General features: G+C 53.8%; 49 protein-coding genes (1 of these 49 running past the window's edge). 19 read left to right on the top strand and 30 right to left on the bottom strand.

Going from position 1 to position 54,048, the window contains the following annotated elements; genetic code table 11:
- The 3 genes from DYU11_RS28430 to DYU11_RS28440 form a co-directional block, all read right to left on the bottom strand.
- Positions 1 to 655, bottom strand: the 5' portion of a protein-coding gene (locus DYU11_RS28430) for a PepSY-associated TM helix domain-containing protein (RefSeq protein ID WP_119671131.1). It extends 515 nt beyond the left edge of the window; 655 of the gene's 1,170 nt are visible here — the first part of the coding sequence; it begins with the start codon at positions 653 to 655; its stop codon lies off the left edge, out of view.
- 4 nt (positions 656 to 659) lie between these two features.
- Positions 660 to 3,038, bottom strand: a complete 2,379-nt coding sequence (locus DYU11_RS28435; RefSeq protein ID WP_119671132.1) for a TonB-dependent receptor — start codon at positions 3,036 to 3,038, stop codon at positions 660 to 662.
- A gap of 420 nt (positions 3,039 to 3,458) precedes the next feature.
- Entirely contained in the window at positions 3,459 to 4,385 is a 927-nt protein-coding gene (locus DYU11_RS28440; protein ID WP_119671133.1) for a tryptophan 2,3-dioxygenase family protein, read from the bottom strand.
- Between the two features lie 120 nt (positions 4,386 to 4,505).
- Here DYU11_RS28440 and DYU11_RS28445 point away from each other — a divergent pair, with 120 nt between their 5' ends.
- Genes DYU11_RS28445 through DYU11_RS28455 form a run of 3 tightly spaced genes read left to right on the top strand, consistent with a single transcriptional unit; the run spans position 4,506 to position 6,985 of the window.
- Positions 4,506 to 5,669: an acyl-CoA dehydrogenase family protein gene (locus DYU11_RS28445; RefSeq protein ID WP_119671134.1), complete on the top strand. Its 1,164-nt coding sequence runs from the start codon at positions 4,506 to 4,508 to the stop codon at positions 5,667 to 5,669.
- Positions 5,653 to 6,408, top strand: a complete 756-nt coding sequence (locus DYU11_RS28450) for a PIG-L deacetylase family protein (protein WP_119671135.1) — start codon at positions 5,653 to 5,655, stop codon at positions 6,406 to 6,408. The genes DYU11_RS28445 and DYU11_RS28450 overlap by 17 nt, the downstream gene beginning before the upstream one ends.
- Positions 6,398 to 6,985 carry a class I SAM-dependent DNA methyltransferase gene (locus DYU11_RS28455; RefSeq protein WP_119671136.1) on the top strand — a complete coding sequence of 196 codons (588 nt, stop codon included), beginning with the start codon at positions 6,398 to 6,400 and terminating at the stop codon, positions 6,983 to 6,985. Before DYU11_RS28450 ends, DYU11_RS28455 begins: the two co-directional genes overlap by 11 nt.
- Here the strand turns inward: DYU11_RS28455 and DYU11_RS28460 are convergent.
- Entirely contained in the window at positions 6,968 to 8,149 is a 1,182-nt protein-coding gene (locus DYU11_RS28460; RefSeq protein WP_119671137.1) for a glycosyltransferase family 2 protein, read from the bottom strand. The two genes, DYU11_RS28455 and DYU11_RS28460, sit on opposite strands and share 18 nt — an antisense overlap.
- Before the next feature lie 160 nt (positions 8,150 to 8,309).
- Here DYU11_RS28460 and DYU11_RS28465 point away from each other — a divergent pair, with 160 nt between their 5' ends.
- The 4 genes from DYU11_RS28465 to DYU11_RS28480 all read left to right on the top strand — a co-directional run bounded on the left by DYU11_RS28465 (position 8,310) and on the right by DYU11_RS28480 (position 11,542).
- Entirely contained in the window at positions 8,310 to 9,017 is a 708-nt protein-coding gene (locus DYU11_RS28465; protein ID WP_119671138.1) for an SDR family oxidoreductase, read from the top strand.
- Between the two features lie 21 nt (positions 9,018 to 9,038).
- Entirely contained in the window at positions 9,039 to 9,500 is a 462-nt protein-coding gene (locus tag DYU11_RS28470; RefSeq protein ID WP_119671139.1) for a response regulator transcription factor, read from the top strand.
- Positions 9,501 to 9,603: 103 nt separating this feature from the next.
- Positions 9,604 to 10,161, top strand: a complete 558-nt coding sequence (locus tag DYU11_RS28475) for a DUF4199 domain-containing protein (protein ID WP_119671140.1) — start codon at positions 9,604 to 9,606, stop codon at positions 10,159 to 10,161.
- A 565-nt stretch (positions 10,162 to 10,726) separates the two neighbouring features.
- Entirely contained in the window at positions 10,727 to 11,542 is an 816-nt protein-coding gene (locus tag DYU11_RS28480; RefSeq protein WP_119671141.1) for a sterol desaturase family protein, read from the top strand.
- Here DYU11_RS28480 and DYU11_RS28485 read toward each other — a convergent pair.
- From DYU11_RS28485 to DYU11_RS28510, 6 genes are all read right to left on the bottom strand, one after another.
- A complete protein-coding gene (locus DYU11_RS28485) occupies positions 11,496 to 12,467 on the bottom strand; it encodes an aldo/keto reductase (RefSeq protein ID WP_119671142.1) in 972 nt (323 codons plus the stop codon). The genes DYU11_RS28480 and DYU11_RS28485 overlap by 47 nt on opposite strands.
- A gap of 191 nt (positions 12,468 to 12,658) precedes the next feature.
- A complete protein-coding gene (sufB, locus tag DYU11_RS28490) occupies positions 12,659 to 14,104 on the bottom strand; it encodes a Fe-S cluster assembly protein SufB (protein ID WP_119671143.1) in 1,446 nt (481 codons plus the stop codon).
- A 342-nt stretch (positions 14,105 to 14,446) separates the two neighbouring features.
- Complete coding sequence (locus DYU11_RS28495) at positions 14,447 to 15,154, bottom strand: hypothetical protein (protein ID WP_119671144.1); 708 nt, start codon at positions 15,152 to 15,154, stop codon at positions 14,447 to 14,449.
- An 85-nt stretch (positions 15,155 to 15,239) separates the two neighbouring features.
- On the bottom strand, positions 15,240 to 15,635 hold the full coding sequence (locus DYU11_RS28500; RefSeq protein ID WP_119671145.1) for a DoxX family protein: 396 nt from the start codon (positions 15,633 to 15,635) through the stop codon (positions 15,240 to 15,242).
- Positions 15,636 to 15,640: 5 nt separating this feature from the next.
- Entirely contained in the window at positions 15,641 to 15,925 is a 285-nt protein-coding gene (locus DYU11_RS28505) for a hypothetical protein (protein ID WP_119671146.1), read from the bottom strand.
- A 32-nt stretch (positions 15,926 to 15,957) separates the two neighbouring features.
- Positions 15,958 to 16,221: a hypothetical protein gene (locus tag DYU11_RS28510; RefSeq protein WP_119671147.1), complete on the bottom strand. Its 264-nt coding sequence runs from the start codon at positions 16,219 to 16,221 to the stop codon at positions 15,958 to 15,960.
- Positions 16,222 to 16,315: 94 nt separating this feature from the next.
- On the opposite strand from DYU11_RS28510, the gene DYU11_RS28515 reads away from it, so the two are divergent.
- Positions 16,316 to 17,113 (top strand): alpha/beta fold hydrolase, encoded by a 798-nt coding sequence (locus DYU11_RS28515; RefSeq protein ID WP_119671148.1) that lies wholly within the window; start codon positions 16,316 to 16,318, stop codon positions 17,111 to 17,113.
- 3 nt (positions 17,114 to 17,116) lie between these two features.
- Here the strand turns inward: DYU11_RS28515 and DYU11_RS28520 are convergent, their stop codons facing one another.
- The 3 genes from DYU11_RS28520 to DYU11_RS28535 all read right to left on the bottom strand — a co-directional run bounded on the left by DYU11_RS28520 (position 17,117) and on the right by DYU11_RS28535 (position 19,957).
- Positions 17,117 to 18,049: a TIGR01777 family oxidoreductase gene (locus tag DYU11_RS28520; RefSeq protein ID WP_119671149.1), complete on the bottom strand. Its 933-nt coding sequence runs from the start codon at positions 18,047 to 18,049 to the stop codon at positions 17,117 to 17,119.
- Positions 18,046 to 18,804 carry a thiol-disulfide oxidoreductase DCC family protein gene (locus DYU11_RS28525; protein WP_119671150.1) on the bottom strand — a complete coding sequence of 253 codons (759 nt, stop codon included), beginning with the start codon at positions 18,802 to 18,804 and terminating at the stop codon, positions 18,046 to 18,048. Before DYU11_RS28525 ends, DYU11_RS28520 begins: the two co-directional genes overlap by 4 nt.
- 652 nt (positions 18,805 to 19,456) lie before the next feature.
- Positions 19,457 to 19,957, bottom strand: coding sequence for a GbsR/MarR family transcriptional regulator (locus DYU11_RS28535; protein WP_119671152.1), 501 nt, complete (start codon positions 19,955 to 19,957; stop codon positions 19,457 to 19,459).
- Positions 19,958 to 20,115: 158 nt separating this feature from the next.
- On the opposite strand from DYU11_RS28535, the gene DYU11_RS28540 reads away from it, so the two are divergent.
- Together DYU11_RS28540 and DYU11_RS28545 are read left to right on the top strand one after the other, a co-directional pair.
- Positions 20,116 to 22,560, top strand: a complete 2,445-nt coding sequence (locus DYU11_RS28540) for a beta-propeller fold lactonase family protein (protein WP_119671153.1) — start codon at positions 20,116 to 20,118, stop codon at positions 22,558 to 22,560.
- A gap of 157 nt (positions 22,561 to 22,717) precedes the next feature.
- Complete coding sequence (locus tag DYU11_RS28545) at positions 22,718 to 23,527, top strand: peptidoglycan-binding protein (RefSeq protein WP_119671154.1); 810 nt, start codon at positions 22,718 to 22,720, stop codon at positions 23,525 to 23,527.
- A gap of 132 nt (positions 23,528 to 23,659) precedes the next feature.
- Here DYU11_RS28545 and DYU11_RS28550 read toward each other — a convergent pair whose 3' ends face one another.
- Positions 23,660 to 24,835 carry a glycosyltransferase gene (locus DYU11_RS28550; protein ID WP_119671155.1) on the bottom strand — a complete coding sequence of 392 codons (1,176 nt, stop codon included), beginning with the start codon at positions 24,833 to 24,835 and terminating at the stop codon, positions 23,660 to 23,662.
- The gene (locus tag DYU11_RS28555) at positions 24,832 to 25,947 is read right to left on the bottom strand and encodes a glycosyltransferase family 4 protein (protein ID WP_119671156.1); all 1,116 of its coding nucleotides are present in this window, start codon (positions 25,945 to 25,947) and stop codon (positions 24,832 to 24,834) included. The genes DYU11_RS28550 and DYU11_RS28555 overlap by 4 nt, the downstream gene beginning before the upstream one ends.
- Positions 25,948 to 25,966: 19 nt before the next feature.
- Here DYU11_RS28555 and DYU11_RS28560 point away from each other — a divergent pair, with 19 nt between their 5' ends.
- From DYU11_RS28560 to lepB, 7 genes are all read left to right on the top strand, one after another.
- The gene (locus DYU11_RS28560) at positions 25,967 to 26,161 is read left to right on the top strand and encodes a hypothetical protein (protein ID WP_119671157.1); all 195 of its coding nucleotides are present in this window, start codon (positions 25,967 to 25,969) and stop codon (positions 26,159 to 26,161) included.
- Between the two features lie 47 nt (positions 26,162 to 26,208).
- On the top strand, positions 26,209 to 28,617 hold the full coding sequence (locus DYU11_RS28565; RefSeq protein WP_119671158.1) for a penicillin acylase family protein: 2,409 nt from the start codon (positions 26,209 to 26,211) through the stop codon (positions 28,615 to 28,617).
- A 93-nt stretch (positions 28,618 to 28,710) separates the two neighbouring features.
- Positions 28,711 to 30,504, top strand: a complete 1,794-nt coding sequence (argS, locus tag DYU11_RS28570; protein ID WP_119671159.1) for an arginine--tRNA ligase — start codon at positions 28,711 to 28,713, stop codon at positions 30,502 to 30,504.
- Positions 30,505 to 30,570: 66 nt separating this feature from the next.
- Complete coding sequence (locus DYU11_RS28575) at positions 30,571 to 30,873, top strand: hypothetical protein (protein ID WP_119671160.1); 303 nt, start codon at positions 30,571 to 30,573, stop codon at positions 30,871 to 30,873.
- A gap of 88 nt (positions 30,874 to 30,961) precedes the next feature.
- A complete protein-coding gene (locus DYU11_RS28580; protein ID WP_119671161.1) occupies positions 30,962 to 31,582 on the top strand; it encodes a glutathione peroxidase in 621 nt (206 codons plus the stop codon).
- A gap of 80 nt (positions 31,583 to 31,662) precedes the next feature.
- Positions 31,663 to 32,556: a 1,4-dihydroxy-2-naphthoate polyprenyltransferase gene (locus tag DYU11_RS28585; RefSeq protein WP_119671162.1), complete on the top strand. Its 894-nt coding sequence runs from the start codon at positions 31,663 to 31,665 to the stop codon at positions 32,554 to 32,556.
- A gap of 236 nt (positions 32,557 to 32,792) precedes the next feature.
- The gene (gene lepB / locus DYU11_RS28590; protein ID WP_119671163.1) at positions 32,793 to 33,959 is read left to right on the top strand and encodes a signal peptidase I; all 1,167 of its coding nucleotides are present in this window, start codon (positions 32,793 to 32,795) and stop codon (positions 33,957 to 33,959) included.
- A gap of 17 nt (positions 33,960 to 33,976) precedes the next feature.
- Here the strand turns inward: lepB and DYU11_RS28595 are convergent, their stop codons facing one another.
- Positions 33,977 to 34,396, bottom strand: a complete 420-nt coding sequence (locus tag DYU11_RS28595) for a hypothetical protein (RefSeq protein ID WP_119671164.1) — start codon at positions 34,394 to 34,396, stop codon at positions 33,977 to 33,979.
- Positions 34,397 to 35,181: 785 nt separating this feature from the next.
- On the opposite strand from DYU11_RS28595, the gene DYU11_RS28600 reads away from it, so the two are divergent.
- Entirely contained in the window at positions 35,182 to 35,481 is a 300-nt protein-coding gene (locus DYU11_RS28600; RefSeq protein WP_119671165.1) for a hypothetical protein, read from the top strand.
- A gap of 62 nt (positions 35,482 to 35,543) precedes the next feature.
- Here the strand turns inward: DYU11_RS28600 and DYU11_RS28605 are convergent, their stop codons facing one another.
- The 6 genes from DYU11_RS28605 to ileS form a co-directional block, all read right to left on the bottom strand.
- Complete coding sequence (locus DYU11_RS28605) at positions 35,544 to 36,857, bottom strand: purple acid phosphatase family protein (protein ID WP_158600383.1); 1,314 nt, start codon at positions 36,855 to 36,857, stop codon at positions 35,544 to 35,546.
- Positions 36,858 to 36,964: 107 nt separating this feature from the next.
- Positions 36,965 to 37,651 (bottom strand): LytR/AlgR family response regulator transcription factor, encoded by a 687-nt coding sequence (locus DYU11_RS28610; protein WP_119671167.1) that lies wholly within the window; start codon positions 37,649 to 37,651, stop codon positions 36,965 to 36,967.
- Positions 37,652 to 37,657: 6 nt separating this feature from the next.
- Positions 37,658 to 38,677 carry a sensor histidine kinase gene (locus tag DYU11_RS28615; protein ID WP_119671168.1) on the bottom strand — a complete coding sequence of 340 codons (1,020 nt, stop codon included), beginning with the start codon at positions 38,675 to 38,677 and terminating at the stop codon, positions 37,658 to 37,660.
- A gap of 21 nt (positions 38,678 to 38,698) precedes the next feature.
- Positions 38,699 to 39,118, bottom strand: coding sequence for a DUF2846 domain-containing protein (locus tag DYU11_RS28620; RefSeq protein ID WP_119671169.1), 420 nt, complete (start codon positions 39,116 to 39,118; stop codon positions 38,699 to 38,701).
- Entirely contained in the window at positions 39,115 to 39,861 is a 747-nt protein-coding gene (locus DYU11_RS28625) for a hypothetical protein (RefSeq protein ID WP_119671170.1), read from the bottom strand. Before DYU11_RS28625 ends, DYU11_RS28620 begins: the two co-directional genes overlap by 4 nt.
- A gap of 120 nt (positions 39,862 to 39,981) precedes the next feature.
- Positions 39,982 to 43,515, bottom strand: a complete 3,534-nt coding sequence (gene ileS / locus DYU11_RS28630; RefSeq protein WP_119671171.1) for an isoleucine--tRNA ligase — start codon at positions 43,513 to 43,515, stop codon at positions 39,982 to 39,984.
- Positions 43,516 to 43,813: 298 nt separating this feature from the next.
- Between ileS and DYU11_RS28635 the strand changes: the two genes are divergently transcribed.
- A complete protein-coding gene (locus DYU11_RS28635) occupies positions 43,814 to 44,926 on the top strand; it encodes a DUF2911 domain-containing protein (protein ID WP_229366098.1) in 1,113 nt (370 codons plus the stop codon).
- A gap of 86 nt (positions 44,927 to 45,012) precedes the next feature.
- On the opposite strand, the gene DYU11_RS28640 is transcribed toward DYU11_RS28635, so the two are convergent.
- The 8 genes from DYU11_RS28640 to DYU11_RS33880 form a co-directional block, all read right to left on the bottom strand.
- Entirely contained in the window at positions 45,013 to 45,546 is a 534-nt protein-coding gene (locus DYU11_RS28640; RefSeq protein ID WP_119671172.1) for a hypothetical protein, read from the bottom strand.
- A gap of 91 nt (positions 45,547 to 45,637) precedes the next feature.
- On the bottom strand, positions 45,638 to 46,222 hold the full coding sequence (locus DYU11_RS28645; protein ID WP_119671173.1) for a hypothetical protein: 585 nt from the start codon (positions 46,220 to 46,222) through the stop codon (positions 45,638 to 45,640).
- A gap of 58 nt (positions 46,223 to 46,280) precedes the next feature.
- Positions 46,281 to 47,666, bottom strand: coding sequence for an alkaline phosphatase family protein (locus DYU11_RS28650; RefSeq protein ID WP_119671174.1), 1,386 nt, complete (start codon positions 47,664 to 47,666; stop codon positions 46,281 to 46,283).
- A 58-nt stretch (positions 47,667 to 47,724) separates the two neighbouring features.
- Positions 47,725 to 48,975 carry a metabolite traffic protein EboE gene (gene eboE, locus DYU11_RS28655; RefSeq protein ID WP_119671175.1) on the bottom strand — a complete coding sequence of 417 codons (1,251 nt, stop codon included), beginning with the start codon at positions 48,973 to 48,975 and terminating at the stop codon, positions 47,725 to 47,727.
- Positions 48,976 to 49,089: 114 nt separating this feature from the next.
- On the bottom strand, positions 49,090 to 50,247 hold the full coding sequence (locus DYU11_RS28660) for a 3-dehydroquinate synthase (RefSeq protein ID WP_119671176.1): 1,158 nt from the start codon (positions 50,245 to 50,247) through the stop codon (positions 49,090 to 49,092).
- A 526-nt stretch (positions 50,248 to 50,773) separates the two neighbouring features.
- On the bottom strand, positions 50,774 to 51,853 hold the full coding sequence (locus DYU11_RS28665; RefSeq protein WP_119671177.1) for a PIN domain-containing protein: 1,080 nt from the start codon (positions 51,851 to 51,853) through the stop codon (positions 50,774 to 50,776).
- Between the two features lie 360 nt (positions 51,854 to 52,213).
- Positions 52,214 to 52,510 (bottom strand): hypothetical protein, encoded by a 297-nt coding sequence (locus DYU11_RS33080; RefSeq protein WP_147368063.1) that lies wholly within the window; start codon positions 52,508 to 52,510, stop codon positions 52,214 to 52,216.
- A 230-nt stretch (positions 52,511 to 52,740) separates the two neighbouring features.
- Positions 52,741 to 53,631, bottom strand: a complete 891-nt coding sequence (locus tag DYU11_RS33880; protein ID WP_119671178.1) for a cold shock domain-containing protein — start codon at positions 53,629 to 53,631, stop codon at positions 52,741 to 52,743.
- Positions 53,632 to 54,048: the final 417 nt, after the last annotated feature.

Raw genomic sequence — 54,048 nt, forward strand, 5'->3', positions numbered from 1 at the left:
GAACCGATTTGGCAAACCATTGAAAACCCCAGACCAGACCCGTCAGGGCCAGAATGAGCAGCACCCACGTAGCGTAAAAACCCAGTACGTTGTGCAGGTCGTAGTTGGTCCGGCGCCAGGCCGCATTCCATTTAATACTGAACCGCTGCTTTCTTGCGTTCCTGTTTTTGGGCCACCACAGTACGATACCTGAAATCAGCATCACGACGAAGATCAGCGTGGCCGACGCTACCACGGGCTGACCGATGGTCGGCGGTAACCACAGGTAGAAGTGGCCCATCAGCACAATTCGGAAGAAATCGGCGTCCATGTCCTTCACCTTCAGCACCTCGCCCGTGTACGGATTCAGGTACACGCTGTAATAGTACGACGGCTCGAAATGAAAGAACATCACCTGCGCAGCCTGGTCTTTTTTGCCGTATAGCACCGCGTGAAGATGTTTATCGGGCAGTTGCTTCACGGCGATGGCCTTAAGCGTAGAGGGGGGCAAAAACGCTTTGTCCTGTTGCTCCACAAACCGGTACGACTGCGTCAGGTTCTGGATTTCATCCTGAAACGCGTACAGGCAGCCCGTGATGCTGATGATAAACACCACCAGCCCGGACGCGAGTCCGAGCCAGAGGTGAATGGTTCCGATGATCTTCTTAAGGGTCATAACGTTAGAAGCGGTAAGCCATGCTTAAACGGAAATTGCGCGGAGCTTCGGCCTGCCAGTAGTAGTAGCCCGCGTAGGGGTAGGGCGCTCCCGAATACAGATAGGCGTTCAGGATGTTATTGACGTTCAGGGCTACACTAACCCGCTTGTTTTGCCACGACACAGCTCCGTCGGCGCGGAAGTAGTCAGGCAGATTTGATTCATTTGAGGTGGGGTCGACAAACCAGCCGAACCGCTCCAGCTGTCCCTGATACCCAAGTGAGAGGCCTGCACCCTGCAAAGCTCCCTGCCGGAGCCGGTACGACAGCCACGCGTTCGTTACGTGTTTTGCGAAGCCCGGCACGTACTGACCAACGTTTTCTGAACGGGTGTCTTTCGTGATTTTTGAATCGGTGTACGCGTAGTTGGCAACCAGACTCAGGCCGGGTAACAGTTCGCCCTGCAGGTCAAATTCAACCCCGCTGGTGCGGGTCTGTCCCAGTTGCACGGAGAAGTTTGGATTGCTCGGGTCGGTCGTCAGTACGTTGTTCTTCGTAATCTGGTACACCGAAAGGGTTGACTGCCACCGGCCACCGGCCCACTCTCTTTTCAGACCTGCTTCGAGGTTGTCGCCCGTGATTGGCCGGAAGGCATTGCCCCGCGCATCGACGCCCGACTGCGGCACGAAGGCCTGGTCGTAGAGGGCATACACCGACGTTTGCTTGTTGATGGAGCCGCTGATACCGACGCGAGGTGTGAACACGGTTTCGTTGGTTCCGGCACCGTACTGGCTATCTTTCGAGGAGGTCAGCCGACCGGCCAGCGTCAGGCGGATGCGGTCCTGCCAGAAGCGGAGTTCGTCCTGTACGTAAATGCCCGAATACGACTGGCTCAGTACATTAGCCCCGGCCCGGTAGCGCAGGCTCGTGGACCGGTCAAAGCGGGGCAGCAGGTTCGCCGGCAGGTAGTAGTTTAGCCGATAGATGTTGAAAACCGTCGTGCTGTCGTAAAGTGGGAAAGACTGACCCCAGTCGGCGATGTATTTCTTGTTACCCAGGTCCAGACCCGCCAGAATGCGGTGGGTGATGGGTCCGGTCGTTACGTCGCCATTCACAAACAGCTGCCCAAACTTGCCTTCGTTAGAAGCGTCCCAGATGCCCACATACCGGTATAAATCACCGTTGGCTTTTGCCGAATCGGCCCAGAGTGAACTGCCAATCTGCTTGTAGTTGAAGTACGCAATCTGGCCGGTCAGTTTCCAGTTGGGGCTAATCTGGTGTTCCAGAATTATGAACGAGCTGTGGTCATTGATGTTGGTCGGGTCGAGGTTGGCCGAGGCCGTGGTAGCGTTGCGGGGCAGTTGCAGAAAACCGGGCTGGGCAAACAGGTACGCCGAACCAATGGCCGACATCTGCGAAAACTGGTACGTGTACTCGGCCGTAATCGAGGTCTGCTCGCTGAGTTTGTACTTCAGTACCGGCGCAATGGTGTAGCGGTTGTTGTACTCAAACTCCCGGAACGAGCCTTTTGCCTGACCCATTACGTTCAGCCGGTACAGCAGGCTGCCATCCTGCTTGAGCTGGCCGTCCAGGTCCAGCGTAGCCCGGTACGTGTCAAAACTGCCCATCGTCATGGTGGCTTCGCCTTTCGTTACGCCGGTCGGCTTCTTGGTCACGACGTTATAAAATCCGCTTGGTTCGCCGTTGGCCATCATGAAACCGGCGGGGCCTTTCACAAACTCAATCCGCTCCACCATCGACATGTCTTCGGCCAGCGGCCCCCAGGTCGACTGTACGTTCATGCCGTTGCGGAAGGGCGCAATGCGTGAGCCGCGCATATTCAGGCGGGCGTAATTGTCCCAGTGCTCCTGCTTGGTAACCCCACTGATGTTGCGCGAAACACCTTCCAGCATGTCGAAAATCTGCTGATCGGCCAGGAGTTGCCGGTTCACTACCTGCACATTCTGCGGCAATTCAATCAGCGGTGTTTTAACGCGAAGACTGTAGGACGGAAGGTCAGCTTTGTACGGATTCTTTCCTTCTACCGTCACTTCATCCAGATTCTGGGCTGACTCATTGAGCGCCAGGTCGGTTACCTGCGTCGTTTCATTGGCCCTGACCGTGATGGATTGCTGTAGGCGCCCGTGGCCCATCCGGCTAATCAGCAGTGTGTATGTTCCGGCGGGTACGTTGTTGAGCTGATAGAGTCCCTGCTCGTTGGTCAGCGTACCGAACTGCGTATTCGACAACCGGACGTTAACCTGCGGAATCGGCTGCCCGTTGCGGTCATTGACCTTTCCAGCAATGGCACCGGTTGTTGACGATTGAGCGATGCTGGCAGTTGGCTTTACACTCAGCCAGAGCAAAAGCGCAGCCAGGAAAATGAGTAGGGATTTATATTGCATACCTTATTTAGACTAATTCTAATGCAAATGAAAAAAGCAAATGAATACGAACAGCTGTCATGCCTGATTTATGCAATAGAAACTTTATATAGTCTAAATAAAGGGAAGATAAGCCGAAAATACACCGCTGAGCACTAATTTGTCATGCTGACGTAGGAAGCATCTTCGGTAGATATATGAAGGCCCGTGTCCGGAGACGCTTCCTGCGTCAGCATGACAAAGTTGGCTTAGACTGAATGTGCTCAGTTGGTCGGTTAACGTGGTTACGGACAACTCCCAAGTTTCCAGTGTGTTTTTTGTCATCCCGACCAAAGGAGGGATCTTCGGTAGCTGGAGAAAATGGCAGCCACACCGAAGACTCCGTCCGAAGATTCCTCGTTCCTCGGTATGAAAAAGACTGGTTTTAATGGCCTACATTGATCAACCCGGTTGGCGAACGGATTGCCCCCAATTCCGGCGTTCGTCCATTGACCACAGCTCCGGAAAAAATATCCGTTGCTGCTGAACGGGTGGGAGGTACGTTTGCCAGTTGGTGCCGCCGGTGGCCCGGATGTCGTCGGGTTCTTTGTGGAGGTACTGCACCGCCGAGCGGAGGTGTGACAGTTTCCAGCGGACGTTGACGCGGTGGTCATATTCGCGCAGGGCCGTGCGAAGTTCATCGGTGACCTGTCCGGCCTGTTCCAGTTCCTGATATCGCTGATTCAGATTCTTTACCCGATACGTTTCGGCCAACCGAATGAGCCGGGCGCTGTATTGCTTGTCGAACTGCCGGAGCGTCAGCGTTTTTTGCTGGGTGGCCAGTTCGGTAGCGCCCCGCTTCCAGTAAATGGCTTCGTACTGGTCGGCTATGGATGCAGCCTGGGTCGGTGGCTCAATCAGGAGGTTGGTAAAGTCGGTCGAGACAATTTCAATCTCCCGAAACTGCACTGACTGAAACCCGCTCGACGGTAGCAGCGCCATCCGGAATTTCAGAAACTGCTCCCGCTCCATACCCGTAATCATAATTACGAACGACTCTTCGAGCAGGGCAAAGTAGCGGTTTACCCGTTGCATCCGGGCCGTAAAAAACGCGGCCGTTAACGGGCTGGCGTCGGCTATCTGGGCAATCTCGTGCAGGATGAGCTTGAAGTATAACTCCGTAATCTGGTGGTACGTCACGAAAATCAGCTCGTCGGGGTAGGCGGTTTTGGGGTTTTGCAGCGATAGCAGCGTGTCGAGGTGGATGTAATCCCAGTAGGTCAGGTAATCGGCCTGAAGCAGCCCTTCGAGGTATGCGTTCATATCCTGCCCCATGGCGGCAAATTTCTGTTCCAGCTGGGCGAGTTTATTGGCCACTGTTTCGTGCATAGCTCCTGACTGTCAGTTAGTTTTCAGATGAAGAGACGTTTTTTGTCCGGTTTACGAGTTCACAAGTTGTAACAAAATCGAATAGCTAAACATTTTCCCTGACGATATGATTTGATTCGTATGATAAGTCAATCCGTTAAGCGAATCACATCGACAATACAATCGGCTGACAGCCAGCAGGTAAATACATTGATTAACCAGTTGATGGCCCTTGCCTCGCAGAGCGATAGTGAAGGGGCGTTTCCGGAAGAAGCCTTCGGTCAGATGGCCGAAGCCGGTATGCTGGGCATCACGCTACCGGGGCAGCCCCTTGATTTTGACCTGCCCGAAACAAAAAACTTACTGCAACTGCTCAAACGCATCGGGACCGGTAACCTGGCCGTAGGTCGGGTATACGAGGGCCACATCAACGCGCTATATCTTATCCATCTGTTCGGCAATCAGGAGCAGAAAAAGCGGTACGGCGCTGATGTGAGGCAGCACCAGCGGTTGTTCAGCGTCTGGAATACGCAGGCCGACGATGGTATCCGGATTCACGCACTCGGGGGGGGCCGTTATGTGCTCGAAGGGTCGAAAACGTTCTGTTCGGGAGCGGGCTGGATTCAGCGGCCACTAGTTACGGGTGAGCTGGTTGGTCAGGACCGTTCCGGCTGGCAGATGTGCATCATCCCGACGGAACGGGTGAAGCCAATTCCGTCGGACGAGCAGTTCTGGCAACCGCTGGGTATGCGGGCATCGGCCAGTTTCAAACTCGATTTTACGGGTGTTGAACTGGAAGAGCAGGATTTGCTGGGTCAGCCCGGCGATTACTTCAAACAACCGTATTTCAGCGGGGGGGCGATTCGGTTTGCGGCCGTTCAGCTTGGCGCGGCCGAAGCCTTGCTCAGCGAAACCCGGACGTACCTGAATGACCTGAATCGCGTCGACGATCCGTTCCAAAAAGCCCGTATTGGCGAAATGACGTACCTGATTGAGTCAGGCAACCAGTGGCTCAACGCGGCCGGTGACAAGACGGACGTCTGGCTGACTCAGGATGATTCGGCCGATAAAATCGTCGCCTATGCCAACATGACCCGCACGGCCATTGAACAGATCTGCCTGCGGACGATGGAACTGGCCGAACGGTCGGTTGGGGCCAGAGGACTGCTGCGCCCGCTGCCGTTTGAGCGTATCCATCGCGACCTGAGCATGTACCTGCGCCAGCCCGCGCCCGACGCTGCCCTGACCGGCATCGGCCATTACGTTTTCCACACCTCATCTCCAACTCATGACCTCTGGCGTTGATCAGACCCGCTTTTTTCAGCAGTACGTTGAACCCGCCGATGATGAATTGCTCCGGCAGTTTGGTTCTACGGTGGTAATTGCTCCGCATCCCGACGACGAATCGCTCGGTTGTGGTGGCGTTATTGCCCTGCTGCGGCAGGCTGGCTACCCGGTACAGGTTATCTTCGTCAGTGATGGCAGCATGTCGCACCCTCAGTCAAAGCAGTACCCGGCCGACCGGCTGCGGCAGCTTCGCGAAACGGAGGCATTGCTGGCTCTGGAAATTCTTGGTGTTGCCCCCAACGCCGTGCAGTTCATGCGGCTCAAGGACACGCAGGTACCCACGCCCGACCAGACTGGTTTCGCGGACGCCGTTGCCGACCTGGGCCATCGGCTGGAAAACATTGCTCCCGATACGGTGCTGGTACCCTGGCGACGCGATCCGCACCCCGACCACCGGGCCTCGTGGAGCCTGACCCAGGCTGCCGTAGAACGGATGGTCCAAAAGCCAGCGCTGGTAGAATATCCAATCTGGCTGTGGGAACTGGGTACCGACGACGACCAACCTCGTCCCAGCGAAGTACGCGCCCGAAGTTTCAGCATCAGTTCAGTAGCCGACTTAAAGCAGCAGGCCATTGCCGCCCATCGGTCGCAGGTGACACACCTGATCGACGACGACCCAACGGCGTTTTACCTGTCGCCCGAGTTGCTGCGCTATTTTCAGATTCCAAACGAAGTTTTCTTTTACCATGTCCAGTAGCCTGCCCCAATCGTATTTCGATGATATATACCGCGCCAGCGACGACCCGTGGCAGTTTGCCACCAGCGATTATGAGCGCGACAAGTACCAGGCTACCCTGGCCGCCCTGCCCAACGAGCGATATGCCAACGTCTTCGAAATCGGCTGCTCGATTGGTGTGCTGAGTGCCATGCTGGCGCAACGGTGTGACCGGTTGCTGGCCGTTGATGCCAGTGAACTGCCGCTCAGGCAGGCTCGCCAACGCCTGGCGGAATTGCCGCAGGTGAGTGTTCAGCAGATGAGCATTCCGGCGCAGTTCCCAGACGATCAGTTTGACCTGATTCTTCTGTCGGAGGTGGGCTATTACCTGACCATAGATGATCTCCGGCGCGCGCAGCAGCTTATGCATGAGCATTTGCAGCCGGGCGGGCATTTACTGCTGGTACACTGGACGCCTTTTGTGCCCGACTATCCACTGACCGGCGACCAGGTGCACGAGGTATTTCTGGAGCAAACTGTTGGCGCGCAACCAATGTGGCAGCACCTGACGGGACAACGGGCGGAGCAATACCGGCTGGATTTATTCAGCCGACAATAGGGGCTGGCTGGTGAGCAGGTACTGGCGCAACTCCCGAATTGCTTCCACAATGGGTACGGGTTCCCACTGGCGCGTCCAGGCTTCATTCTGCATTTTGGTTTCTACCTGCTCCCAAAGCTCTCCAAAGTATGGGTAAGCCGTTAGCTGGTGCTGAAGCCACTGCTCGGAAATACACAATTCCTGTGCAATAGGCTTGAGGGCACCGTTGGGAATAGCGCCCCGGTGGTGTTGCCAGAGCGTTCGGAGCCGAGCCCGATTCCGGAACTTAAGCATCAGCGAGCCGGGCGGTTCGGCCAGTTGCACCTGCTGGCCGTAGTACATCCTGGTCCAGTAACGTAGCTGCTCCGAAAAGCCTACCGCCACCCGGCCCCGGAGCCGCGACGAGGTGAACACCCTCACGCGCGTACTCTTCCGGATACGGGCATCAATGCGCAGCAGCGCCCGGTAAAAGGCCTCGTCTTCCAGATAAGGAACCTGCGGTAAACGACCCGCCCGAATGTAGGCCCGGCACGTCACGGCAATGCTGGCCCCGAAATGCTGAAAATGGCGCGGCCAGGGGTCATGCACACAGGGATCGAGCAAAGACTCCACCCGGGCAACCAACTGCCGGTAGGTGACGTTGCGCAGGTGAAAAATACGGGCTGGATTTCGTTCGGGCCGGGCAATGATGCGGCCGGCAACGGCATCGCAGCCCGCATTGATTTCGTTCATGATGTGCCACAGCCAGTGACTGTCCACCTCGGTGTCGCCATCGGTTGATGCAATAATGCCGTTTTGATTGTCGACACTCATCAGCCGCCGACAGGCTTCGTCCATCAGCAGGCGCCGGACGGTGCCGATGTTGGCCAGTCGGGGCGGCAGCTGAATCTGAGCCACATGCAGCGGAAACAGAGGATACAGGTTCTGATACTGTTCGGCCAGTTCGAATGAACGGTCGGTGCAGTTGTTGGCTAGCAGAAGTATCTCGTATTGACCGGGATCAATCGGCCGACCATCGCCGTCTACCTGGTTGCGCAGCGCGTCGAGTGTCTGGGTTAGCTGGAGCACTTCATCGCGGACGGGCACAATAACCGAAACGCGTAAGGAAGAAGCAGGAGTTGTATGGGTAAATAAATGGCGATTGACTAGTGTGTCGTTGAGTGGTTTGCCGGTATCCGCAAGCATATCGTCTTCCTCCTACGCTCCGTGTCAAGCGTAAGGAAGTTGGTTAACCGGCTGTTCAGGATAATTGTTGACGAAACGAATCCTGGGCTAACCCCACCGTGGGTTATTGACGAATCGTTACGAACTTCGCGCCAGATTGATGCGGATAACAAAACAGATTATGCAAGTAGACAATAAAACGATTATTATCTCCGGTGCGTCGCGCGGTATTGGTCGGGCTACGGCCCTGCTGCTGGCCCAACAGGGTGCCAACGTGGTTATAACCGCCCGTAACGTCATTGAACTGAAGGAAGTCGAATCGGAAGGGCAAGGCAAAATTGTGGCCGTGCCCGGCGACGTATCGAGCGAAGTAGATATGGAACGCGTCGTGCAGACCGCCCTCGACCGCTTCGGCCGAATCGACGTGGTAATCAACAACGCTGGTTACGGGGTATTCAAGAATGTTGACGAAATCAGCGTAGACGAGTGGGATGCCCTGATGGCAACGAACGTAAAGGGTACGTTCGTGCTGACCAAGGCTGCCCTGCCCACGTTGAAGGCGCAGGGCGCAGGCCATATTGTGGTCGTTGCCTCCGACGTAGCCAAGCGGACCTTCGCGGGTGGGTCGCTCTACACCGCCAGTAAGTACGCGCAGGAAGCGTTTATGGGTGCCCTGCGGAAGGAGGTTCGCCCGTTTGGTATCAAGGTGACGGGCGTGTACTCGGGTCTGGTCGATTCGCACTTTCACGCCAAAGGCCACGGCCACGAAACGTCGCAGAACTGGCTCAAAAACGAAGACATGGCCGAGTCGATGCTGTTTATCATCAGCCGCCCTGCCCACGTCGTCATTGACGAGTTCATGGTGCACCCGCTGGAGCAGGAGTATTGATCTGTGCAAACAGGATACGTTATGACCGGAAAAGCAGTTAAGGCTCGGATGGTGCTGCTCTATGGCCTGGCGCTTGGATGCCTGCTGAGCGTGATGGCCTGGTCGCGGTATCGGTTCATGGTGATCGACCACGCGCTTGAGGCATACGTACTCTTGGTTGCAGTTCTCTTTGTGGGCGTAGGCATTTGGGTTGGGCTGCGTTGGTCAGCACCGGTCGTGGTTGAAAAGACGGTCGTTAGGCCGGCACCGGTAGTCCCGCTTCAACCGGCTCCGGAGGCATTGGAGCAACTGGGCATCAGCAGCCGGGAATTGGAAGTGCTGATCCAATTGGCACAGGGGTATAGTAATGAAGAAATTGCCAGCCATCTGTTCGTTTCCACTAATACCGTCAAGACGCATTTGAGTAACCTATACGCCAAATTAGACGTGAAGCGCCGGACGCAGGCCGTCGACAAAGCCCGGTCGCTTGGCCTGATTCGGTAAGGGAATTTTCATTCGTTTGGGTGATTTTAAGCTAAATCACCCAAACGAATGAAAGAAACATGCATGGCAAAGGACAATTTTGGCCGACAAACCAACCAAAACTATGCAACGTACTATCCTTGTCTTCGGGGGCATCGCCGGCCTGATTGTGTCCGCCATGCTGGTAATTATGATGCTCATTCACCGGCAAAATCCAAGCAGCTTCGAGTGGGGCGAACTTGTCGGTTATACGTCCATGCTATTAGCCGCGTCGATGATTCCGGTGGCGATTAAAAGCTACCGGGACCGATACCAGGCCGGACAGATTTCCTTTAAGGATGCTTTTCTGATGGGGTTATGTATTGCCCTGATTGCTTCAGCCTTGTACGTAGCCACCTGGGTCATCGTCTACAAAACAGTTTATCCAAACTTCGTCCAGGATTACACCGCCAGCGCACTCAATAAGCTTAAAGCCAACGGGAAGTCACCGGCCGAACTTGACCAGGCCCGGCAGGAAATGAGCACGATGTTCGCCTACTACGATACCTGGGTGGGGCTGATTGGCATTACGTTCCTGGAGATCTTCCCGATCAACCTGCTCGTTGCTTTAATCAGCGCCCTGGTGCTGAAGCGCAAACGAGCGGATCATATTCCGAGTCCGCTTGCCGGTACAACCACTTAAGCTCAATACGTATGGGTATAGGCTACTTCAAAAACGTCAGGAAAGCCGCTTTTACTGAACTGGCTTTTTTAAGATAACTCTCGTTGCTCTTTGGGTAATTCGTAGGGCGGTACACATTGACGTAAGCCAAAACACTCTAAAACCCAGCGTGGCCTTGTAGCCATGTTTCTCAGTGGGTGAGTTCAGCGTCGGTAGCATCCTGGGTTTGTAAGCGACTGGTGACAGCCTCCACTAAATTATTGATGATGTCGCTGTCGTTTAGCTGTAAGTGGTTGCGATCATTCTGACGGGTTTTGCAGATTTGTCTGAATGGTAACTATACGGCTGAATAATGTAACGTTTAGTCGGGAGGATTATCAGATTTATGTAAATAACTAATCTAAAATCGGGTATAAATGCCACTTTTAGGAATGTAACTAGTTCTATTTGAGAGACTTTATAAACAAAGCGCTGACATAGCAACCACTTATACAATACTTATCCCATAAACTAGATTTGTGGACCTAAGTTAACATTGTCCTATGTAGTTTCACTCCAGGGGTTAAACAACACCCTGTAACTTTTTATGGATCTACTACTCGACGAATGGTTGATGACGGGACGGGGGTTAGTTATCAAATACCTGTTAGTGGCCGGGTTGGCTTACGTGTTCTGTTACATTGTCTTCAAAAAAGGGCTGAGCGGTCGAAAGATCCAGAAAAAGTTACCAAAGCCGGCTGACTATCAGCGCGAAATTGGCTTTTCTGTGTTAGCCATGCTGATCATGACAGCAAGTGCTGCTCTTAACGCAACGATATTGCTACCGTACAACAACGTATATTTTGGAATTGATACGTATGGCTGGGGCTACTACGTGCTTTCGTTCATCTGGATGATCGCGCTGCACGATACCTACTTTTACTGGATGCACCGGACCATTCATCATCCCCGATTGTTCAGGTCGCTTCATTTAGTGCACCACCGTTCGACTAATCCGTCGCCCTGGGCAGCTTATGCTTTTCATCCGCTGGAAGCCATTCTCGAAGGCGCGATCCTGCCCATCATTGCGTTTACGTTACCTGTACATTGGTCGGCGATGGTGCTGTTTTTTGTCTTCTCGGTGGTGCATGATGTCTATATCCACCTTGGTTATGAAGTATTACCGGGGCGGTTCCATCAGACACGTATTGGCCGTTGGATTAATACGTCGGTGGCTCATAACCAGCATCACAAGCACTTTGACGGGAATTTCGGGTTATATTTTACATTTTGGGATCGGTGGATGGGAACGATGCGGAGTGACTATGACGAAGCGTACATCAAAGCCACTCCACAACAGGTTGTCGTTAATCCCGCTACTGCGACCACTCAGTCGGTGTCCGGTCCCAGCGGTGGGCTTTAAGGTCGTTCAGCAATTCCTGCGAAAGCCCTTTGCCATCACTGACGGCCGTGTTGGCTTCCACGTTACGGAGTTTACGCATGCCCGGAATCGTCGTGTGCACGTCGGGATTGCTGAGAATGAACCGTAGCGCCATTTCGGGCATGGTCATGGCGTCGGGAACGAGCGGCTTCAGCGCATCGGCATGTTCGACGCTGCTGTTGAGGTTTTCGGGCACGAAGTACGTCGAGCGCCAGTCGTTATCGGGGAAGGTCGTTTCCTTCGTAAACGTACCGGTCAGCGTGCCCTCATCGAACGGAACCCGGGCGATTACGCCGATGTTCAGCTCGCGGCAGAGTGGGAAAAGGCTATCCTCCGGATTCTGATCGAAGATGTTATAAATGACCTGCACGGCATCAATCAGGCCGGTGCGCAGGGTATTCAGGCAATTGTCGGGCTCCCAGCGGTTCACCGAAACGCCCCACGCCTGTACTTTGCCCGCCTGCGTCAGTTTCTGCACGGCTTCCTTCCACTCGTCGCGGTCGGCCCAGCCATCTTCCCACACGTGAAACTGCATCAGATCGATGGTCTCAACCTGCAGGTTTTTCAGGCTCTTTTCGGTGTATTCGATGATGTGGCTGGCCGGAAATACGTCTTCCAGCTTGTACTCCGGCTTCGACGGCCACTTGAAATTCATGGGTGGAATCTTGGTGGCTGCATAAAGCGGCTTTCCGGCATTGCGTTTGAGCAGATCGCCCAGAATCTGTTCGCTCAGGCCGGAGCCGTAGCCCCAGGCGGTGTCGAAGAAGTTGCAGCCGCGTTCGACGGCGAGGTCGAGGGCCTGATCAATTTCGGTACGTTCGGAGCCGGTCCAGTCGGCGAGGCCCCACATGCCGTAGCCAATTTCACTGACTTGCCAGCCGGTGCGGCCAAAGGTTCGGTATTGCATCGTCTAAACTTGTGGTTTGTATTTTGATGACTTCAAAAGCCGCAGCCAAGCTACGAACTTCATAGTACAAACCACAAAGTCAGCGTTGGGTTACCGCCTGCATTAACATTCGCCTTTATGGTGGAGACTACTTTAGCAAAAAGCCTCTACGTTTCCGCAGAGGCTTCGATATACTAAAATGCTATAGTCAATTAACCAACCGATCCTTCCAGGCTGATCTCCAGCAACTTCTGGGCTTCAACGGCAAATTCCATCGGTAACTGATTCAGGACTTCCTTGGCGTACCCGTTGATGATCAGGGCTACGGCCTGCTCGGTCGGGATGCCGCGCTGGTTGCAGTAGAACAGCTGGTCTTCGCCAATCTTCGACGTAGTGGCTTCGTGCTCAACGGTGGCCGTCGGGTTGTTCACCTCAATGTACGGGAACGTGTGCGCTCCACACTTGTCGCCCAGCAGCAGTGAGTCACACTGCGAGAAGTTCCGGGCGTTTTCGGCCCGCTTCAGCACCTGCACCAGACCGCGATACGAGTTCTGGCTCTTGCCGGCGGAGATACCCTTCGACACAATCCGGCTCTTGGTGTTTTTACCAATATGCACCATCTTGGTTCCGGTATCGGCCTGCTGCATGTTATTCGTCACGGCTACGGAATAGAATTCACCGATCGAATTGTCGCCTTTCAGAATAACCGACGGATATTTCCACGTAATGGCTGAACCCGTCTCGACCTGCGTCCACGAGATCTTCGAATTAGGACCGTCGCAGATGCCGCGCTTGGTCACAAAGTTGTAGATACCGCCCCGACCTTCTTTGTCGCCCGGATACCAGTTCTGTACGGTCGAGTACTTGATTTCCGCGTCGGCGAAGGCAATTAACTCTACGACAGCCGCGTGCAGCTGGTTCTCGTCGCGCTGGGGAGCTGTACAGCCTTCGAGGTAACTCACGTAGCTGCCTTCGTCGGCGATGATCAGTGTCCGCTCGAACTGACCCGTACCGGCCGCATTGATGCGGAAATACGTCGACAGTTCCATCGGGCACCGAACGCCCTTCGGAATGTAACAGAATGAACCATCGGTGAAAACGGCCGCGTTCAGGGCAGCAAAGTAATTGTCTTTGGCAGGTACAACGGAGCCGAGGTATTTTCTGACCAGTTCGGGGTGTTCCTGAACGGCTTCGGTTATCGAGCAGAAGATGATACCACGCTCGGCGAGGTCTTTCTTAAACGTCGTTGCCACAGACACCGAGTCCATTACGGCGTCGACAGCTACGCCCGACAGGCGCTTCTGCTCGTTCAGGGAGATACCCAGGCGCTCGAACGTCCGGCGTAGTTCAGGATCGATGTCGTCGAGCGACTCTACCTTCTTCTGCTGCTTCGGAGCCGAATAGTATTTGATAGCCTGGTAGTCAATTTTAGGGTATTTGACGTTGGGCCAGTGGGGTTCGGTCATTTCCTGCCACATCCGGAATGCTTTCAGCCGGTTTTCCAGCATCCATTCCGGTTCGTTCTTCTTAGCGGAGATGAACCGTATAATATCTTCGTCCAAGCCCTGCGGAGCCTCGTCTGCCTCGATCAGGGTCTCAAACCCATACTTATACTCAGCGTTGGTGATGCTCTCTAAGAGTTCGACTTCTTTGCTCATGGTTAGTAGACGCGCAGTTTAAGAACGCGTTGCTGTAAAGAATTAACAATCCATCGGATGGGTACGTTCCGGGCACAGTGGACAAATATCGGAAACTTTCGGTTAATCCGGGCATCTTACCCAGGCATATCCCCTGGGGAACGGGCGACGTCTGTACCTGTGATCCATAGTCACGGGTTTCCGGTTCTTTTGTCGTCTTGTACTGAAACATGGCTGACACCGGCTGAAGCGTACCACGCCGGGTACCGATACTGGGCGAAAATCGGGTTGTAAGAGTCTGAAAACAAATAAGGTTACCGCAGCCGCAGTAACCTTATGCTCTATCACGTGAAAAAAAACTACTTACTTAGCCGTTACCTTGATCTTGGAGTAATACAGCGTGGTCAGGCCTTCGAAACCTGAATCCGTGCCCACAACCAGCCAGAGTTCACCGTTGGCGTTGGTTTTAACCTGCAGCGGTTTTTCGGCGTTGCTGCGGGTGATCAGCTTATAATCCGTTACGTCGTTTCCGGCCCCGATCGTTCCCAATAAAAGGGCGTCGCGGCCACCTTCGGCCTGATTGCCTTTATCGATGCTGATCTCGTAAAAATTGTTTTTGAGCTCTTTCTTCGGCTCCGTGGCCGAAGCACCGGCTTTCAGATAAACGCTGCTGCCGGGCGAGCCGCCGATACCAACCGAGTTGTCGGCATACTGCGATGCCAGTTCTACGTCAAACACCAGCGAATAGGTCGTGTTGGGCGTGAGGCCGGTCAGTTTTTTGCGGATATACATGAACAGGTCATCGCTCCGGTTCATGCTCGACACCATGATTGATTTCTGATTGGTATTCAACGGGCTGGGCAGACTAACCCAATCGGACTTAAACTGTATGTCTGCAATCTGCGGGCCGTAATCTACCACATCGGCTTCCCAGCCGTCTTTACTCTGCTGAAAATTCGTTTCATAAAGAACGCCCGGCTGGTTGGGTCCTAATTCAGTAGATTCCTGTGAGCAGGAAGCGATGAACAAACTACTGACCAGTACGGATGCGAAAAGAATGGTTGACTTCATTGTTCACTAAAGATTTGTTTCCCGTATTGACCCACCGCCAAACGACAGGGTTGTAATGAAGGTAACAAAATTTCCTGAACGTATCTCAATCTCGTCGCGGGGCGGGGGCGTCGAGGCCGCGCAGGGCCAGGTAAAACGCCACCACATACACCAGTTGGGTTCCGGCGGTTCCCCAGTCTTCTTTCAGGGTAGTGCCGAACAGCAGGGCCGCGATTACCAGCCCGCCAACGAAGTAACCCCACTTGCTGAATCGCCCGCCGATCAGGATCAGCAGGCCAGTGGTGAGTTCAACAAACGGGAGTACGTAGAGAAAGGAACGCACAAGCACCTCAGGCAGAATCGTACCGGCGAACCCGCCCGCCATTTTGTCGACGAAGCCGCTGAGCTTGGGAATACGTACCGCGCCATGCATGAGCATGTTAATGCCCAGCCCGAGTCGAATAACGATCCGGGCCAGTTGGGTAGCCGACAGAGTAGTCATCCCGGCTACGGATTGTTGCTGACTAATGCGTCGTTGTTGTCGACTTCGATGTCGCCGTTCTCCACGTCTTCTTCCGCCAGCATGTCGTCGTTGACGCCATTGGCCTCCGTGCCGGGCTGTTCGTCGCCCTGATCGTTAACTTCTTCCTTCACCGGTTCAGGTCCCTGATTGGTCATGGGGTTCATATATTCCGTCTGCGACACCCCTTCGTTGGCCTGTTCACCCTGGGCCATCTTGGACAGAACGCCCTGGTTTTCGTCTTCGGCGGGATTGTAGGTTTGGTTTTCCATACGTAGTTGAACGTTGATATCGTGTTGCTCCGTTACACGCTCCCCGATCGGGTTACGTGGCCACCCAGGTAGTAGTTGTCGTCCTGTACGTGGTCGTGTTCGCCGGTCGGGTCGCCGTCCGCGTCGGTCGGTTCGTCGGCCAGTGAGTTGTCTGCACCGGCTTCGTCGGCATCATCGTCTTCGATAGCGGCCCCGCTCTGGTTGCGGAAGTTGTCGGGGTCAATGCGGACCACGCGCGTACCGATCAGTTCGGTATCGCTGGCCGCTCCGGTTGGGGTTTCCTGTTGAGTAGTCATGCGGTGTTGCTTTATCTGTATAGGTAGATAACCCGATACGGGTAGAAAGGTTGGCGGGTCGCGTTTACCTGTTAATTACATTAGGCCTTGTTGCATGAACGGTTTCCTGCTACTCCTCATCGCGGTTTTTCAGGCTGGTCTGATCAGCGCCCAGAACGACCGCGCTCCGTTGTTCACCTCGTTTGACGGAACGCAGATTCACTACGACACCCTCGGGAAGGGGCGGCCGGTGGTTCTGCTCCACGGCTTCATCACGAACGGCGATTCGTGGAAACGGGCGGCCGTTCGGCAGCAACTGGCCGATGCCGGTTTTAAGGTAGTGACCCTGGATTTGCGGGGCAATGGCCGCTCCGATCGCCCGCACGAGGCAGCCGCTTACCGAAACGATGCGGAGCTGAAGGACGTAATGGCCCTGATGAAGCACCTCGGCCTGACGAACTACGATGTTGTAGGTTACTCCCGCGGGGCTATCCTGACCGCCCGCCTGCTGACGCTTGATACGCAGATACGCCGGGCCGTACTGGGCGGGATGAGCGCCGATTTTACGCAGCCCGACTGGTACCGACGCAAGAATTTCCACGAAGCGCTGACCAGACCGGGCAGCCATCCTGAACTGCAGAGTGCGATCGACTATGCCAAAAAAAGTGGGGCCGATACGGTCGTACTGGCCCGGTTGCAGGAGTTTCAGCCGCAGACGACAATGGCCGAACTGCGGCAGGTACGCGTACCCGTGCTGGTAGTCAATGGCGATAAGGACCGCGATAACGGTGATCCCCAGACGTTGGTCGATGCCATTCCGGGTGCGAGGTTAGCCGTTGTGCCCGGCGATCACGGTGGGGCGATGCGAACCCCTGAGTTTGCCCAGGCCGTCGTGGCGTTTCTGAAGAAATAAGAGCTATTTTACTAACGCAGTCAGGGCTTCGGATGCTGTTGGATAAGCAAATCTAAACCCGGCTTCCTGTAATTTGCGAGGAATCACATTACGACTTTTCAAAACCAGTTCTGTTTCCGTACGTAGTAAGAACGCACCAATCTCCAGCATCCACCGGGTAGCGGGTAGCCCAACCGGGGCACCGAATGCCCGTCGTAGCAATGTCATAAATTCTGTGTTACGAATAGGGCAGGGGGCGGTACAGTTAAACGTACCGTTGAGGGCGTCGTTCCTGATCAGGAAGTCAATGATCCGCGCGAAGTCGTGTTCATGAAGCCAACTGATAAACTGATCACCGTCGCCCTGTTGCCCACCCAGGCCAAACCGCGTTAACCGCTTCAAAACCGGAAATACGCCACCATCACGACCCAGAACCAGTGAGGAACGTAAGGCAACTTTGCGGACCTCCGGCGTATCACTCTCCCAGAACGTTTGCTCCCACTCTTTGCAAACCTGCTGGGAAAAGCGGTACTCTGCCTGAGGGCTGTCGGTTTCGCCCGTGATCTCGTCCATCTGCCGGTCTGGTGCATGACGGTAGATGGTTGCCGACGATAGATTGATCCACAGCAAAGGTGGGTTGTCTGTCTGTCGGATTGCCTGTCCCAGAACCGCTGTTGATTTGATACGCGATTCAATAATCTGGCGTTTGTTTTCGGCGGTATAGCGACAATCTACCGTTTGGCCAGCCAGGTTGATTAGCACATCGGCTTTATTGAGTTCATTAGCCCAGGTACCTATCGATTTGCCATCCCAGGTTACGTACCGAACACGGTCGTGACTTGTGTACGGCTTCCGCGAGAGGACAACGATGTCAATGGGGCTATCCTTCCAGTAGTCAACCAATACCTGGCCAAGAAAGCCGGTTCCACCTGCCAGGATAATTTTGTGGGGCTTCATAGTCCAGCGATGGATAGGTAAATTACTGTGAAACTGACACTCAACCACGGGTTCAGGCCCAGGTTGTAGCTCCGGATAAAGTGCTGACCAACGGTCAGGGCGTAACCAATTGGCAGAAGTACCAGCCAGCCCGTCGTTAAACCCATGGTCAGGATAAAGCCACCCAGAAGCAGACTCATGCCTGCGTGGCCGCAATAGTCAAGCAGCGTTTCCGTAAAGTCAGGGTGTTTTGTTACGTATAGATAGGCGCTGACCAATCCGATTTGTAACCCAAGCAGCACGGGAGCAAGCCAGGGCACCATGCCGTGACAAACGTAATGCAACCCAGCTACGAGGCCAAACACAAGTCCGATAAACAACAGCCGGTAGCTTAGATGAAACTCGGGTTGAAGTTCCAGCAGTGACCAGCGGCCGGGTCTGACGGGTACAATAATCCGGCGATTGTAGGAGATAAATGCGTACAGGACATTAAGCAGTCGCTTGAGCCAACGCAATGGCGATAATCCGCCGAGTATGCGACCGCGCTCGCCCAGCAGATACAGCCAGGTATCAACTCCGTAAAGTGTTTCACCACCATTGAGATCGACCATCGGAATTTCGTGGCGGGCACGTTGGTAATCCAGACGGTTCAGGATGGAAGCATCCGTTACGGCGTTGTTCGGGATGCGTTCAAGGTCCTTGTTGATAGCGGCTAATCCTTTTGTGTAAGCCCGGCACATCGGGCAGTCGGCGTCATAGATGATTAGCTTTTTCATGGTTGCTTTGACGTGTTACAGTTGTGGTTTGCGTTCAATGTTAATAGAGACCATTACGCTTCATCGTCAAAAGGCTGACTAGCCAAGTGTAGAAAATACCCTGAAACGGCATTGGACAAAAGGCTCGATACGGGAATATTAACGACAAGAACGAACGTGTCCAGGGCTGACTTATAGGCCGTATGGGTTAAGGAAAACAAAGCATAGTAGCAGAGACTCCAGATACCCCAGGCCAGAAGGTTTCCAAAGGCAAAAAAGCCAGATCGCCACGTAGCAAATACGTATTTACCCCATAATTCTATGGTCGACTGACAGAGGTAGTACAAACCAACAAGTATTGGTAGTGTCGATAGGCCACTAAGATGCAGATTGAGTTGGGTTAGCAGGAAAAAACAAACGGCATAACTCCCCATAACCCAATACCAGGTTAGAGGGCGCGTAGTACATGGTGCTTCTGTAACGGCATAGTACTGAACGACCGTAAGCATGATAGGAAACAATAAAACGAAATAATATAAGGTAAGGCCAGTGAGAAAGTACATGGCGATTGGAAGCCAGACCCATTTCTGATACCAACCAATCTTAACTATTTGCTTCATTTTTTAGTATTCTAAATTTTCAGAAATAATTGAAAGTTTTAGCTAAAAAAATATTACCGGAATACCTTCAGGAACTGACTCATCAGCCAGTTCTCTTCGGCCTTGATAACGGCGTTGAGTGTGTTGTCTGCAAACCCTACCACACTGCTCAGCCCTTCCATAACGCGCCTGAACTCCTGCGCTTCGGGCGTGCTGGCGTCAATGGCTTTCAGATCATTCAGCACCTCAACTACCGGCGTAATCTCCCGGCGACGGCGCTCCTTAGCTACCTGACGGGCCACTTTCCAGATATCTTTCTCGGCCACATAAAACTCTTTCCGTTCGCCCGCCTTCAGTTGCTTATAAATCAGCCCCCAGTCCATCAGGTCGCGGAGGTTCATGCTGGCATTGCCCCGCGAAATCTGCAACTGCTCCATCACATCCTCGGTGGTCATGGGTTCGGGCGAAATCAGCAGCAGGGCATGGAGCTGCGCCATCGAGCGGTTAATGCCCCACTGCGTTGCCAGCGTCCCCCAGGTTTGAATAAACTTGTCTTTTGCTTCCCTGAACTCCATGCGTCAAATGTACAGTGTGTTTTGTAATTTCAAAAATAATTGAAAGATAATCTTTTCTATGGGATGCCGGAGTAATTGATGGACAGCCCGGCGTTCACAAAAACTTAACAATGACAGCCCGGAGGAACGCTTACATTTGATAAATAAACCTGTACTATATGCTACTAAGATACCTATCAACGTTATCCCTTTCCTTATTGTCGCTGGCGCTCTGGGCGCAACCGGCTAAGACGGGAAGCCGGAACGTTCAGCTACCCGGTAAAATGGGTCAGGAAACTCAGCGCGTCATGCTGCCGAACGGCTGGAGCCTAACGCCCCATGGCCGTTCGCTGCCGCTCGGCGACCTCCCCCTGAACATGGTCTTGTCTGCCGATGGCAAGCGGTTGGCGGTGACCAACAACGGCCAGAGTACGCAGACTATTCAACTGATCGATGTGGCCGGCGAAAAGGTTTTGAGCGAAGCCGTTATCGCCAAGTCATGGGTGGGTATCCGGTTCAGCCCGGATGGGAAGCGGTTGTTCGCGTCGGGCGGTAACGACAACCGGATCCTGATCTACGACGTATCGAACAACCAGTTAACCAAAACCGATTCCATCGAACTCGGTAAACCCTGGCCCAACCGCATTTCGGTGGCGGGTGTCGAAGTGGACAAGGCCGGAAAAACGCTCTACGCCGTTACGAAAGACGACAGCTCGCTCTACGTCTGCGACATCGCGTCGAAGCAGGTAAAAAACAAAATCAAACTCCCCGCCGAAGCCTTCACCTGTCTGCGGTCGCCGGTGTCCGACGAGTTGTTTATTTCCATCTGGGGGGCTGAGAAGGTAGTTATCTATGACCCGAAGCAGCAGAAACTGACCGGCGAGATTGCGACCGGCAGCCACCCCAACGACATGACGTTCTCGCGCAACGGGCAGTATCTGTTCGTCGCCAACGCCAACGACAACTCGGTGTCGCTGGTGGATGTGAAGTCGCGCAAGGTGCTGGAAACATTCAATACGTCTCTGTATCCCGACGCGCCGGCCGGCAGTACCCCCAACGGTCTGGCATTATCAACCGATCAAAAAACACTGCTCGTCGCTAACGCCGACAACAACTGCGTCGCCGTGTTCGACGTATCAAAGCCGGGCCGCAGCCGGTCGCTCGGGTTTATTCCGGTGGGTTGGTATCCTACGTCGGTGAAGGTGGTTGGCAGCAAGGTGCTGGTGGCCAATGGCAAAGGCTTTACCTCGAAAGCGAATCCGAACGGCCCCAACCCGTATAAACGCCGGGAATCGGGTACGGAATACATCGCCGGGCTGTTTAAAGGTACGTTGTCGATGTTTACACTGCCGAAACCCGCTGAACTGAGCGCCATGTCGAAGCTGGTGTATCAGAACACGCCGTACTCAAAAGAAAAGGAGAAACTGGCGGCCGGTGAAGCCAACAACCCGATTCCGCGCAAGCTAGGCGATACGTCGCCGATCAAATACGTATTCTACATCATCAAGGAAAACCGGACCTACGATCAGGTATTTGGGGATATGCCCGAAGGGAACGGCGATTCGTCGCTGTGTCTGTTTCCCGAGAAAGTGACGCCGAACCACCACGCGCTGGCCCGGGAGTTTGTGCTGCTCGACAACTTCTACGTCGATGCGGAAGTGAGCGCCGACGGACACAACTGGTCGATGGCGGCTTATGCAACGGACTACGTCGAGAAAACCTGGCCGACCAGCTACGGTGGCCGGGGCGGTACCTACGACTACGAAGGCAGCCGTCCGGTGGCGTTTCCCAAGAAAGGTTTTATCTGGGATTACTGCCAGCGGGCCGGCGTTACGTACCGCAGCTACGGCGAATTTGAAGCGTATTCAAAACAGAAGCGGTCGGCGCTGGCGAATCATTTCTGCCCGACTTACCCCGACTATGACCTGAAGGTGATGGACACCATGCGGGTGGCACTCTGGAAAAAAGAGTTCGATTCGCTGCTGGTGGCCAAGGCGGTTCCCCGGTTCAATACGCTGCGGCTCGGAAACGACCACACGAGTGGCGCCCGGATTGGTGCACCAACGCCCGCTGCGCACGTAGCCGACAACGACCTGGCCGTGGGTATGTTCGTCGAATACCTGTCGAAAAGCCCGATCTGGAACGAATCGGCGGTGTTCATTCTGGAAGACGACGCTCAGAACGGTCCCGACCACGTCGATGCGCACCGGTCGCCGGCTCTGGTAATCAGTCCGTACACGAAGCGGAAGCACATCGAACATACGATGTACTCGACCTCCGGTATGCTTAGAACGATGGAATTGATTCTGGGCCTGCCGCCGATGAGCCAGTACGATGCGGCTGCTACGCCCATGTTTGCCTGTTTCACCAACACCCCCGATCTGACGCCCTACACCCGTCGTCCGGCTCAGCAGGATTTGGAAGCGAAGAATACAGCCATGAACGGCCCGGCCCGCGAATCCGAAAAATTTGACCTCCGCTACGCCGATAAGCTGGACGACCTGAAGTTTAACGAGGTGATCTGGAAGGCGGTAAAGGGAGAATATTCCGTAATGCCGGCTCCCCGACGCGGGGCGTTTCTGGTAGTGGGTGAGGAGGCTGATGACGATGACGACGATGATTAACCGGAGTCCGTGCGTACAGCTTTTAATGCGTATGTACCGTTAACGAAAAGGCCGGCCCGAACAGGCTGGCCTTTTCGTTAACGGTCACGTCACCGTATCGACTTATGCAGGGCGGGTAGTACCTTTGATACCCCGTTTGGGTAAACTTCCTCTCGCCATGTTGAAAAAAGCCTTCCAGGACGAACTCTCCCTGAGCGCTCCTTTGCAGCGCAACAGCCAGGGCAACGATGTCAAACGCGTGCAGGAGTGGTTGTCACTCAGTGCGCTCCGGTTTCCCGAAGCTTCCGTAGCCACGAACGTCGATGGTCAGTTTGGACCGGCTACTGAGCGGGCAGTGCGTAATTTTGAGGAGGCCGTCGGGCGGACTCCAACCGGCGTCGTAACGCCTGACCTGTTCGACGAACTGAGCCATCCGCTGGCTGCTGCTTTTCAGAAGGTAGCTCCCGTTGAAAACATTCGCCAGACCGTTGTTCAGGTCGCGCAGCGGCACCTGAAACAACGGGCCACCGAACTCCAATCGGGCAGCGCGCAGAATCTGGGTCCCTGGGTGCGTAGTTATTGCGATGGTCTGGACGGATCGCCGTTCAAGTGGTGCATGGGGTTCGTGCAGACCGTACTTGATCAGGTTGCGGCCGGTCAGGGGCGGCAGTTCACGGCCATTATGCCGAAAACACTTAGCTGCGACGTACTGGCGCTGAGTGGTCGGCAAACCGGTCGCCTGACCGAAAACACCCTGATCCGTCGCGACCCGTCGCGCATCAAACCCGGCGACGTATTTCTGTTACGGTTCCAGGGCGTAGACGACTGGTTTCATACCGGTGTGATCACGCGGGTAGACGACGATGTAGTGGAAACAATTGAAGGCAACACCGACACCAAAGGCTCCAGCAACGGAACCGGCGTATTTGCCCGCGTCCGCAACTTCCGCAAAACAACCATGGACGTGTTTTCCATCGAGGGGTTGTAGTTTGTGGTTGGTGGTTTGTAGTTGGTGGTTTATGGTTTGTGGTTTGTAGTTGATGACCAGGCAAAGTCGAACAACCGCAAACTACAAACTACAAACCCATTACAAACCACAAACCACCAACCCACCCTCCGCCTACATCCGGCTCAGGATCGTTTCCGCGAACGCTACGTCCGAATTCTGGTCCGCCAGTTTTTGCAGGTTGGCCGTAGAGTAGGAAACACTCCCGGCAACTACCTGCTCCAGCATGCTGGCAATAGCCGACGGTGAAGTCGAGTCGGCCACCAGACCGAGCTGCTCGGTTTGTACCAGGTGGCCCATGTAGCCATAATCCGACGAAAGCAGCGGCTTTTTCGAAACGGCCGCCCGGATAATGACTGAGGCCATACCCACGTGCCGCTGGTAGAGTGCCAGGGCGTAGTCCGAGATGTCGAAGTACGTCTGGATGCGTCGGCCGCGTACTTCCTTAAACACCGGAATGATTCGGGCATCGCCGGGTACTTCAGCTATTTTCTGTTCGATCAGTTGCTGAAAGTCCGGCCTGATTGAGCCGACAAGGACCACAGACAGCGCCTGCCGCACGGCCGGCTTAACGAGCCTGAGTGCTTCCAGCAGCGGTTCGATGCCTTTCCGGTCGTCGAGGTGACCAAAGAGCAGCAGCGTTTTCCGATTGGGATCAAGTTGTAATTCGGTCCGCAGCGCATCCAGTTCGGCGGGCGAAATGTCGTACGATTTCACCGGATCAGGCAGGGGCAGTACGTTCACGCCGGGACTCATCTGCCGCAGGGCCGGAACCGCCGAATGGTCCAGGCAAAACAGGTTGCTCAGAACGCCCCGAAACAGGACTCCGCGCAAGGTTAGCTTCTTGCGCAGTACGTTCAGCCGGGCCTTCAATCCACCGCGTACGGCGTAGTGAAAATCCGGCCGGAAATAGATGCCCGATACGGCGCACGGGGCCTTCCGGCCCAGCCACATACTCAACTGAAAAATATCGACGTACATGAGCAACATATGCGTCGGGCGGTGCTCAGCTGCGTAGGAGAGGGCCAGCTTCCATTCCCGGAACGATCGGTTGAGAGGAGACGTCTGGTGGGTATGGTCGATGACCGAAGGCGGAATAGGAATGAACCGCACCCGATCGGATGCGGGCCCATCTGCCACTAGCTGGTGAAACGTCGACGCAAACGATGCCTGCGTAACCACCAGCAGTTCCCCATCCGGCCGGCGATGGAGCCAGTAGTTGATCAGGTGGGTCAGGTAATCGGCGTGGTGCCCATCGATAACGGAATCAAACAGCAGAATTCTCCTCACAGTGACTGGTTAACTACTTGTTGGTAAACCTGAAGGGTCTGGGTCGTAACCTGCTCCGGCGAGAACGCTTCCTGTCGGAGATAACCCTTCTGGCGTAATGATGCCCGCAGTGGCTCATTCTCAATGAGTTGTTCAATAGTCTGCCGCATCGACAGTTCCGATGCCGGGTCGAAATATAGGGCGGCATCCTGCGCCACTTCCGGAAAGCAGGACGTATGGCTCAGCACCACCGGGCACCCTGCGGCAAACGCTTCCAGGATCGGGATGCCAAACCCTTCGTACAGCGACGGGTAGACAAATGCCAGGGCTTTTTCGTACAGCCGGTACAGTACAAAATCGTCGATATCATGGAACAGCACCCGCCCGTTCAGGCTTAACTCGCTGATGAACTGCTGTTCGGTTGGGTCGAAAGGACCGCCCCCGGCACAGATCAGTTGTACGTGCGGATAGCGTTTCAGGGTAGGGGCAATGGCTTTCAGAAACGGTATGAAATTCTTGTACGTGCCCCGGTTCCCGACGTAGAGCAGGTACGTATCGGGCGTCTGTACCTGAAACGAAGCCGGCACATTCAGTGTGCGGAAGTGGGTAGCGTGGTAGACGACCGTTATTTTGTCCGGGTCGATGCGGAACAGATCGACCAGGTCTTTTTTGGTGTTTTCGGACACGGCGATGACCCGGGCCGACCGGTCGAGCAGCGTTTGCTTCAGGTCTTTGTTGGCGTTGTCGAGGTGACCGTAGGCATCGCCCAGCCGCTCCTTGATCAGATCGTGGTACGTCAGCACAAACGGTTTTTGGCCGATGAATTTCAGAAAATAGGGGTGAAAAAACGTCGGATGAAACACATCGTAGTCGTGCTGCATCACCTGCACCGAACTGAGCAGCCGGTTAACCTGCGAGAACAGCATACTCGTTGGCATGTACCCGAGAAAGTAACGGTAGGAATACGTCCGGAACTGGTTGCTGTTGACCAGGTAAACGTTGTTGGAAAACCGAACCGAGAGTCGTGCATCGAGTCCCCGTTGTCTGAGCGATACAATCAGGTCGTAAAAGTACCGGGCCACCCCTCCATACCGCGCCCCTGTGAAGGCCTGGTGATCGTACAGAATTTTCATACGCAAGAAACGGAGCACAATGTTACGCAGAAACTGGCTGTCGGCGGTAACCGGGCGCTCAAATCATACCCGGCGGGCCTCCTCCGCTAGCCTCCGTTGTAATTCCGATACCATCATCATCCGGCAGGGCTGGGACCACGACGTTACGATTACTAAGAGCTTGTCGTTTAACCTGCAACAACTGATTGCGCAGGCGGAGGATGACAAAACGTAACTATGAATGCTGAAAATCGGTTTCTTTAGACAGGAAACCGATTTTTTATGATCCGACTGCTCCTTCTCACCTGTCTGCTTGTTACCACGCCACTCCTTGCCCAACGTACTCCGGGGCTGAAGCAACCCGTCGAGATCATCCGCGACCGCTGGGGTATTGCGCACATCTACGCCCGGAACGAACATGATCTGTTTTTTGCGCAGGGCTATTCGGCCGCTTCCGACCGGCTGTTTCAGCTCGAAATCTGGCGTCGGCAGGCGACCGGCACCGTGGCCGAGCTGCTCGGACCAAAGGAGGTGAAGCGGGATATGGGTACGCGCTTGTTTCGCTTTAGAGGTAACCTCGACCAGGAACTGAAGCATTACCACCCGCATGGACCGCAGATCGTGCAGGCCTTTGTGGACGGGATCAACGCCTACATCCGGGAGATACTGAAAACACCCGAAAAGCTGCCGATTGAGTTCAGGCTGCTGAATACAAAACCGGGTTACTGGACGCCCGAGGTCGTGATCAGCCGCCATCAGGGATTACTCGGCAACGTCCGCGACGAACTGAACTACGGTCGGCTGGTTCACCTGATCGGGGCGGATAAACTACGGCAACTGCAATGGTTTCACCCTGCCCGCAAAGCCACCGAACCCGATCTGACGCTGCACGTCAGCGGGGCAGACCTGATGCAGCCGATTCTGGAGATTTACGAAGCGTTTCGTTTGCCGTTAAAATTCAGTGCCACCGACGAAGGGCCGGGCGCTACGGAAGAGGAAGCCGGCCTGAACCGGCAGCAACAGATTGCCGACTGGTTTGACACCGAAAAGCAGTACGTCGGCTCCAACAATTGGATTATCAGCGGCAAGCGGTCGGCAAGCGGGTTTCCGATGCTGGCCAATGACCCCCACCGGGCGCAGTCGGTGCCGTCGCTGCGGTACTGGGTTCATCTGAGTGCTCCAGGATGGAATGTCGTGGGGGCTGGTGAGCCGACGCTGCCCGGCGTATCCATCGGCCACAATGACTACGGAGCCTGGGGACTGACCATCTTCGAAACCGACAACGAAGACCTGTATGTCTACGAAACCAATCCGGCCAATCCCAACCAGTACCGCTACCAGGGACGCTGGAAAGACATGCGGGTGCTGACCGAAACGATTCCCGTCAAAGGCCGAAAGCCGGCAACCGCTACGCTGAAGTATACCCACCACGGCCCGGTCGTATTCGAGGATGCGAAGAATTATAAAGCTTACGCCGTTCGGGCGGGTTGGCTGGATCGCGGCTGTGCACCGTATCTGGCCAGTCTACGAATGAACCAGGCCCGAAACTGGACCGAATTCCGACAGGCGTGTGCCTACAGCCGACTGCCGGGCGAAAACATGATCTGGGCAGGACGGCCCTCAGCGGGTAAAAACACGATTGGCTGGCAGGCAACCGGCCTGTCGCCGATCCGTAAAAACTGGACAGGGCTGGTGCCCGTGCCCGGTGATGGCCGGTTTGAGTGGAGCGGCTACCTGCCTATTCAGCAACTGCCGCATAAGATTGACCCGCCCGAGGGCTTTGTCGTGACGGCCAACAATAACCTGACGCCCGCTGATTTTCCGCATCGCAATGCCGTGGGCTGGGTGTGGGCCAATCCGGTGCGGGCTGATCGCATCAAAGAAGTGATTCAATCGAAACCCAGGCATTCCATCGACGATTTCAAGGCGTTGCAGGCCGACTACCTGTCGATGAGTGCCCGGTCGCTGGTGCCCTTGCTGAAGAACCTGAAGGCCAACGATCCCGTAGTGGAGCAGAGCCGGCAGCGGCTGCTGAACTGGGATTATCAGCTGCGGCCGGAGTCCGTTCCGGCGGCTATCTACGTGGCCTGGGAAACCGAACTGCGGCAGGCCGTCTACAGCGCGACGGTGCCCGAAGTGGCCCGGCCGTACCTGCGGAGCGTGCCGATGAAGCGGGTGGTCGACTGGTTGACACACAATGAAGTTCCGCCCGGTCTGCTTACCAAAGCCCTCGAAAAAGCCGTCGCTACGCTGACCCAGCGCCTGGGCCCGGACCCGTCACTCTGGCTGTATGGGCAGCCCAACAACAAACACATTACGCTGACGCACACCCTGAGCAGCCGGGCGACTCCCGAACAGCGGGCGAAGATGAACCTGGGGCCACTGCCCCGGGGTGGTTACGGCGAAACGGTCAACAATACCGGCAATGGTCTGAATCAGGAACATGGCGCTTCGTTTCGGATCATCGTCGATACGCAGGACTGGGATAAAACCGTTGGCATCAACAGCCCCGGGCAATCGGGCGATCCGGCCAGTCCTCACTACGCTGATCTGTTTCCGCTCTGGGCGCAGAACGGGTACTTCCCGGTGTATTTCTCGAAGAAAAAAGTGCAGTCGGTAGCCGAATCAACGATCTCGCTGCAGCCTTCCGGTACCGGGCAAATTAATTCGCCCGCAGGCAGAAGGAAATAATCAGAATAAGGATCATTACTTTTGCAGTGATTTTTGAATGCAACTGATCGATACGCCGTGCGACAGACCCCTCTGCAACGCACCGCCGAACCAATGGACATACAGGAACAAGTAAAGCAAGCCATACAGCAAGCCATCAGCGCCCTGTTCGATACCACACTTGACGAGGTGGCGCTGCAACCTACCAAAAAAGAGTTTGAAGGCCTTTACACCTTCGTAACGTTTCCGCTGACCAAAACCCTGCGCAAATCACCCATCGAGATTGGGCAGGCAATCGGTACGTATTTGCAGGAAAATACCACCGTGGTCAGTCACTTCAACGTTGTTCAGGGATTCCTGAACCTGAGCATTGCCGATTCGGCCTGGCTCGACGTACTGAACGACATACTGGCCGAGCCTGATTTCGGTCAGTTACCCACTAAAGGGCAGTCGGTGATGGTGGAGTTTTCGTCGCCGAACACCAATAAGCCCCTGCACCTCGGTCACCTGCGCAACAACTTCCTGGGCGACGCCGTCAGCCGCATTTTAAAAGCCAACGGCTACGATGTCGTGAAAACCAGCATCGTCAACGACCGGGGCATACACATCTGTAAGTCGATGCGGGCGTATCAGTTGTTCAGCAACGATGCGTCGGGCCAGCCCGAAACGCCCGAGTCGAGCGGCATGAAGGGCGACCACCTGATCGGTAAATACTACGTCCTGTTCGACAAGGCGTATAAAGCCCAGATCGAGGAACTGGTGGCGCAGGGTATGCCGAAAGAAGAAGCCGAAAAGAAAGCTCCGCTGATGCTGGAGGTGCAGGAGATGCTGCGGAAGTGGGAGCAGGGCGACCCCGAAACGGTGACGCTCTGGCGGCAACTGAACGAATGGGTCTATGCCGGATTCGCCGAAACGTATCAGAAAATTGGTGTCAGCTTCGACAAGACGTATTACGAATCCAACACCTACGTATTGGGCAAGGAGGTCGTTGAAGAAGGTCTGCAGAAAGGCATTTTCTACCGAAAGGAAGACAGCTCCGTCTGGATCAACCTGACCGAAGAAGGTCTCGATCAGAAGCTGGTGCTGCGCTCGGATGGTACGTCGGTGTACATGACTCAGGACCTCGGCACGACCGATCTGAAGTACGACGATTTCCACAACGACCGCCAGATCTGGGTGGTGGGCAACGAGCAGGATTACCACTTTGCCGTGCTGTTCGCCATTCTGCGCCGGTTAGGCCGGCCGTATGCCAATGGCCTGTACCACCTGTCCTACGGCATGGTTGATCTGCCCAGCGGCAAGATGAAGTCCCGCGAAGGTACTGTGGTGGATGCCGACGACCTGATTCAGGAGATGTATGACACCGCCGAGCAACGTACCCGCGATCTGGGCAAGATCGAGGATTTTAATTCGGCCGAAGCACAGCAGCTTTACCACATGCTCGGCATGGGGGCGCTGAAGTATTTCCTGCTGAAGGTTGACCCGAAGAAACGGATGCTGTTCAACCCCGAAGAATCGGTGGATTTTCAGGGAAACACGGGGCCGTTCATTCAATATACCCACGCCCGTATCCGGTCGGTGCTGCGGAAGGCCGAACAAAACGGTCTGCAACCCGAAAAAAGCGTGTCGGCGGTGGCGATGCACCCGACCGAACAGCAACTGGTGTATCTGCTGAGTCAGTTTCCGCAGCGCATTGCCGAAGCGGGCGACGACTACGCGCCGTCCTACATCGGGCAGTTTGCCTATGAACTGGCCAAGGCCTACAACCAGTTCTACGCTGAGGTCTCCATTCTGTCGGAGCCGGACCCTATAAAGACCCAGCTACGAGTTACTTTATCGGCGTTGGTGGCCGGGACAATCCGCAAAGCCATGCAGTTGCTGGGTATCGATGTGCCCGAGAAAATGTAATGCAGTAGCGAGATTTGTTTGGTAAAGGGTTTATATTCAAATCGAAACTTTTAAAACCTTTTCCAAATGAAACGAGAAATTACGAAAGTAGACGTTGCTTCAGTGGCGTTGGTGTATGGTGCGCTCCTGGCGGTAATCGGATTATTTTTTGCGCTGTTGTTTTTTCTGTTCGGTTCCTTATTTGGTACTATGTTTAACCGGTCGGGTATGGGAGCCATGATGGGGGGCGGTATCGTGATGGTCATCTTACTGCCGATTCTCTACGGTATTTTCGGGATGATATTTGGTGCCCTGTTCGGCCTTATCTACAACCTGGTTGCTCCCCGGGTCGGTGGCGTTAAGGTGTACATTCGCGATGCAGTCCAGTAAGGCCCCGCAAGAACCTGTAAAGCGAAAACTATTTTATCTCACAACCCGTTAAAGGCGATAACATGGTCATGTTATCGCCTTATTTTTTATGAGAAAAACGTTTGTACTTGCCTTATCAGCCTTTGGGCTGCTTTTACTTACTTCTGGATTTATGTCTATATCAACGCTTGTTAAAGGAATCTTCAGCGACAAAAATGAAGTTGCTGCGGCACCCACTACCCCTCCGGCACCCGCAAAAACACTGTATGACTTTACGGTGAAGTCTATCGACGGTAAGTCGGTATCACTGAGCGGTTTCAAAGGCAAAAAAGTTGTGATTCTGAACGTAGCTTCCAAGTGCGGCTACACACCACAGTACGGCGACTGGGAAAAGTTCTACAAGGAACACGGCAGTAAGATTGTTGTGCTGGGCTTTCCGGCCAACGATTTCGCCAGCCAGGAACCGGGCAGCAACGAAGAAATTGCTACGTTCTGTCAGAAGAATTACGGCGTAACGTTCCCCATGTTTGAGAAGGTGGTCGTGACCGGCAAAGAGCAGGCTCCGCTGTATAAATGGCTGTCGTCGAAGCCGCTGAACGGCTGGAACGACAAGGCGCCGACCTGGAACTTCTGCAAATACGTCATCAACGAACAAGGTCAGTTGACTCACTTCTCCGCATCAGGCGTTAAGCCCGACGACGCTGAGTTCAAAAAAGCAGTAGGAATTTGATTTAAAGCGTGAAAGAGCGAACGAGTGATGTGCTCAGCACACCGTTTGCTCTTTCACTCATTCGCTCTTTCACTCATTACATGAACCCCTGGGTTGCTGCGGCCCGGCCGCGTACGTTACCGCTGGCATTGGCCAGTATTATCCTGGGTAGTTTTCTGGCCGCTGCGGATGGACAATTAAATGTGTCGATCGTGGTGCTGGCGGCCCTGACTACCATCTTTCTCCAAATTCTCTCCAATTTCGCCAACGACTACGGCGATGCCATTTCGGGCAAGGATACCGACCTGCGCGTTGGTCCCCGGCGGGCCGTGGCTACCGGACTGATCACGAAAGAGGCCATGCTGCGCGGCATTGTCGTTACGTCGGTGCTGTCGCTGATCACGGGGATCTGGCTGCTGGTGGTTGCCTTTCAGGGCGCCGGGCAGGAGGTTTTCTGGGCGTTTCTGATTCTGGGGTTGTTGAGCATCGCGGCTGCCATCGGGTATACCAACGGCAAGCGCCCCTATGGGTATGCCGGATTCGGCGACATTGCTGTGCTTCTCTTCTTCGGCTGGCTGGGTGTGCTGGGTACGTATTTTCTACACACGCTCTCGTTTAATGCCGCCCTGTTGCTGCCCGCCACGAGCGTTGGGTTGTTTGCGACCGGAGTGTTGAACATCAACAACATCCGCGACATTGAAACCGATACCATGACCGGCAAACGGTCCATTCCGGCGCGATTGGGTTTGCAGCGGGCCATTCGGTACCACTGGGCGCTGCTGATTGCCGGGATGCTTTGTGCGTTACTTTTCTCCCTGCTGACGGGACAGGGCTGGGTAAGTTATCTGTACCTGCTCGCGTTTCCGCTGTTCGTGCTGAACGGGCGGGCCGTGGCCACCCATCAACGGCCGGCCGAACTCAATCCCCGGCTGGGGCAACTCGCCCTCACGACTCTGCTGTTTGTCGTGCTTTTTGGCATCGGGCAAGTGCTGTGACGACGCAGAGTTGGTCGCTTGACTTCGCCTGATAAAGCCAAGTAAGTTATCAATAACTCACGTTAAACGGTTGTTGCCACTGTTTCGGCTGAGTAATGCTTTTCACCCCGCCATAAAACCTTTTGTGTAAAAACTGATTGCCGATTACTGCCTTCGCTTAATATTCGTACAAACGGGTGGGCTGCGCCAGCAATCGCTTGCCCGCTTACATAAGAACTCGTTTGTACCAGCCGGTTATGTTCAAAAGCAAGCCAACGTCTGCCAGCACACCTAAACCTAAAAAATCACTTCTCCGCGAATGGGCGGATTCCATGCTGTTTGCCGTTGTGGCGGCCACATTGATCCGCTGGATGACCGTCGAAGCGTTCGCCATTCCGACGCCCTCCATGGAAAGCAGCCTGATGGTCGGCGATTTCCTGTTTGTTAGTAAGCTGCATTACGGGCCACGCACACCCAAAACACCCCTTCAGGTGCCGCTGACGCATCAGAAACTCTGGGGAACGAACCTGCCTTCGTTCAGTTCGGCCATTCAATTGCCGATGTATCGCTTTCCGGGCTTTTCGCACGTGAAAAACGGCGATGTCGTCGTGTTCAATTACCCGCCCCAACTGCCGGGCGAACCCGATTACCCGCCCGATCTGAAAACGTATTACGTGAAGCGGTGCGTAGGCATACCGGGCGATACGGTAGGGCTTCGAAACGAGCAGGTGTTCGTCAATGGGAGGGCGTTTCCGGTGGCGCGTCGGCAGCAGTCGTCCTATTTTGTCAAAACCACCGAAGTCCTTGATGATCGCTTTTTTCGGAAGTACGGCATCGTAAACGATTTTAAATCGCCGGAAGGGCCGTTTATCAACTGGCAGCCGCTCGAAACCATCGATAACAAGACGAAAGCGTCCGTGTTGGTTGGCTACCGGGTCAATACGTCCGCCGAGGTCATGGCTCAGTTTAAAACCTTTGACTGGGTGAAGGGCATCGAACCCATGACAGCCCCGGCCGGTCAGTCGGAGCCGGGAATATACGGCGGGGCGGCCAACGCCTGGAACCGGGACAATTTTGGTCCGCTGGTCATTCCCAAAAAGGGTACTACGATTCCGATCAACCGGCAGACGCTGGCGGTGTACGGCCCCATCATCCAACGCTACGAAGGCAACAAAAACGTAGCGCTGACCGCAACCAGTCTCCAGATTGACGGTCGACCCGTAACAGCCTACACCTTCCGGCAGGACTACTACTTCATGCTGGGCGATAACCGCCACAACTCCGAGGATTCGCGCTACTGGGGCTTCGTGCCCGATGATCACATCGTCGGTAAGGCCGTGTTTGTCTGGCTGTCGATTGATCCCGTTCCGGCCGACATCTGGCACAAGATCCGCTGGAATCGGTTGTTTCGGTTGATTGAGTAAATGCCTTAGCGTACCGGTCAGACCGGCTGATCGGCCATCCAGTTGGTTAAGCCGGTAATAAGCTCGTTTACGTCGGCGATCAGCCAGTCGGTAGCCATCCGGTTGGTTAACTTACGGGTAGATAGCTGGCTGAGCCGTTCCAGCCGGCGCCGTTGTCGGCTCGGTAGCTGCTGGAGATACGGCTGTAGCTGGGGCAACGTTTCCTGCACCCGAATGCAGGCCGATTCGGACAGGCTGTAGTGAACGGCCAGCCGCCGAATCTCGGTGACGCGCCAGAGCTGCGGCTTGTTATACCGTTGGCGAATGCTGTTGTTAGTCAGGCCCAATACCGGTTCGAGAATCCGGGCGTTTCGGACATCATCGTTGAAATGACGCATTACAACCCGGTACGTATTCTGAAACGATAATAAGGATTCAAGTAGATATTGTGCTGTCATAGATGATCGGGCTTAAGCTGTACTGATGGTGGAGCCGGATTGAGTCCGGTTAAACTGCCGGATGTGTGAGAACTAAAACTATGCCAGTTATCATATTGAAGCAGGAATGATAGGCCATAAAGGGAAACTATCGGCCAAAAATCAGGAGCCTTTGAGGGATGCACGTGATGAAGACCAAACCGACGCTGATTGTAGTCGTTAGTACCGCGTGTCGGCCAGGCTGTTGGGCAATGCGTGAAAGTTGACTTTGGTACGATTCGTGATACCCGCCCTTGCGATCTGCAGCAGCAGAGTTAGATTTTCTTCATTCGGTTTATCTGACCGTTCCATCCGGGCGACTTCGCCGTAGCGCCCAATTGCTCACTTTAATACGATTCTAATCCCTATATTATCGGTCTTTAATAAGTTAAAGGGTTAGTTTTCAGAAACGCCCGGCTTTATACGTCTACAGTCGTGATATAGCCAAACGGCGAATTGTGTCTGAGTCGTATTGATCGTTGACTCAATGTGAGGTGGATGAATGGTGAGTGATCACGGACAATAGTAGGGCTGCTTTCTTTGTTATCCCGACCGGGACGCGTGGATGCCAGGAGGGATGATAAAAAAGCGCATTTGAGGCTATGGAGTTATTCAAAACTCACGTTAACTTAGTGTACTGCATAGGTAGAAATCCTGTCGGGGATGCTGCCAACGGCTTTTCGCAGGAATTCAGCGGCTGGTTGTAGAAAACCGGCTTGCTTATGAACATATCAATTGCTTCTGAACTTGGTAAACCATCGTGAGCCATGCTGATACTTGTAATCCTTCTGGGTGTTTTGATGGTGGGCATCGTTTGTTTTGTAGCAGGTCAGTGCTGGGAGCAAAACCGGAAAAAGCAGGCCGGTGATGAGCTGCTGTTCATGGATGATTTACAGGGACGAACGCGCGGTCGAATTAAAGAAGACCTGGATCGGCTGGTGGTGCTCCATCACGAAGGCCAGCTCTCCGATGAACAACTGCTGCTGCTGTCGGACGAGTTAATCGATGAACTAGCCGCCCTGGGTACCGCCGACGTGCTAACGACGGCTGCAAAAGTAGCCAGATAAACCAACGGGCCGACTACCGGCCCTGAGCGTAACGGCATACATTTCATACTCATACAGTACCGTTACCGAATGCCCTGTTTTTCCTTCACGATCGAAAACCGATCCCGAACAACGCCGTCGGTACACACCCAGCGGGCTTCCAGGCGGTTGTCTTTGACATCGATCAGCATCGAGCCGCCTTCGGTGTTGTTGGTGTACGCGGCTGCTTTGAGCGGCCAACCTGATTCCTGGCCACCCAACTGCCCGCCCGACCCGGCGACAATGTAGATGATCCCCTGTTTTTTGCCGTTTACGCGGTATTCGTTGGGCTGGTCGCTGTTCGAGGCCACGACGATGTGTTTCGGGTCAAACGTATCGGCCAGCCCGTAATGACCGACAATCGGGTAGGTGCGTTCGTAGACGTGACTGTGGCCGCCCAAAACCAGATCGACGTTGTAGCGTTCCAGCACAGGCAGCAGGTTCTGCCGGATGTTGACCAGTAACTCTTCTGTATCCGAATCGTGAGAGCCTTTTGTGTAGGGCGGGTGGTGAAAGAACACGATCGTCCACGGTTGTTTGTTCGCAGCCAGGTCGCGCTTCAGCCAGTCGACCTGGCGACCGGTGGTATCATAAATTCGCTGCCCGCCGTCCATTTTGCCGTACGAGTCCAGCGATACAAAATGAACATTGCCGTAATCGAATGAGTAGTACGACTCCGATCCCGATGGCACACCACCAGCTTCGCCCTGCCTGGGCATTGAGCAAATCTGGAAATAGGGAATAGCCTGGCTCTCGATCTGTCCGCCATAATCGTGGTTGCCGGGTGTTGCCCAGAACGGCATATTCCGGAAAAAACCATCCTGGTACACCCCGAACACATGCTGCTGAAATTCGTCTTCGAGACCGTTTGAATAGGCATTGTCGCCCAGCCAGAGCCAGACGTCGGGTCGGCGATCTTTGGTGGCGTTGACGATGGCATCACGGCAACCGAGCTGTGTAGCGGAACTGTTGCCAAAATCGCCCAACGCCCAGATTCGGATTGGGTCGGTCGAGCCGGGTTTTGGGGACGTCTGAAAGTGTTGCTCTGGGTCCACGTTCATTGTGGTTTTCGACGACCCGAATGCGTAGTAGTAACGAGTGGCGGGTTTCAGGTTCGTCAAAATCACCTCGTGGTCTGTAACCGCCTTCAGATCGCTCACTTCCTGATTCAGCCTCGTGGCAAAAGTGCCGAATTGCACCCGGCTTTCGGTGGGTTGACTGGTGCGCCAGCGGATGGTGATGGAGGTAGGCGTAACGACCTGGAGATACGGCCCGCGAACGACGTCAACGGCCTGAGCTTTGGTTGACTGCACTGTGACCACGGAAGCCAGCAGATAGAACCAACGCTGAAACGGCATTGTCATAGAAGATGCATTTACACGAAATAGATCAAATATAAAAAAAGCCCCACCGGGTATAGCCATCCGGTGGGGTTATGATATTGTTAACAATACCGGGACGAACGCTACTTCCGCAGTAATCGCTGCTCCAAAGCGTCGCGGTAACTGCCGGCCAGTGGAATCGTTACGTTGCCGACCGTGACCTGATGCCGCTCAATTTTGCGGATGGCCCGTAGCGCTACAATGTACGATTTGTGAACACGGATGAAATCGTCGGCGGGCAACGTAGCGAGCATATCGGCGATTGTCATGCGGGTGGTCACCTGCCGGGTCTGTTCGTGAATGAACAGCAGATTCGTGTCCGACTGAATGTACAATACCTCGTCCAGGTTAACCCGCACCCAGTCGTACCCGTCCTTCACAAAAATGCTGGAAGAGGCCCCTTCCCGTTGCGGCATAATCTGGGCGTAGGCGCGGTTGCAGGCCTGAAGAAACCGCCCGAACTCGATGGGCTTGAGCAAATAATCGAGAGCCTGGAGCGTGAACCCCTCAACGGCATATTCGGTATAAGCCGTTGTGAAGATAACCGATTTCTTCAACGGGGCTACCAGCCGGGCAAAATCCGTTCCTGATACGTCGGGCATCTGAATATCCAGAAACAACAGGTCAACCCGCTGCGTGTGGAGGTACGTGAGTGCGTCGGTGGTGTTGATAAACGTTTGCGTCAGATTCAGAAAGGGAACCTTGGCCGCATAGCGTTGCAGAACATCCAGGGCTGCTGGCTCATCATCGATGGCAATCGCATTGAGCATATCTCGTTATAAATCAAGGGTTAGGGCAACGGTGAACGTATCGGATGTCTGCGTAATGGCCAGCGTATGGCGACCGGCATACATCAGCGCCAGCCGCTGCCGGGCGTTGGCAATGCCGGTTCCCGAACCGTGTTTGCCGGTCGTGGCCGATGGTACACTGTTGGCCAGGTGCAGGACCAGCCGGCGGTTTTCGACCGTCAGGGTCAAATCAATATACGAGGGCTGGACAAAGCTGATACCGTATTGAAACGCGTTTTCGACAAACGGGATCAGCAGCAGCGGGGCAATCTGAGCCGGCTGACCATCCCAGTCGAGCTGGGTTGATAACTGAAGATTATCCGTTTCGGGAAGACGCGCCCGCTGCAGAGCCAGGTACTTGTCCAGAAACTGCAGTTCGTTGTCAATCGACGTCAGCGGTTGCCGGGATTCCTGGAGGGTAAACCGCATGATGCCCGACAACTGCTGAATCAGATCGGCAACGGTTTCGTTGTCGGCCCGCTGCGCTTCGTTGTAGATTGTGTTCAGGGCATTAAACAGAAAGTGCGGATTCACCTGCGCCTTCAGGGCCGTTAGTTCGGCTTCCGTTTTCTGCTGGATGAGATACACCTGCTCCCGACGGGCGCGAAACGAATCGGCAATGTAGCCGAACGCAATGATGAACACCATAATGACACCCGTCACGAGCAGGTTTTCATCGGCAAACTCGGGTTCATGATCGGTGCGACGTTGCAGCAACTCAAACACCAGCCAGGCTAAGACGCAGAGCCATGTCCAGTACAACAGCCGCGTTTCCTGACGCAACAGCCAGCCCCGAAACGCCAGGCGATAATTGGCGTAGGCAAGGCCCCAGAGCGCCGTCAGTAGAACCACAACCCCCAGGAGGTACCTGGCCAGGCCGCCGATGTCAGGGGCGGTCTCATCGTTTTGCCAAACCCCAACGTAGATCAGCCGACCCCAGTACGTCAGCAGGCTGATCAGAACCACAGCGAGCAGTAGTGCCGGGTATGGTTTTCGAAGGGTTGACATGGTGGGGTGGTCCGTTAGCGATTAGTTTGTAGACGACGTTGAGGCCGTTTCGAGGGGTTTAATTTTCCGCAACTCGCGCTGGGCCTGGTCTTCGCCGATGGGCGCAATCAGCAACGTACGGCTCAGAAAATCAATGTCTTCTACTGCCTTTACGTAGTACGTATGCCCCGCCTGTACGTTGAGCCACAGCGTTTGGTTATCGGAAAAGTAATCCTTCATGGACTCAATTTTAATACGTCCCGGCAAAATATCCACCTGCATGTAGCGGTTAGTAGGCAATGCGCCCTGTTTCTTGTCATTGATGGCAATGTCGTAGGGCGTACTGCCAAACTCCCGCTGGCGATAAATGATGACCCGCGCCTGTCCATTTCGGGGTTGCCCCTGGTCGTCAAACAGACCGGTGATCAGCAACCATAAGGGAATCAACAGCATCACTTTCATCGCTTCCCTGATTTGGTATAGTTGCTCGAAAAGTAGTAGAGACCCTGGAAGTAAAATTGGCTGATCCGGTCAGTAGGTGCACCGGTTACCTGAAAGGCATCCGACTCCCAGGCCCTGGCTTGCAGACCCCGTCGGTAACCCAGACGTAACACGCTTTCGGCACCCCGTTTGCGCTTTTCCCGCTGGGCGTACTCAATATTGACATCCAGGTAATTGTTTCGTAACCGCAGGGAAGGGATGTTGCCGGTCTGGTCGGTTTGCAGAATGTTCTGGAACGAAACGGCCTGCCTGGTTCGGCGATAGACGCTGTATTCGTAATCGATACTACCAAATCCAGCATTGATGTACAGGCGTCTGTTCCGGGTATTCGCTACGTCGAAGCCGAGCATCATACCGCTGTACCCTGCGCTGTTCTGCCGGGCAACTGACTCAGCTTCGGTATTCGCTATCCGGATCAGGCTAATGGCGTTTCCAGCCTGTAACATAAGTTTAAGCCGTCCATAGCGAGCCCCGAATCCAAAGTTGATCATCGGGTCAAGGTGGAAGTCGGGTTCGATCTGGTTGCTTCTGAAAAACGACCGGATGTTGGGCATACTGGTAGACGAAACACTAAGTCCTAATTCCCCCATAAAGCTGAACTTGAACTTATTTATGGGTGGAAGGCCCGAAAACGTAGTTGAATCTGTCGGTTGGCCGAGGGCGGTGTGCCCAATTGCCAGGAGTAAGAATACGAAGCGTTTCATACAAAGGTTGTTTTTGTGTGTTGATGAGTCAAAACAAACATCGCCCGGTTGACCAGCCAAAGGCATGTGGTCAACCGGGCGATGTTTGTGGGGAAATTTAAAAACTTTGTGATCTTGCGTTTATGAAGCTACGTTTACTTTCACGCGTAACAGAAACTCGTCCATTTCGATCTCGACGGCCTCGCCCGGTTGGCCGCTGCCCGGTTGGCCGTTGCCATTAAGGCCGCCAACGAGGTCGAGCGAAACGGCCTGCACTTCCTGCTGAATGTACGACTTGTTGGCTTCAATGGCCTCGGCCAGAACTTCGTCGTTCCGTTCGAGTTCAATCCGGATCTTGTCCGTTACGTCGAAGTCGCGGTCTTTGCGCAGGTTCTGGATGCGGTTCACGAAGTCGCGGGCGATCCCTTCCCGGCGCAGTTCGTCGGTTACGGTTATGTCCAGCGCCACGGTCAGGCCGCCTTCGCTGGCCACCAGCCAGCCCGGAATGTCTTCGGTCAGGATTTCGACATCCGAGAGGGCAATACTGCCTACTGCCAACTGGATATTGCCGACCTGCTCCAATTCCTTCAACTGCTCGTCGGTCATGGCCGTGATGGCGGCTGCTACGTCCTTCATCTGCTTGCCGAACTTCGGACCGAGCGCTTTGAAGTTGGGTTTGACCTTCTTCTTCAAAATACCCGACGCATCGTCGACAAACTCGACGGCTTTGACGTTCACCTCCGACATGATGATCGGCGCTACGTGTTCGATCTGCCGGCGAGTCTGCTCAGTGAGCACCGGAATCAGCACCCGGCTCAGCGGCTGACGAACCTTCAGCTTATGGCCTTTCCGCAGGGAGTGTACCAGCGACGAAATATCCTGCGCCAGTTGCATCGACGTTTCCAGATCAGTGTCGACCCAATCCGCTTCGTACGAATGCCAGTCGGTCAGGTGTATTGAATCGTGGCGCAACGGGTGGTCCGCCAATGCGGTGTTTTCCTCCCGGGCCACATCGCGAACACCATCGGTCAGGCTGCGGTAAAGCCAGTCGGCGAAGAACGGCGCGATCGGCGACATCAGCTGACCCACAGTCAGCAGACATTGCTGCAACGTCTCATAAGCTGCCCGCTTGTCTTCGGTTAACTCTCCTGCGTCCGACGACGCCCCGGTCCAGAAGCGCCGGCGTGATAACCGTACGTACCAGTTCGACAATTGATCCGATACGAAATCCTGAATCAGCCGCCCGGCTTTGGTCGGGTTGTAAGCTTCGTACTGCTCCGTTACCTCCTTGATCAACGTGTGCAGCTTCGACAGAATCCAGCGATCCAGCTCGGTCAGGCGTTCGCGGGGGACGCGATCAAACTCGTTGATGGTGTAGTTGTCGAGGTTGGCGTAAAGCGCGAAGAAGTTGTACGTGTTGAACAACGTACCGAAAAATCTCCGCTGCACCTCACCCACGCCGTCGAGGTTAAACCGCAGGTTGTCCCAGGGTTCGGCGTTGGTGATCATGTACCAGCGCGTGGCATCCGGACCAAAGTTGGCCAGCGTCTCGAATGGGTCAATGGCGTTGCCCAGCCGCTTCGACATCTTGTTGCCGTTTTTGTCCAGCACCAGACCCGTCGACACGACGTTTTTGAACGCCACCGAATCGAACAGCATCACGCCGATTGCGTGCAACGTAAAGAACCAGCCGCGTGTCTGGTCAACGCCTTCCGAGATGAAATCAGCCGGAAACGCGTGTTCGAACGTATCCTGATTGGCAAACGGATAGTGCCACTGTGCATACGGCATCGCCCCCGAATCGAACCAAACGTCGATCAGGTCCGGCTCGCGCTGCATCAGGTTGCCCTTGTCGGAGATAAAGTAAAGTTCATCGGCGTACGGGCGATGCAGATCGTACGTACCATCGGCGTAAGCGGCCAGAAACGCTTTGTTTTTGTCGACGTAGGCCTGATACTCGGTCTTGCCCTGAGCGACCCATTCACTCATTCGCTCATTGGCCTGTTCGCTCATTGATACCAGCTCCGCCACGGACCCAATACACACCTCCTCGCCCGCTTCGGACCGCCAGATGGGCAACGGTGTTCCCCAGTAACGGCTACGGCTGAGGTTCCAGTCAACGAGGTTCTCCAGCCAGTTGCCGAAGCGGCCGGTGCCGGTGCTTTCGGGTTGCCAGTTGATGGTCTTGTTCAGCTCCACCAGCCGGTCTTTCACAGCCGTTGTGCGAATAAACCAGCTATCGAGCGGGTAGTACAGCACGGGCTTATCAGTCCGCCAGCAGTGCGGATATGGGTGTTCATACTTCTCCACCCGGAACGCCTTGCCTTCCTCTTTCAGTTTGATGGCGATCAGGACGTCCGTTGGTTTAAAGTCCGGGTCAGCCTGCTCCTCGTCGGAATAATACTGCTCCTTTACGTAGCGTCCGGCGAAGTCGGTGATCTCCTTCACAAAACGGCCTTGTTTGTCCACAATTGGCACGTCTTTTCCGAACGTCGGCCCGGCAGTATCATCCTTTACCATGATCGGCGGGATGCCGTTGGCCTGCGCCACCCGAAAGTCGTCGGCACCAAAGGTCGGCGAGGTGTGCACCACGCCCGTACCGTCTTCTGTCGTAACGAAGTCGCCAAGGATGACCCGGAATGGAGGTTCACGGAATGCATCACCGTCCGGCTGCACGTACGGCATCAACTGCTCGTATTCGATGCCCTGAAGGTGTTCGCCTTTGAACTCGGAAACGATGGCCCACGGAATAACCTTGTCATTGGGCAGGTACGTGTCGAAAACCGGACTGCCGGGGCCGTCCTGACGACCTTTCTCGCTGAACCACCGGCCCAGCAGCGCTTTTGCCAGCACTACGTTGATCGGCTGGTGGGTGTACTGGTTGAAGGTTTTAACGAGTACGTAGTCAATGTCTTTTCCGACGGTCAGGGCTGAGTTGGCCGGCAGGGTCCAGGGCGTGGTTGTCCAGGCCAGGATGTACACATCCGCGTCGGAAGAATCATAAAATAAAAAGCCCGATTTGCCGGTTGGCTTCACCCGAAACTGCGCCACAATGGTCGTATCCTTTACGTCCTTGTAGGTGCCGGGCATGTTCAGTTCGTGTGAACTGAGGCCCGTACCGGCCTTGGGCGAATACGGCTGAATCGTGTAGCCCTTGTATAACAACCCCTTGTCGTACAGCTGCCTGAGCAGGTACCACAGGGTTTCGATGTACTCGTTTTCGTACGTAACATACGGGTTGTCGAGGTCCACCCAGTAGCCCATCTTCTGGGTCATATCGTTCCACTGGTCGGTGAAACGCATGACCGTTTCGCGGCATTTCCGGTTGTATTCCTCAACGCTGATCGTTTTGCCGATGTCCTCTTTGGTAATGCCGAGTTCTTTTTCAACCTGCAGTTCAATCGGCAGGCCGTGCGTATCCCAGCCCCCTTTGCGCTTTACCTGAAAGCCGCGCAGGGTTTTGTACCGGCAAAAAATATCCTTAATCGTCCGCGCCATCACGTGGTGAATACCCGGCGTTCCGTTGGCAGAGGGCGGTCCCTCATAAAACGTAAACGCCGGAGCACCCTCGCGGATCGCGACGGACTGCTCAAAAACCTGATTCTGGTTCCAATAACTCAACACCTCGGCCGCGAGCTGCGCGTAATCGAGGGACTCATATTGTTTGTACTTCACCGCGTTGGACGTTAATCGGGTCGCTTGCCGTAGCCATGCAGCGCCACAGCAAAGAATATCGAATCGCCTGCCTGCCTCAGTAGGTCAAAGCGCGTGCAAAGATACGGATTTAGGGCGTTGCAGGCGACTGTTCATTAATAACAACGGTAAGCGACCGCTTAGTTTCGCCCCGCGCTACTCGTCGCAGGAAGGAACCGAATGCGACTCGGACACCGATTATCCCAATTGAGACAATCGGGACGGCCATTCATCATAAAGAGCTTCCGCGCCTGTGAACAATGGGTTTACTTTGACTACTATGAAAAAGCCTGTACCATTTCTGGTCGGCATGCTATTGACGATTAGTCAATTGCCGGCTTCTGCACAACTTACCTTTCCGGCCGACGGTGGCAACAAAAAAGCGTCGGTGACGGAATACATTGGTCTTACGGACGTAACGATCCGGTACGATCGCCCGGCGGTGAAAGGCCGTGAGGGTAAAATCTGGGGGCAACTGGTTCACTTTGGCTACAAGGACCTCGGGTTTGGCACCAGCAAACAGGCGCCCTGGCGGGCCGGTGCCAACGAAAACACCACCATCTCGTTCAGTACGGACGTAAAGGTGGAGGGCAAGCCGCTGGCAGCCGGTACCTACGGTCTGATGATGGCCGTGGAGGAAAACGAAGTGACGGTTATTTTCTCCAAAACTCACACCTCGTGGGGCAGTTACTTCTACGACCCGAAAGACGATGCCCTGCGCGTGATGGTGAAGCCGGTTAAAAGCCAGTCGATGGTGGATCGGCTGAAGTATGAGTTTATGGACGAAACGGATTCGTCGGCGGTAGTTGCGCTGTTGTGGGAGACGTGGAAAATTCCGTTTACCGTAACGGTCGACGTCGTGCAAACCCAGCTGGCTTCATTACGTAATGAACTGCGCAGTGAAAAGGGCTTCCGGGCGGAGGCTTACCAGCAGGCGGCTGCGTACTGCGCTGATCGGAACGTAAACCTCGACGAAGCCCTGCGCTGGGCCGATTACGCGGTCAACGGTCAGTTTGTGGGCCAGAAAACCTTCGGGACGCTCAGCACCAAAGCCCGGCTGCTGGCCATGACCGGTAAGCAGGCCGACGCCGATGCGCTGATGAAAGAAGCGCTGCCGATGGCTAATGAGCAGGAATACTATCAGTACGGTCGCCAGCTGATCCGGCAGAAGAAAGCAAAGGAAGCCCTGGACGTGTTTCAGACGCTGGCCAAGAAAAGCCCCAACGTATTTCTGTCGAACATGGGCCTGATGCGGGCCTACTCAGCGGTTGGCGATTACAAGGCCGCGGCCGACTGGGGGAAGAAAGCCCTGGCCCTGGCGCCTGATGCCAACAACAAAGCCAACGTCGAACGGCTGCTGCAACAACTGGCGCAGGGCAAAGACGTAAATTAATCGGGTGCCGAAAGGTCGATGGATTGGGAGTTGAACGATAAATACGAAGGGCAGGCAATACAGTTGCCTGCCCTTCGTATTTATCGTTATTTATCGTCTCCCTCCCGGCGCTTGATCGTCTGCACCAGTCGCCCATTCTCGATCAGGCGGGCACTCAGGACGGTTTGTTTCGGAATCGCTACCAACAGCATCGGGGTGGCGGTTGTGGGCTGCGCCGATGCCGTTTTGCTGGTATCGGTTTGTTTAATGTACCGGAACGTCAGCACGGAGTCCATCACAAACACGCGACTGACCGTTAGTTTCGGCGATTTTGCGGAGGGCGGCAGCACGACACCAACTACCATTTCCCGGTTGAAATTCGGGGCGCTCTGCCGCTGACCCGACGCGGGCTGAAACACGGCTTTGAACGTATCGGTCTGCTCAAACACAAACAGCGTCGGCTTTCCCTTGTTGACGGGGGCATCCGTACTGACGGCATATCCGGACAGTACCCGGTGAGTCAGGCGCGTCGGCATCGGTGTTTGCGCCTGACCGGATGGACCGGTTAGCAGAAAGGTGACTAAGAAAAGAATGGAGAAGTAAAAACGGCAATAGGGTACACAGAACGCGGTTACACTCATAACTGAACTAAAACAAAGAGGACAATACCCTACTAACGATGTAGTAGGTAGACAACTATATCCGACCGGCAGAAAAAAGACGGGTTTGTGATCAGTTATCGGCAGGAGTGCCCGGTTTTGCTACGTTCATGTCGAAGACATTGAAACAGGAATTTGACGCATCGCTCTGGCATTCAATCAGGCTGAACACCTTAACCTCCGGATCCAGCCGTTCGAAATACAGGGCGAAGTTTGCCCGGTCGCCGGCGTACACGTCACGGGTCTGGGGCGACATCGGAATGCCTTCGGCCTTCAGCAGCGCATACGTCCGGTCGCTGTTGGGAACGACGAGCCTGGCCTGCTTATTAAACGAAATGGCCGCCGTAGTGCCCAGGCTCAGCGAATTTCTGGAGTCGCGGTCGTTTTCAAAGCTCATGAACACGACCGTGTAGTCGTTGATGTGGCGGATGTCCGTTACGCGGATGTTGGGGTTTTCTGAACGGCCCAACCCACCGATTGGATCCGGATACAGCCGTTTCCGGGCGGTGAAGTCCCGCTGTTGAGGAACGTAGTATTCGGATCCATCCTGATACGCTACCGCATCGTCGTTGGGCGACGACGTACCGAGTGGATAGGGTTTCGGCGCGCAGGCCGAAACAAGAAAGAGTAAGCCAAGCAGATAAGTAGCGTTCTTCATGGCTGTAAGGGGGGTTGGGTGTTGTTTGTACTAAATATACAAACTTATCTGAATTTTCTCACATAGTTAGCTGGCTGATGCCCGCCGTCAGGGTTTCCCAGATTCGATCGTACACGGCGGTTGCAGACAGGGACTCGCCCACATCGCCTTTGCTGATAAATACCGGATGGTGTTCCTTCGCCGTGCCGATCCGGCCGTGTGAGCCTTTGATTAACGTGGCATCCAGCGAAATTACGTTCATCAGGTACCGGAATCCGAGCTTTTTCCGGGCCAGTTTGTACCCCGCTTTCAGTTTGATAAGCGGGTTGGTCTGGTCCATGAACATTTCAACCGGATCGTAGCCCGGTTTGCGGTGAATATCTACTATACGGGCAAAATCGGGTGCTTTGGCGTCGTCGAGCCAATAGTAATAGGTGAACCAGCTATCTGCGTCGGCCATGATCACAAAATCGCCGGAACGCTCGTGGTCAATATGATGCGCCTTCTGCTGGGCTTTATCCAGCACAAGTTCAATGCCGGGCGTTTTCTCCAGAATCGACCGCACTTTGCCGGCTACTGCCGGGTCGTTGAGGTATACGTGGGCGATCTGATGATCGGCGCTGGCAAAGGCAGGCGATGCCCCGGCGTCGAACATCTCCAGGCCCTGTTCCAGCCGGTAACGGATTAGACCGGCTTCGCGCAGGATGCGGTTGATGTGAATCGGTCGGCTGACGTTCGTGATGCCATATTCAGACAAGACAATCACGTTGGCTCCCTGCTTTTCGTAAAACTGAATCAGGTCGCGGCAAACGTCGTCGATTTCCCGCAGGTCTTTCGCATTTTTAGTCAGATCCTGCCCGAACTTCTGTAAGCAGTAGTCGAGGTGCGGCAGGTAGATCAGGGTCAGCGTCGGGTTGTGCCATTGGTCGACCAGCATCGACGCGTCGGCGATCCACCGGCTGGATTTGATGGTTGTGGCCGGACCCCAGAACTGGAACAGCGGGAACGTACCGAGTTGCGCCTGGAGCCGGTCGCGGAGGTCGCCGGGGTAGGTGTAGCAGTCGGGCATTTTGCGGCCGTCGGAGAGATACTGCGGCCGGGGCGTTGCCGAATAGTCGGCGGTGGAGTACATATTGTACCACCAGAACATCTTCGATACCGTAAACGAGGGATCAATCGCTTTGGCCCGCTCCCAGATTTTCTCGGCCTGCACGAGCTTATTCGACTGCTTCCAGAATTTCACTTCCGCATCGGTACGGTCGTACCAGCCGTTGCCGACGATGCCGTGCTCGCTCGGCCACTTTCCCGTTACGTACGTCGACTGTACCGAGGTTGTAACGGCCGGCAGCATAGGGTCGATGGTGGCGCGGTGTTTGTCGGCCATCCACTGGTTCAGAAAGGGGGTGTGCTCGCCAATCAGCGAGTACGATAAGCCCACTACGTCGAGTACTACGGTCTTTTTCATAGTATGTTGTTAAACGCAGAGACGCAGAGTGTTTCGCGGAACGCGCGGAGAATCTCTTCTAACTCTGCGTAGTTCTCTGTATCTCTGCGTTAAAATCTTTAACCCAGCTTACTTCGCGATCGATTGAGTCGACCAGATCGCGTTTCAGTCCTTCCGGTAAAACTTCCCAGGTATAGGTTTCTACTTCTAATTGATTGGTGAATGACCGTTCAGCCTGTAGCCGTAAAACCTCGGCAATGTCGTCCTGCGTCGATTGCAGTACGCCGTAGTCGGCCACAAAAATCGGTACGTGGAAATGCGCCCGCCATTCAGCATGGCTGTCGTCAAGGGCCGCGAGGGCTTCGGGCAAATCCGGAAACCGCAGCAACCCGCCCGACTGGGTACGGGCCACGACCTGGTGCAGGTACGTTGGCTCGTTGAACCGCTCAAACGCCTGCCGCACACTGGCGCGACCGTCGGCGTCCTGCGGGAACTCGGCTTTCAGGGCCGCGCTGATCTGAATCTTGCCTACCCGGAGGTTGTAGGCTTTGAGTTTATCCAGTACGTTGGCCGGCCGTTCGTATCCCACCGCAAAGTGGCAGACATCGTAGCACAACCGGACGTGTTCGCAGATGGCCGTTTCGGCTTCCTCGTCGGTCATGCCGAACTCGGTGGTCAGCTGTTCCAGACCCATTGGAATCAGGTAGTCGGTAAACCAGGTCACAAACTCGTCGGCGGTTTCGATGATGCCGTCGGGTTCGGGTTCCAGGTCGAGGTGCATCAGCCGGTCGGTCTGCCGACGTAGCCGAATCAGGTCGCTGACCACTTCCAGTACGTTCTGCGTCGTCTGCGAATAGATGTAATCCCGGGCGGCCGGCTGGTTCCACTCAAACCAGTGCCGATAGGAGAGGGGTGAGGTCGAGATACCGCCCTGAATGGCATTCCCCAGCTCATCGACCGGCAGCAGGATTGACAGCAGCCGAAACAGGCGTTTGGTGTACTCCACCCGCGCTTCGGTGGTCCAGTCGGGCGTATGCACCTGGTCTTTCACAACCGTGCGGTGAAAGCCCCCGAACGGAAAGCCATTCATGGTGAACACGTACAGGCCATTATCGGCGAGCCAGTGCTGAAACGCCACCAGATTTTCGGGTTGCTCCAGGTCTTCGCTGGCCTGATTTGACAGGCGCAGACCCAACCCAAAGGGAGCGTCGGGCGACAGGCGTTGTTTGAGTTCCGGCACGGCCTGCTGCAGGGCCGCAAAGTGATCCGCCCACGACTCGCCCGCGTGGATGTTGGTGCAATAGCCGAGGTGCCCGAGGGGTGTCTTCATGTGGTTTCTTAAACGCAGAGAGGCAGAGAAAACGCAGAGTAAGCAGAGCTATTTAATGTAATTCTCCTCTGTGGCCTCTGCGTTTCCTCTGCCCCTCTGCGTTTGAAAAATGTATTACAAATTTATTAACTCCTGCTCGCGGAGGGTGTTGATGGCCCGCCGAATCCGGTCGGCATCCATTTCGTTGACTTCAACGCCTTTGCCGATGGTTTCCAGCAGCATGATCGTCAGCCGGCCGCCGAGGTGTTCGCGAAATTCAGCCAGTCCCTTCAGGATGCCCACGCTGTTATCGGCGTCGAGCATGGGATGGTACAGCGAGAAGCCCAGCGTGTGCAGGGTTGTCAGGATGCGGTTAACCTCCGTTTCGGTGAGCCAGCCGAGATCGTGTGAGTACAAACTATCCAGGGCAATACCGATGGCTACGGCTTCGCCGTGGCGCAGGTCGAAGTTGGTCAACTGCTCCAGTTTGTGGGCGCTCCAGTGCCCGAAGTCCAGCGGCCGCGAGGAGCCCATCTCGAACGGATCGCCCCCGGCAATGTGCTGAAGGTGCATCTCGGCGCAGCGGTGAACCAGATACTGCATGGCTACCATGTCGCGGTGAGCGAGGGCTGCCGCGTTCGCTTCAATCCAGTCAAAGAAAGGCTTGTCTTTAATCAGGGCTACTTTGATGGCTTCGGATATGCCCGCCCGCCAGTCGCGGTCATCGAGCGAGGTCAGGAACGTAAGGTCGTTGAACACTGCCACCGGGGGCGCAAACGTACCGAGGAAGTTCTTCTTGCCGCGGTAGTTGACTCCGTTCTTGACGCCAACCCCCGAATCGTTCTGCGACAGGACCGTCGTCGGGATGCGAATATGCCGGATGCCGCGGTGCGAGATAGCCGCTGCGTAGCCCACCAGATCCAGCACGGAGCCGCCACCAACGGCCGCGATGTAGGAGTGCCGGTCGATACCGTAGCGGTCGACCGCATCGACGATCTGTTCAACCAGATCCGGATCGTTCTTAGCCGCTTCGCCACCGGGCAGTATGAGCAGGTCGGGAACCAGCGAAGCGGTCCGGACACTGGCGAAATACGACGTAATCTGCGTCGGCAACTCAGGATGATGCGCCACAACGCCCGAATCGAGCACAAACAGGATTTTCTGAGTCGTGCCCTCCTGGCGACGAGACTGCAGAAAGTCGGTTAGTAACGAATTAGCAGGGGCAAAAAGATGCTCAGTAAAGAAAACGTTGTATGTAAATCGTACCGCGAACGATTGTTGCAGATGATCCATCAGTAAGGGGTGTCAGTCCGTCTAAAACTCAAAATTACCCTATAAACACCGGGTTTATGGTAAAAGTCCCCGATTAGTCAGGATTTACCGATGAAACGTCGCCTGCAATCGATAATTATTGAACGATGAGCATGTGTTGAGACCGATCGGGGCTTCAGAACTTTTATTGCGAAATCGTGAATTGACGGTTTTTGAGGGGGAGGATTGTGGCCAATGATTGAACACGGTTTGTCTCAAGACTCAGCCATGCTGGATTTGAGCCGTGACCGACCTGATACGCTATAAAAACTTACTCAATCGGTTGATAGCAAAATGGTTTGGAAGTAGTTATTTCAACACCTTAGCAAATCCAATTTGAAGAACTGCTTAGACGGGCCACCCAACGACCCAGAGGGTTGATGGCGGGCGCGAAACGCGACTACACACGCGTACCTGCACCTTTACACACCCGTTCGGTTGGGCTGAAAACCGTCCTCCGGGGCGGGCTGCCTGTCGGCGGAAACGCTGACAAACACCCTTTTTTTATTTAGATTCCCATTTCGATACTACCGTGAGGGCCATCTATCAAGGTAATCTCGACGCTATTAACTTCTTGGTTTGTTCTATCGAGAATTAGGAACCCATTAACCAAAAGTCTTTCTGATGTCCTTCCCCAAGAAGAGCTAAACTCCTCCTCACTATCTCCATAATAATCTCTTACTTCTTTATGATTGATGTAGTCAGACCAATCAATATCAACTGAGGCATCTACTTGACATTTGATTGAAAAGTGAACAAATTTTTCACCCGATTCCATTTCACTTACATCATTGATAGTATAATCATCAAACATTAAGATTTCAGATACTCTTACGCTACCCACTCCGTAAGGAAAGCCTACCAAAACTTCTTCAAGCTCTGCATCTTTTAATAATTCTAAAAATTCCTTGTCGAGCCATTGCTTAAAATTAAAGTTTTGAGCTTGACCTTTATTTAATTGAAGTTTTAATTCTTCCATTTTTCTTAATCTTGGAAGAATAAACTCATCGTTAAACTTTGTAACTGTGACTACAATCTTAAAATTTTTATTACGTGTTCTTTTGTCAGTAAATTCTTCGGATAAGTAGCCAGCTTCTCCAAAATCTTTAATATTGTTAGTTATAAATACAATTTGCTCAGTCCCCCAAAGCTCAAGTTGTTTAATTGTTTCCCATATCAAATAATCTCTGTAGCCTGAGTCACCTTTTTTAAAAGGTCGTTTTCTTTCTAGAATTCGCTTAACTACATCTTTGTGTTCAACTTTAGGATAAGGTAGAATTTGTACTTTGACACTTTTTAATTTTTCTATAAGGAAATTTTCATATTCGCGGGTAGCTTCTTCAATATTAATAGATGGTATGGAAGGTTCTCTTTTTAACATTCTAAACACATCTAAATTAATTTTTTCTAATTCTTCTACCTTCTCTGATAAGAATTCTCGATATTTATTAACAGTTTCATCAATAACAACCTGTGAAATGTGTAAAGTAGCAGGGATAATATTCAACTCGTTGAGAAAAACTCTTGAGTGTGGGCCATCCATCCAAAAATCTTGCACCAAAATGTTTGTATCAAGAGTTACTTTCATTAGTTATTCATTAACCGTAGTTTATTTGATTAAAACTTCGACTTACTCGATGGAAAGTTTGCGTTGTCAACAGAAGCTGGAAATAAACGCCTAAAAGTTCATTGTCCCCCCAAGATATGTCTTGTGTCAACCGACGACAGCATACACGGTTTACGGCTTGCTGGCGCACTCAACGCCCGAAAGGGCTAATGGATAAGCAAACTACTCAACTGAACGCACGGACCTGCGATCTTTACACCCTTTCTTTGTTAGGCTGCTTGGCTTACCGCTGCGACCTGCCTCATGTCGACCGACAAACCACACTTGCAGCAAAGCTCATGTTGGCAGCATGCAAGTCTTCACTATGACAGGCTATGTATATTACACAACTGACGGAGAAAGAAATACTATATTCATTACCTGTAGCAAGGCGTTCACATCAGGCAAAATAAACCACGTTGGATTTCCTGGTCTTACAGTAGGATAACCGATGTCGGGATTGCCTTCATTCCAGTAGTTATAATTGTGGCGCAACCCGAAAACTATTTCTCCATTCTGAAGCTCCAACTCGGCAATAGAAAAACTGTCTGGTGCGATTTGTGTTCCGTCGTGAAGAACTCGAACTACTCTTTTGATACGGTTTTGTGGATAAACAACATCCTTTGGATTATAAGGCATAGTGTTTTGATTTAAGAAAATATTCTTGATCGAAAATGACTGGATTAACAGCAAACATGCCGATAGTCTTCATTTTCTTTTTCAATAAAGTTTTTTGATGGCTCCACAAATGACTGTAGACTAGAACACGACTACCAACCTTTACACCCCGAACTATTTGGCTGCCTAGCTCGACTTTGCGACCTGCTGCTGGTCGTCCGGCATTTATCCCACGCGGAGCGCAAGTAAGATCATGTTGAGGTGACATAAATATTTGCAGCTTTGGGACCTTTCACTGAATCCCTAATATCAAATTCGACAAGTTCTCCAGCACTAAGTTGATCTCCATAAATTATTGCTTCCTTGTTAAAATATACGTCAGAACCATTGTCACAGGTTATAAAGCCAAAGCCTTTTTCGATGTTAAACCACTTAATAATGCCTTTTTGACGGCTTATTAAATTATTAAACAAAAAAGTGTTTACGAGTATATTTACTGCCTTAGAAAATTCAAGATTGAAAAATTCTCTGTCTTCTCTAATTCTAAATTCTTTCAAAGAATTGAAGGCTACACTTTCAGCAATTCTTGCGTTTTTAACCTTGAAAATCTTCCTCGCTGAGTACGGGTGTAATACGCCCGTAGCTGAGTTAATCTCTTTTACTCTTTGCTGAACATTTCGGGTTGTCATACCGATTTTCAGTATGTTTGGGAGTTCTTTTGTTGATAGTATATAAATAAAGCCTCCGTCTACCTCCGTTTGTAAACCGCTATTACATCCAAGATAATTTAGTAAATATAATTTGATCCTGTGGCCAATCAAACTTGCTTTTATTTCAGAAGCTCGTTCCCAGTTTTTGTCTTTTATACTTTGCCTGAACTCAATCAAATTATTCACCAATTTAATTGTATTTCCGTTGGCAGGCGAACCCAATTTGCAATGAACCGTAAACCAATCCCATTGGTCTTGCTTGAGACCTCTATTGAACATCCCTTTCAGCTCTGAAATGTAATCGATGTTTACTTCTTCAAAAGAAACGACGTCATCAATGATGTTAAGTACGTGAGTGACTGCACTCTCATACCTTGCTCCCATTACTTTAGAAATGGGAGCCATGCCAAATCCCCACTTTGCGATTGCCATTAATTTAATGATTTTGTATCCTGTCGCCGGAGCGCACCATAGCAAACCCAAACATATACAACAGGGGCGCTTAAACTGTCGCACAACATATGGAAATGGGAGCCCACGACTTGCCCACTGCGATATGCCGTTTGTCGACCAACACCCGCAGGGGTTGATGGCTAGCGAGGTACTTGCCTGAACGGTTACTGTTTACACCTTTACACACCTGCCATTGTTGGGCTGAATGCTCGCCTTCGAGACATGTAACCTTTCACCCGACAGCTACCTATGCGGAACGGAATAAGATTATTTAGAAGGTGTTGGGGAATTATGCTTGGTTAAAGGGTTTGACTCGCTGAACCATCATCTGAATATTGGCTAAATACAGCCACGCCACCGAAGAAGATAAAGTATACTCATAATCTTTGACGATCC

This window comes from Fibrisoma montanum (assembly GCF_003583365.1).
GTDB classification, from domain to species: Bacteria; Bacteroidota; Bacteroidia; order Cytophagales; family Spirosomataceae; genus Fibrisoma; species Fibrisoma montanum.

Coding starts and splice junctions, on each gene's coding strand:
- DYU11_RS28625 (WP_119671170.1), bottom strand. CDS start 39,861: ATGAAACGCTTCGTATTCTTACTCCTGGCAATTGGGCACACCGCCCTC.
- DYU11_RS28585 (WP_119671162.1), top strand. CDS start 31,663: ATGAACCCCTGGGTTGCTGCGGCCCGGCCGCGTACGTTACCGCTGGCA.
- lepB (WP_119671163.1), top strand. CDS start 32,793: ATGTTCAAAAGCAAGCCAACGTCTGCCAGCACACCTAAACCTAAAAAA.
- DYU11_RS28465 (WP_119671138.1), top strand. CDS start 8,310: ATGCAAGTAGACAATAAAACGATTATTATCTCCGGTGCGTCGCGCGGT.
- DYU11_RS28605 (WP_158600383.1), bottom strand. CDS start 36,857: ATGCCGTTTCAGCGTTGGTTCTATCTGCTGGCTTCCGTGGTCACAGTG.
- DYU11_RS28540 (WP_119671153.1), top strand. CDS start 20,116: ATGCTACTAAGATACCTATCAACGTTATCCCTTTCCTTATTGTCGCTG.
- DYU11_RS28520 (WP_119671149.1), bottom strand. CDS start 18,049: ATGAAGCCCCACAAAATTATCCTGGCAGGTGGAACCGGCTTTCTTGGC.
- eboE (WP_119671175.1), bottom strand. CDS start 48,975: ATGAAGACACCCCTCGGGCACCTCGGCTATTGCACCAACATCCACGCG.
- argS (WP_119671159.1), top strand. CDS start 28,711: ATGGACATACAGGAACAAGTAAAGCAAGCCATACAGCAAGCCATCAGC.
- DYU11_RS28640 (WP_119671172.1), bottom strand. CDS start 45,546: ATGAGTGTAACCGCGTTCTGTGTACCCTATTGCCGTTTTTACTTCTCC.
- DYU11_RS28495 (WP_119671144.1), bottom strand. CDS start 15,154: ATGAAGTCAACCATTCTTTTCGCATCCGTACTGGTCAGTAGTTTGTTC.
- DYU11_RS28445 (WP_119671134.1), top strand. CDS start 4,506: ATGATAAGTCAATCCGTTAAGCGAATCACATCGACAATACAATCGGCT.
- DYU11_RS28660 (WP_119671176.1), bottom strand. CDS start 50,247: ATGGATCATCTGCAACAATCGTTCGCGGTACGATTTACATACAACGTT.
- DYU11_RS28515 (WP_119671148.1), top strand. CDS start 16,316: ATGAACGGTTTCCTGCTACTCCTCATCGCGGTTTTTCAGGCTGGTCTG.
- DYU11_RS33880 (WP_119671178.1), bottom strand. CDS start 53,631: ATGGCAATCGCAAAGTGGGGATTTGGCATGGCTCCCATTTCTAAAGTA.
- DYU11_RS28455 (WP_119671136.1), top strand. CDS start 6,398: ATGTCCAGTAGCCTGCCCCAATCGTATTTCGATGATATATACCGCGCC.
- DYU11_RS28580 (WP_119671161.1), top strand. CDS start 30,962: ATGAGAAAAACGTTTGTACTTGCCTTATCAGCCTTTGGGCTGCTTTTA.
- DYU11_RS28480 (WP_119671141.1), top strand. CDS start 10,727: ATGGATCTACTACTCGACGAATGGTTGATGACGGGACGGGGGTTAGTT.
- DYU11_RS28555 (WP_119671156.1), bottom strand. CDS start 25,947: ATGAAAATTCTGTACGATCACCAGGCCTTCACAGGGGCGCGGTATGGA.
- DYU11_RS28565 (WP_119671158.1), top strand. CDS start 26,209: ATGATCCGACTGCTCCTTCTCACCTGTCTGCTTGTTACCACGCCACTC.
- DYU11_RS28560 (WP_119671157.1), top strand. CDS start 25,967: ATGTTACGCAGAAACTGGCTGTCGGCGGTAACCGGGCGCTCAAATCAT.
- DYU11_RS28505 (WP_119671146.1), bottom strand. CDS start 15,925: ATGGAAAACCAAACCTACAATCCCGCCGAAGACGAAAACCAGGGCGTT.
- DYU11_RS28665 (WP_119671177.1), bottom strand. CDS start 51,853: ATGAAAGTAACTCTTGATACAAACATTTTGGTGCAAGATTTTTGGATG.
- DYU11_RS28440 (WP_119671133.1), bottom strand. CDS start 4,385: ATGCACGAAACAGTGGCCAATAAACTCGCCCAGCTGGAACAGAAATTT.
- DYU11_RS28595 (WP_119671164.1), bottom strand. CDS start 34,396: ATGACAGCACAATATCTACTTGAATCCTTATTATCGTTTCAGAATACG.
- DYU11_RS28510 (WP_119671147.1), bottom strand. CDS start 16,221: ATGACTACTCAACAGGAAACCCCAACCGGAGCGGCCAGCGATACCGAA.
- DYU11_RS28575 (WP_119671160.1), top strand. CDS start 30,571: ATGAAACGAGAAATTACGAAAGTAGACGTTGCTTCAGTGGCGTTGGTG.
- DYU11_RS28460 (WP_119671137.1), bottom strand. CDS start 8,149: ATGCTTGCGGATACCGGCAAACCACTCAACGACACACTAGTCAATCGC.
- DYU11_RS28650 (WP_119671174.1), bottom strand. CDS start 47,666: ATGAAAAAGACCGTAGTACTCGACGTAGTGGGCTTATCGTACTCGCTG.
- DYU11_RS28500 (WP_119671145.1), bottom strand. CDS start 15,635: ATGACTACTCTGTCGGCTACCCAACTGGCCCGGATCGTTATTCGACTC.
- DYU11_RS28635 (WP_229366098.1), top strand. CDS start 43,814: ATGAAAAAGCCTGTACCATTTCTGGTCGGCATGCTATTGACGATTAGT.
- DYU11_RS28470 (WP_119671139.1), top strand. CDS start 9,039: ATGACCGGAAAAGCAGTTAAGGCTCGGATGGTGCTGCTCTATGGCCTG.
- DYU11_RS33080 (WP_147368063.1), bottom strand. CDS start 52,510: ATGCCTTATAATCCAAAGGATGTTGTTTATCCACAAAACCGTATCAAA.
- DYU11_RS28435 (WP_119671132.1), bottom strand. CDS start 3,038: ATGCAATATAAATCCCTACTCATTTTCCTGGCTGCGCTTTTGCTCTGG.
- sufB (WP_119671143.1), bottom strand. CDS start 14,104: ATGAGCAAAGAAGTCGAACTCTTAGAGAGCATCACCAACGCTGAGTAT.
- DYU11_RS28525 (WP_119671150.1), bottom strand. CDS start 18,804: ATGAAAAAGCTAATCATCTATGACGCCGACTGCCCGATGTGCCGGGCT.
- DYU11_RS28450 (WP_119671135.1), top strand. CDS start 5,653: ATGACCTCTGGCGTTGATCAGACCCGCTTTTTTCAGCAGTACGTTGAA.
- DYU11_RS28620 (WP_119671169.1), bottom strand. CDS start 39,118: ATGAAAGTGATGCTGTTGATTCCCTTATGGTTGCTGATCACCGGTCTG.
- DYU11_RS28610 (WP_119671167.1), bottom strand. CDS start 37,651: ATGCTCAATGCGATTGCCATCGATGATGAGCCAGCAGCCCTGGATGTT.
- DYU11_RS28545 (WP_119671154.1), top strand. CDS start 22,718: ATGTTGAAAAAAGCCTTCCAGGACGAACTCTCCCTGAGCGCTCCTTTG.
- DYU11_RS28615 (WP_119671168.1), bottom strand. CDS start 38,677: ATGTCAACCCTTCGAAAACCATACCCGGCACTACTGCTCGCTGTGGTT.
- DYU11_RS28535 (WP_119671152.1), bottom strand. CDS start 19,957: ATGGAGTTCAGGGAAGCAAAAGACAAGTTTATTCAAACCTGGGGGACG.
- DYU11_RS28485 (WP_119671142.1), bottom strand. CDS start 12,467: ATGCAATACCGAACCTTTGGCCGCACCGGCTGGCAAGTCAGTGAAATT.
- DYU11_RS28645 (WP_119671173.1), bottom strand. CDS start 46,222: ATGAAGAACGCTACTTATCTGCTTGGCTTACTCTTTCTTGTTTCGGCC.
- DYU11_RS28600 (WP_119671165.1), top strand. CDS start 35,182: ATGCTGATACTTGTAATCCTTCTGGGTGTTTTGATGGTGGGCATCGTT.
- DYU11_RS28475 (WP_119671140.1), top strand. CDS start 9,604: ATGCAACGTACTATCCTTGTCTTCGGGGGCATCGCCGGCCTGATTGTG.